At 72.3% G+C, this 55,030-nt stretch carries 59 protein-coding genes and 1 tRNA gene (2 of these 60 cut by a window edge); 23 read left to right on the forward strand and 37 right to left on the reverse strand.

The features are described from left to right. The 17 genes from E8D34_RS03640 to argS all read right to left on the reverse strand — a co-directional run. Window positions 1-115: the beginning of a F0F1 ATP synthase subunit delta gene (locus E8D34_RS03640; RefSeq protein ID WP_136593216.1), read on the reverse strand. It extends 689 nt beyond the left edge of the window; 115 of the gene's 804 nt are visible here — the first part of the coding sequence; the start codon lies at window positions 113-115; its stop codon lies beyond the left edge, outside the window. Then, window positions 115-675 carry a F0F1 ATP synthase subunit B gene (locus E8D34_RS03645; protein ID WP_136593217.1) on the reverse strand — a complete coding sequence of 187 codons (561 nt, stop codon included), beginning with the start codon at window positions 673-675 and terminating at the stop codon, window positions 115-117. The genes E8D34_RS03640 and E8D34_RS03645 overlap by 1 nt, the downstream gene beginning before the upstream one ends. Before the next feature lie 59 nt (window positions 676-734). Continuing rightward, on the reverse strand, window positions 735-956 hold the full coding sequence (gene atpE, locus E8D34_RS03650; protein ID WP_136593218.1) for an ATP synthase F0 subunit C: 222 nt from the start codon (window positions 954-956) through the stop codon (window positions 735-737). Window positions 957-1,026: 70 nt separating this feature from the next. After that, complete coding sequence (gene atpB, locus E8D34_RS03655) at window positions 1,027-1,824, reverse strand: F0F1 ATP synthase subunit A (protein ID WP_240771074.1); 798 nt, start codon at window positions 1,822-1,824, stop codon at window positions 1,027-1,029. 9 nt (window positions 1,825-1,833) lie between these two features. Continuing rightward, the gene (locus E8D34_RS03660) at window positions 1,834-2,085 is read right to left on the reverse strand and encodes an AtpZ/AtpI family protein (protein ID WP_136593220.1); all 252 of its coding nucleotides are present in this window, start codon (window positions 2,083-2,085) and stop codon (window positions 1,834-1,836) included. Between the two features lie 32 nt (window positions 2,086-2,117). Beyond that, window positions 2,118-2,573, reverse strand: coding sequence for a hypothetical protein (locus tag E8D34_RS03665; protein ID WP_136593221.1), 456 nt, complete (start codon window positions 2,571-2,573; stop codon window positions 2,118-2,120). Between the two features lie 68 nt (window positions 2,574-2,641). Then, the gene (locus tag E8D34_RS03670; protein WP_136593222.1) at window positions 2,642-3,844 is read right to left on the reverse strand and encodes an MraY family glycosyltransferase; all 1,203 of its coding nucleotides are present in this window, start codon (window positions 3,842-3,844) and stop codon (window positions 2,642-2,644) included. 6 nt (window positions 3,845-3,850) lie between these two features. Further along, window positions 3,851-4,579 carry an L-threonylcarbamoyladenylate synthase gene (locus E8D34_RS03675; protein ID WP_240771075.1) on the reverse strand — a complete coding sequence of 243 codons (729 nt, stop codon included), beginning with the start codon at window positions 4,577-4,579 and terminating at the stop codon, window positions 3,851-3,853. 13 nt (window positions 4,580-4,592) lie between these two features. Beyond that, window positions 4,593-5,465, reverse strand: a complete 873-nt coding sequence (prmC, locus tag E8D34_RS03680) for a peptide chain release factor N(5)-glutamine methyltransferase (protein ID WP_136593223.1) — start codon at window positions 5,463-5,465, stop codon at window positions 4,593-4,595. After that, window positions 5,466-6,539: a peptide chain release factor 1 gene (prfA, locus tag E8D34_RS03685; RefSeq protein ID WP_136593224.1), complete on the reverse strand. Its 1,074-nt coding sequence runs from the start codon at window positions 6,537-6,539 to the stop codon at window positions 5,466-5,468. Between the two features lie 167 nt (window positions 6,540-6,706). After that, entirely contained in the window at window positions 6,707-6,925 is a 219-nt protein-coding gene (gene rpmE, locus E8D34_RS03690; protein WP_136593225.1) for a 50S ribosomal protein L31, read from the reverse strand. Between the two features lie 136 nt (window positions 6,926-7,061). Next, window positions 7,062-8,804 (reverse strand): transcription termination factor Rho, encoded by a 1,743-nt coding sequence (gene rho, locus E8D34_RS03695; protein ID WP_136593390.1) that lies wholly within the window; start codon window positions 8,802-8,804, stop codon window positions 7,062-7,064. Window positions 8,805-9,091: 287 nt separating this feature from the next. Next, complete coding sequence (thrB, locus tag E8D34_RS03700; RefSeq protein ID WP_136593226.1) at window positions 9,092-10,000, reverse strand: homoserine kinase; 909 nt, start codon at window positions 9,998-10,000, stop codon at window positions 9,092-9,094. Between the two features lie 4 nt (window positions 10,001-10,004). After that, window positions 10,005-11,075, reverse strand: coding sequence for a threonine synthase (gene thrC / locus E8D34_RS03705; protein ID WP_136593227.1), 1,071 nt, complete (start codon window positions 11,073-11,075; stop codon window positions 10,005-10,007). A 2-nt stretch (window positions 11,076-11,077) separates the two neighbouring features. Next, complete coding sequence (locus E8D34_RS03710; protein WP_136593228.1) at window positions 11,078-12,418, reverse strand: homoserine dehydrogenase; 1,341 nt, start codon at window positions 12,416-12,418, stop codon at window positions 11,078-11,080. Further along, complete coding sequence (lysA, locus tag E8D34_RS03715; RefSeq protein ID WP_136593229.1) at window positions 12,408-13,799, reverse strand: diaminopimelate decarboxylase; 1,392 nt, start codon at window positions 13,797-13,799, stop codon at window positions 12,408-12,410. Before lysA ends, E8D34_RS03710 begins: the two co-directional genes overlap by 11 nt. Before the next feature lie 16 nt (window positions 13,800-13,815). Continuing rightward, window positions 13,816-15,483 (reverse strand): arginine--tRNA ligase, encoded by a 1,668-nt coding sequence (gene argS, locus E8D34_RS03720; protein ID WP_136593230.1) that lies wholly within the window; start codon window positions 15,481-15,483, stop codon window positions 13,816-13,818. An 86-nt stretch (window positions 15,484-15,569) separates the two neighbouring features. Here argS and E8D34_RS03725 point away from each other — a divergent pair. After that, a tRNA-Arg gene (locus E8D34_RS03725) sits at window positions 15,570-15,642 on the forward strand. A gap of 109 nt (window positions 15,643-15,751) precedes the next feature. Here E8D34_RS03725 and E8D34_RS03730 read toward each other — a convergent pair. Beyond that, window positions 15,752-16,219 carry an META domain-containing protein gene (locus E8D34_RS03730; protein ID WP_136593231.1) on the reverse strand — a complete coding sequence of 156 codons (468 nt, stop codon included), beginning with the start codon at window positions 16,217-16,219 and terminating at the stop codon, window positions 15,752-15,754. Window positions 16,220-16,361: 142 nt separating this feature from the next. On the opposite strand from E8D34_RS03730, the gene E8D34_RS03735 reads away from it, so the two are divergent. The 6 genes from E8D34_RS03735 to E8D34_RS03760 all read left to right on the forward strand — a co-directional run bounded on the left by E8D34_RS03735 (window position 16,362) and on the right by E8D34_RS03760 (window position 23,219). Beyond that, on the forward strand, window positions 16,362-17,015 hold the full coding sequence (locus tag E8D34_RS03735) for a molecular chaperone TorD family protein (RefSeq protein ID WP_168929317.1): 654 nt from the start codon (window positions 16,362-16,364) through the stop codon (window positions 17,013-17,015). Window positions 17,016-17,128: 113 nt separating this feature from the next. Continuing rightward, window positions 17,129-19,705 (forward strand): DMSO/selenate family reductase complex A subunit, encoded by a 2,577-nt coding sequence (locus E8D34_RS03740; RefSeq protein WP_136593233.1) that lies wholly within the window; start codon window positions 17,129-17,131, stop codon window positions 19,703-19,705. Between the two features lie 32 nt (window positions 19,706-19,737). Continuing rightward, a complete protein-coding gene (locus tag E8D34_RS03745; protein WP_136593234.1) occupies window positions 19,738-20,454 on the forward strand; it encodes a DMSO/selenate family reductase complex B subunit in 717 nt (238 codons plus the stop codon). 12 nt (window positions 20,455-20,466) lie between these two features. Then, a complete protein-coding gene (locus E8D34_RS03750; protein ID WP_136593235.1) occupies window positions 20,467-21,555 on the forward strand; it encodes a DmsC/YnfH family molybdoenzyme membrane anchor subunit in 1,089 nt (362 codons plus the stop codon). A gap of 5 nt (window positions 21,556-21,560) precedes the next feature. Next, a complete protein-coding gene (locus tag E8D34_RS03755; protein ID WP_136593236.1) occupies window positions 21,561-22,184 on the forward strand; it encodes a molecular chaperone TorD family protein in 624 nt (207 codons plus the stop codon). Window positions 22,185-22,187: 3 nt separating this feature from the next. Then, the gene (locus tag E8D34_RS03760; RefSeq protein WP_136593237.1) at window positions 22,188-23,219 is read left to right on the forward strand and encodes a 4Fe-4S dicluster domain-containing protein; all 1,032 of its coding nucleotides are present in this window, start codon (window positions 22,188-22,190) and stop codon (window positions 23,217-23,219) included. 24 nt (window positions 23,220-23,243) lie between these two features. On the opposite strand, the gene E8D34_RS03765 is transcribed toward E8D34_RS03760, so the two are convergent. Then, window positions 23,244-23,954, reverse strand: a complete 711-nt coding sequence (locus E8D34_RS03765) for an HNH endonuclease family protein (RefSeq protein WP_136593238.1) — start codon at window positions 23,952-23,954, stop codon at window positions 23,244-23,246. A gap of 41 nt (window positions 23,955-23,995) precedes the next feature. Here E8D34_RS03765 and rnhA point away from each other — a divergent pair, with 41 nt between their 5' ends. Continuing rightward, window positions 23,996-24,481: a ribonuclease HI gene (rnhA, locus tag E8D34_RS03770; RefSeq protein WP_168929318.1), complete on the forward strand. Its 486-nt coding sequence runs from the start codon at window positions 23,996-23,998 to the stop codon at window positions 24,479-24,481. A 39-nt stretch (window positions 24,482-24,520) separates the two neighbouring features. Here the strand turns inward: rnhA and E8D34_RS03775 are convergent, their stop codons facing one another. Then, the gene (locus E8D34_RS03775) at window positions 24,521-25,435 is read right to left on the reverse strand and encodes an LCP family protein (RefSeq protein WP_240771076.1); all 915 of its coding nucleotides are present in this window, start codon (window positions 25,433-25,435) and stop codon (window positions 24,521-24,523) included. Further along, window positions 25,432-26,064 carry a hypothetical protein gene (locus E8D34_RS03780; protein WP_136593239.1) on the reverse strand — a complete coding sequence of 211 codons (633 nt, stop codon included), beginning with the start codon at window positions 26,062-26,064 and terminating at the stop codon, window positions 25,432-25,434. The genes E8D34_RS03775 and E8D34_RS03780 overlap by 4 nt, the downstream gene beginning before the upstream one ends. Window positions 26,065-26,256: 192 nt before the next feature. Here E8D34_RS03780 and E8D34_RS03785 point away from each other — a divergent pair, with 192 nt between their 5' ends. Together E8D34_RS03785 and E8D34_RS20670 are read left to right on the forward strand one after the other, a co-directional pair. Further along, window positions 26,257-30,033 carry a multifunctional oxoglutarate decarboxylase/oxoglutarate dehydrogenase thiamine pyrophosphate-binding subunit/dihydrolipoyllysine-residue succinyltransferase subunit gene (locus E8D34_RS03785; protein WP_136593240.1) on the forward strand — a complete coding sequence of 1,259 codons (3,777 nt, stop codon included), beginning with the start codon at window positions 26,257-26,259 and terminating at the stop codon, window positions 30,031-30,033. Window positions 30,034-30,057: 24 nt separating this feature from the next. Next, complete coding sequence (locus E8D34_RS20670) at window positions 30,058-30,234, forward strand: DUF6104 family protein (protein ID WP_168929319.1); 177 nt, start codon at window positions 30,058-30,060, stop codon at window positions 30,232-30,234. Between the two features lie 108 nt (window positions 30,235-30,342). On the opposite strand, the gene E8D34_RS03790 is transcribed toward E8D34_RS20670, so the two are convergent. From E8D34_RS03790 to E8D34_RS03800, 3 genes are read right to left on the reverse strand one after another with little or no spacing between them, the layout of a single operon-like run. Next, window positions 30,343-30,609 (reverse strand): hypothetical protein, encoded by a 267-nt coding sequence (locus E8D34_RS03790; protein ID WP_136593241.1) that lies wholly within the window; start codon window positions 30,607-30,609, stop codon window positions 30,343-30,345. A 24-nt stretch (window positions 30,610-30,633) separates the two neighbouring features. Then, a complete protein-coding gene (locus E8D34_RS03795) occupies window positions 30,634-31,821 on the reverse strand; it encodes an acyl-CoA desaturase (protein ID WP_136593242.1) in 1,188 nt (395 codons plus the stop codon). A 25-nt stretch (window positions 31,822-31,846) separates the two neighbouring features. Continuing rightward, on the reverse strand, window positions 31,847-33,016 hold the full coding sequence (locus tag E8D34_RS03800) for an iron-sulfur cluster-binding domain-containing protein (RefSeq protein ID WP_136593243.1): 1,170 nt from the start codon (window positions 33,014-33,016) through the stop codon (window positions 31,847-31,849). 140 nt (window positions 33,017-33,156) lie between these two features. Between E8D34_RS03800 and E8D34_RS03805 the strand changes: the two genes are divergently transcribed. Together E8D34_RS03805 and E8D34_RS03810 are read left to right on the forward strand one after the other, a co-directional pair. Continuing rightward, a complete protein-coding gene (locus tag E8D34_RS03805) occupies window positions 33,157-33,789 on the forward strand; it encodes a TetR family transcriptional regulator (RefSeq protein WP_136593244.1) in 633 nt (210 codons plus the stop codon). A gap of 106 nt (window positions 33,790-33,895) precedes the next feature. Then, entirely contained in the window at window positions 33,896-35,701 is a 1,806-nt protein-coding gene (locus E8D34_RS03810) for a peptidoglycan-binding domain-containing protein (protein ID WP_136593245.1), read from the forward strand. A gap of 57 nt (window positions 35,702-35,758) precedes the next feature. Here the strand turns inward: E8D34_RS03810 and E8D34_RS03815 are convergent, their stop codons facing one another. The 4 genes from E8D34_RS03815 to E8D34_RS03830 all read right to left on the reverse strand — a co-directional run bounded on the left by E8D34_RS03815 (window position 35,759) and on the right by E8D34_RS03830 (window position 40,166). After that, window positions 35,759-37,240, reverse strand: coding sequence for an MDR family MFS transporter (locus tag E8D34_RS03815; RefSeq protein WP_136593246.1), 1,482 nt, complete (start codon window positions 37,238-37,240; stop codon window positions 35,759-35,761). Window positions 37,241-37,455: 215 nt separating this feature from the next. Continuing rightward, window positions 37,456-38,424 carry a zinc-binding dehydrogenase gene (locus E8D34_RS03820; protein WP_136593247.1) on the reverse strand — a complete coding sequence of 323 codons (969 nt, stop codon included), beginning with the start codon at window positions 38,422-38,424 and terminating at the stop codon, window positions 37,456-37,458. A 91-nt stretch (window positions 38,425-38,515) separates the two neighbouring features. Then, on the reverse strand, window positions 38,516-39,631 hold the full coding sequence (locus tag E8D34_RS03825) for an NADP-dependent malic enzyme (protein WP_136593248.1): 1,116 nt from the start codon (window positions 39,629-39,631) through the stop codon (window positions 38,516-38,518). Window positions 39,632-39,788: 157 nt separating this feature from the next. Beyond that, entirely contained in the window at window positions 39,789-40,166 is a 378-nt protein-coding gene (locus E8D34_RS03830) for a S26 family signal peptidase (protein ID WP_136593249.1), read from the reverse strand. Between the two features lie 98 nt (window positions 40,167-40,264). Between E8D34_RS03830 and sodN the strand changes: the two genes are divergently transcribed. The 3 genes from sodN to E8D34_RS03845 all read left to right on the forward strand — a co-directional run bounded on the left by sodN (window position 40,265) and on the right by E8D34_RS03845 (window position 42,119). Continuing rightward, window positions 40,265-40,666, forward strand: coding sequence for a superoxide dismutase, Ni (gene sodN / locus E8D34_RS03835; RefSeq protein WP_136593250.1), 402 nt, complete (start codon window positions 40,265-40,267; stop codon window positions 40,664-40,666). A gap of 177 nt (window positions 40,667-40,843) precedes the next feature. Continuing rightward, the gene (locus E8D34_RS03840) at window positions 40,844-41,311 is read left to right on the forward strand and encodes an anti-sigma factor (protein ID WP_136593251.1); all 468 of its coding nucleotides are present in this window, start codon (window positions 40,844-40,846) and stop codon (window positions 41,309-41,311) included. Between the two features lies 1 nt (window position 41,312). After that, a complete protein-coding gene (locus E8D34_RS03845) occupies window positions 41,313-42,119 on the forward strand; it encodes an RNA polymerase sigma factor SigF (protein ID WP_136593252.1) in 807 nt (268 codons plus the stop codon). Here E8D34_RS03845 and E8D34_RS03850 read toward each other — a convergent pair. Continuing rightward, window positions 42,095-42,517, reverse strand: coding sequence for a hypothetical protein (locus tag E8D34_RS03850; RefSeq protein WP_136593253.1), 423 nt, complete (start codon window positions 42,515-42,517; stop codon window positions 42,095-42,097). The genes E8D34_RS03845 and E8D34_RS03850 overlap by 25 nt on opposite strands. Before the next feature lie 224 nt (window positions 42,518-42,741). On the opposite strand from E8D34_RS03850, the gene E8D34_RS03855 reads away from it, so the two are divergent. Then, on the forward strand, window positions 42,742-42,996 hold the full coding sequence (locus E8D34_RS03855) for a WhiB family transcriptional regulator (protein ID WP_136593254.1): 255 nt from the start codon (window positions 42,742-42,744) through the stop codon (window positions 42,994-42,996). A 108-nt stretch (window positions 42,997-43,104) separates the two neighbouring features. Here the strand turns inward: E8D34_RS03855 and E8D34_RS03860 are convergent, their stop codons facing one another. Further along, on the reverse strand, window positions 43,105-44,610 hold the full coding sequence (locus tag E8D34_RS03860) for a PAS domain-containing sensor histidine kinase (protein ID WP_136593255.1): 1,506 nt from the start codon (window positions 44,608-44,610) through the stop codon (window positions 43,105-43,107). 83 nt (window positions 44,611-44,693) lie between these two features. On the opposite strand from E8D34_RS03860, the gene E8D34_RS03865 reads away from it, so the two are divergent. Then, window positions 44,694-45,530 (forward strand): DUF2785 domain-containing protein, encoded by an 837-nt coding sequence (locus E8D34_RS03865; RefSeq protein WP_136593256.1) that lies wholly within the window; start codon window positions 44,694-44,696, stop codon window positions 45,528-45,530. Between the two features lie 343 nt (window positions 45,531-45,873). Here the strand turns inward: E8D34_RS03865 and rsrA are convergent, their stop codons facing one another. From rsrA to E8D34_RS03885, 4 genes are all read right to left on the reverse strand, one after another. Then, a complete protein-coding gene (gene rsrA, locus E8D34_RS03870; protein WP_136593257.1) occupies window positions 45,874-46,152 on the reverse strand; it encodes a mycothiol system anti-sigma-R factor in 279 nt (92 codons plus the stop codon). Then, window positions 46,152-46,796 (reverse strand): sigma-70 family RNA polymerase sigma factor, encoded by a 645-nt coding sequence (locus E8D34_RS03875; protein WP_136593258.1) that lies wholly within the window; start codon window positions 46,794-46,796, stop codon window positions 46,152-46,154. Before E8D34_RS03875 ends, rsrA begins: the two co-directional genes overlap by 1 nt. Window positions 46,797-46,960: 164 nt before the next feature. After that, on the reverse strand, window positions 46,961-47,617 hold the full coding sequence (locus E8D34_RS03880; RefSeq protein ID WP_136593259.1) for an alpha/beta family hydrolase: 657 nt from the start codon (window positions 47,615-47,617) through the stop codon (window positions 46,961-46,963). After that, window positions 47,614-48,414, reverse strand: coding sequence for an SOS response-associated peptidase (locus E8D34_RS03885; protein WP_136593260.1), 801 nt, complete (start codon window positions 48,412-48,414; stop codon window positions 47,614-47,616). Before E8D34_RS03885 ends, E8D34_RS03880 begins: the two co-directional genes overlap by 4 nt. Window positions 48,415-48,536: 122 nt before the next feature. Here E8D34_RS03885 and aroA point away from each other — a divergent pair, with 122 nt between their 5' ends. Then, window positions 48,537-49,868, forward strand: a complete 1,332-nt coding sequence (gene aroA, locus E8D34_RS03890) for a 3-phosphoshikimate 1-carboxyvinyltransferase (RefSeq protein ID WP_136593261.1) — start codon at window positions 48,537-48,539, stop codon at window positions 49,866-49,868. 8 nt (window positions 49,869-49,876) lie between these two features. After that, a complete protein-coding gene (gene rsgA / locus E8D34_RS03895) occupies window positions 49,877-50,878 on the forward strand; it encodes a ribosome small subunit-dependent GTPase A (RefSeq protein WP_136593262.1) in 1,002 nt (333 codons plus the stop codon). Between the two features lie 23 nt (window positions 50,879-50,901). Here the strand turns inward: rsgA and E8D34_RS03900 are convergent, their stop codons facing one another. Next, window positions 50,902-51,342 (reverse strand): DUF2231 domain-containing protein, encoded by a 441-nt coding sequence (locus tag E8D34_RS03900; RefSeq protein WP_136593263.1) that lies wholly within the window; start codon window positions 51,340-51,342, stop codon window positions 50,902-50,904. Between the two features lie 57 nt (window positions 51,343-51,399). On the opposite strand from E8D34_RS03900, the gene hisN reads away from it, so the two are divergent. From hisN to E8D34_RS03915, 3 genes are read left to right on the forward strand one after another with little or no spacing between them, the layout of a single operon-like run. After that, window positions 51,400-52,296, forward strand: a complete 897-nt coding sequence (hisN, locus tag E8D34_RS03905; protein ID WP_136593264.1) for a histidinol-phosphatase — start codon at window positions 51,400-51,402, stop codon at window positions 52,294-52,296. 40 nt (window positions 52,297-52,336) lie between these two features. Then, window positions 52,337-52,768 (forward strand): CBS domain-containing protein, encoded by a 432-nt coding sequence (locus E8D34_RS03910; protein ID WP_136593265.1) that lies wholly within the window; start codon window positions 52,337-52,339, stop codon window positions 52,766-52,768. Window positions 52,769-52,827: 59 nt separating this feature from the next. After that, a complete protein-coding gene (locus E8D34_RS03915) occupies window positions 52,828-53,196 on the forward strand; it encodes an FKBP-type peptidyl-prolyl cis-trans isomerase (protein ID WP_136593266.1) in 369 nt (122 codons plus the stop codon). A gap of 35 nt (window positions 53,197-53,231) precedes the next feature. Here the strand turns inward: E8D34_RS03915 and E8D34_RS03920 are convergent, their stop codons facing one another. Next, window positions 53,232-53,468, reverse strand: a complete 237-nt coding sequence (locus E8D34_RS03920; RefSeq protein ID WP_136593393.1) for an RNA-binding S4 domain-containing protein — start codon at window positions 53,466-53,468, stop codon at window positions 53,232-53,234. An 85-nt stretch (window positions 53,469-53,553) separates the two neighbouring features. Beyond that, window positions 53,554-54,816, reverse strand: a complete 1,263-nt coding sequence (locus E8D34_RS03930; protein WP_240771077.1) for a DUF445 domain-containing protein — start codon at window positions 54,814-54,816, stop codon at window positions 53,554-53,556. A 181-nt stretch (window positions 54,817-54,997) separates the two neighbouring features. Here E8D34_RS03930 and E8D34_RS03935 point away from each other — a divergent pair, with 181 nt between their 5' ends. Next, window positions 54,998-55,030 carry the 5' portion of an MXAN_6640 family putative metalloprotease gene (locus tag E8D34_RS03935; RefSeq protein ID WP_136593268.1) on the forward strand. The gene runs 1,527 nt beyond the window's last position, so 33 of the gene's 1,560 nt are visible here — the first part of the coding sequence; it begins with the start codon at window positions 54,998-55,000; its stop codon lies beyond the right edge, outside the window.

The following is a 55,030-nucleotide window of genomic DNA, read 5'->3' on the forward strand; positions in this document are numbered from 1 at the left end:
TCTGGGCCAGCGAGAAGAGGTCGCCGGCGGCGGCACCGGCCGTGGCCTCGGCCACCCCACCGAGCTGGTCGGTGAGGGCGGCCGCGGCCTCGGCGGAAGCACCCCGGAACTGCATCAGGCGTCCTTCCCGACCGTGTCGGCGTCCTCGAGCTCGGCGAGGAAGCGGTCGACGACGTCGCGCTGACGCGCGTCGTCCTCGAGCGCGGAGCCGACGATGCGTCCGGCGAGGCTCGTGGCCAGGGTCCCGACCTCGGTGCGCAGCGACGTGACCGCCTGCTGACGCTCCGCGTCGATCTGCGCCTTGCCGGCCTCGACGATCCGCGCGGACTCGGCCTGAGCCTGCTCGCGCATCTCGGCCACGATCGCGGCACCGTGCTCGCGCGCCTCCTCACGGATGCGCGCCGCCTCGTGGCGGGCCTCCGCGAGCTGCTGCTCGAGCTCGGCCAGCTTGGCGTCGGCCTCGGCCTGCTTGGTCTCGGCCGCGGCCAGGCCGCCCTCGATCGCCGACGTGCGCTCGGCGTACGTCTTCTCGAAGCTCGGGACCACGAACTTCATCACGGCGAAGAACAGGATGCCGAAGACGACGAGGGCGAGGACGACCTCGATCCACTCGACCGCAAGCGGGCTCGGCTCGTGGCCGCCTTCCGCTGCGAGGATCACCATCAGTGACTTCATACTCAGACCTTGTCGATCAGGTGTGGGCTAGGAACGGACGTCGTCGGAGACGACGAGCGTCACGAAGTGCTGGAGCCCGTGAGCACGAAGGCCAGGGCGATGCCGATGATGGCGAGCGCCTCGGCGAGCGCGAAGCCGAGGATCGCGATCGACTGCAGGCGGCTCTGCGCCTCGGGCTGGCGGGCGACGCCGTTGATGTAAGCGGCGAAGATGAGACCGATGCCGATACCCGGGCCGATGGCAGCCAGGCCGTAACCGATCATGTTGAGAGAGCCACCCATGGCTACTTTCCTTTCGGGTTGTTTTCTCGTGTGAGAACTGTGGGATGAGGTATGGGAAGTGCGGTGAGCGTCAGTGCTCGTCGGCGAGCGCGCCCTGGATGTACATGGCGTTCAGCAGGGTGAAGACGTAGGCCTGCAGGAACTGCACCAGGAGCTCGAGGAACGCCACCAGGATCGCGAGGACCCAGGCGACCGGACCCGCCACGTAGCCGATGCCGCCGTGCTCGACGAGGTACAGACCACCGGTCGCGAAGAGGACCAGCAGGATGTGCCCGGCGAACATGTTGGCGAAGAGACGGAGGGCCAGCGTGACCGGCCGGACCAGGATGTTCGAGAAGAACTCCAGCGGGACCAGCAGCGGGTACATGACCGGGTTGATGCCCGCCGGCACGCACTGGAGCTTGAGGTAGCCGAGGAACCCGTGCTTGTGGATGCCCACGGCGTTGTAGATCACCCAGGAGAGACCAGCCAGGGCGTAGGCCATGCTCGCCCGGCTGAAGGTCGGGAACTGGATGAACGGGATGCTGGCGAACAGGTTGTTCACCAGGACGAAGAAGAACAGCGCCGTCAGGTAGGGCACGAACTTCTGGAAGTCGTGGCTGCCGATGATGTCGCGGCCGATGCTGTTGCGCGTGAAGTTGTACGCCGACTCACCGGCGAACTGCAGCTTGCTGGGCACCATCGCGCGCTGACGGGCAGCGGCGAACAGGAAGCCGAAGACGACCAGGGCCGAGAGCACGAGAAGGAGCATCGGCTTGGTGACGTCGATGCCGCCGACGGAGAAGACCGGCGGCAGGTCGAAGATCCCAGGACCGGGCGCTTCGAAGCCGCCTTCGGCGGCGAGGGGGGCGCTGGTTGCGAGAATCACCAGGTCTCCTTATTCCGTGTCCTGCGAGTGTGTGTCTGTGGGGTGTGCTGGCGGCGTGCCGGGTTCCTCGATCTTGAACCGTTGGGCCGTCATGTAGATGCCGAGCCCGGCTCCGATCAAGATGCCCACCGCAACCAGGAGGTGCGTGCCGAGCCAGCGATCGGCGAGCCAGCCCAGGAACCCGTAGAACGCGACCCCGGCCACGATGTAGCCGAACGCGTGCCACGGATCGCCCTTCGGCGACTCTTGGGGCTGACTCATTCCGCGTCGGAGGATATCAGTCGCTGGTGCGGTCACTTGCCACCACCCTCGACGTTGGCCTGGTCACGACGGACCATGCCCTCCGGGACCTGCTCGAAGGCGGGGATCCGGGCGTTGGCGGCGGCGACGAGGTGGACCGAGGTCCAGACCAGGACGCCGACGATGATGGCCCCGCCGAGCCAGCCGCGGTCGAGGGTCCCCTCGAGCAGGCCGGACCGGTTGAGCGCCACGAAGAACAGCGCCATCACCACCACCTGGAAGGTGTAGGTGACCATGGCGAAGAGCAGCGAGGCGGCAGGCATCACCCGGGCCACCAGCTGCACGGCGGCGGCACCGAGGCCGAACACCGCGACCGCGACGAGGGTGCCGACGAGCGCGCCGCTCGCTGCGGCGGAGCCGCCGAGCGACGCGGCGACCACGACCAGGACGCCTCCGCTCGCCAGAACGGCGAGGGCTGCACTCCGGAGCGGAGCTGCGGTCGTCATCATCGGCGGCCGTCCTCATCGACGTCAGAGGGGGTTCGTGCGAGCCCCCAGAGAGTTCGTGAAAGTTATCACTAAGTCCCGAGGGCTTCCGAATCGGGGCCTGCCGGCACCGATTCTGGTGACTGCCCCGGATCCGTTCCGAGGTCAGCCGTGGACGCCAGCGGCGCGTGCGCCGCGGGCAGCAGGAAGGTCAGCCCGACCGTCACGCCGGTCGCGCAGAGGATGCCCACCGCGACCCACATGCCGGTGAACAGGCTGGCCAGCACGGTGGCGAAGGCGATCAGCCCGGCCCACAGCCACATGATCACCACCGCCCGGCGGTGGGAGTGCCCGATCTCCAGCAGGCGGTGGTGCAGGTGCTGCTTGTCGGGGGCGAACGGCGACCGACCGGCCCGGGTCCGGCGTACCACCGCCAGGACCAGGTCGGCCAGCGGCACGATCAGGATCAGGATCGGCAGCGCCACCGGCAGCAGCACCGGGAGCAGGCTGGTCCGAGCGCCGTCCGCGCCGGCGGCCAGGTCGCCCGGGGCGAACTGCGTGGTCACGGTGATCGCCGTGGCCGAGAGCACGAGGCCGAGCAGCATCGACCCGCTGTCCCCCATGAACAGCCGGGCCGGGTGGAAGTTGTGGGCGATGAACCCGGCGCAGGCACCGGCCAGCGCCGCCGAGAGCAGCGCGCCGGTGGCCGCCCGCGGCACGTCGTTGAGCACCGTCAGCGCGTAGCTGAACAGGAAGAACGCCAGCGCGCTGATCCCGATCACGCCGGCCGCGAGACCGTCGAGGCCGTCGATGAAGTTCACGGCGTTGACCGTGGTCAGCACGATCAACGCGGTCAGTAGCGCACCCTGCGCCGGGTCGAGGGAGAAGACCCGGCCGTCCGACATGTAGAACCAACGGAACTGGATGCCGGAGTAGACCAGGAAGCCCACCGCGAGCACCTGCCCACCGAACTTCGTGAGCGCGTCCAGGTCGAAGATGTCGTCGACGACCCCGACGCAGCAGACCATGGCGCCGGCGATCAGCACCGACCGGGCGTCGTCGAAGACGAACGGGCCGCTGAGACTGAGGAACGGCAGCCCCTGCGCGACCAGGTACGCCGCGAAGAGCCCGCCCAGCATCGCGATCCCGCCGAGGTAGGGAATCGGCTCGGCGTGGACGTCACGATCGCGCACCTTGGCCACCGCGCCGGTGCGCACGGCGACCTCGCGGGCGACCACGGTGAGCAGGTACGTGACGGCCGCGGCGACCAGGAAGACCAGCAGGTACTCCCGCACCGGGTCTCACTCCCCGCCGGGAGAGGTGGGCGTCGGCTCGCCCTCGGGGGCGTCCGCGGGTCCCCCGGCGGGCTCCTGCTCGGTCTCCACCGTCAGCTCGTACGGCGCCAGAGCGGCGTCGAGCTCGGCCACGGAGATCGCGCCCAGCCGGAGCAGCCGCGGTCGCTCCCCCGTCGCGTCGACGATGGTGGAGGGGATGGCGCCCGGCGAGTCGCCGGCGTCGATCACGATCGCCACGGACTCGCCCAGCATCTCGATCGCCGCATCGGCGGAGGTGGCCGCGTCCATGCCGGTGAGGTTGGCCGAGCTGACGGCGAGCGGCCCGGTCCGGTCCAGCAGCTCGCGGGCCACCTCGTGGTCGGGCATCCGGACCGCCACCGTGCCCCGGGTCTCCCCCAGGTCCCACTGCAGCGAGGGCTGCTGGTGGCAGACCACGGTCAGCGGGCCCGGCCAGAAGGCGTCCACCAGGCCGCGCACGTAGCCGGGCACCCGGGTCGCCAGCGCGTCCAGGGTGGTCGCGGAGCCCACCAGGACCGGAGGGGGCATGTCGCGCCCGCGGCCCTTGGCGGCCAGCAGCCGCGCCACCGCGTCGGCGTCGAAGGCGTCGGCGCCGACCCCGTAGACGGTGTCGGTCGGCAGGACCACCAGTCGGCCCCGCTGGATCGCGTAGCTCGCGGAGGTGAGGGCCGCCTCGCGCTCCTCCTCGGAGCCGGCCGGCATGCGCTGCGCTGTCACGGGGCCCATCCTCTCATCGTCCGGCCCGGCGAGCGGTCAGGTACCGCGGCCGGTCCGCCAGGTCGCGGTGGTCGCGGACCTCCTCCCACCGCCCCGCGGCCGCGAAGACCGCCGGCGCCGCCTCGCCCTGGACGTCGGCGTGCTCGACCCCGATCACGCCGCCGGGGCGCAGCAGGGCCGCGCCGCGGACGGCGAGCACGCGGATCGCGTCCAGCCCGTCCTGGCCGGAGAAGAGCGCCAGGTGCGGGTCGTGGTCGCGGGCCTCCACCGCCACCGACTCCCACGCCTCCAGGGGCACGTACGGCGGGTTGCTGACCACCACGTCCACGGTGCCCAGCAGGTCCTCGAAGGCATCGGCCAGGTCGCCGTGGCGCAGGTCGACGCCGGTGCCGGACAGGTTGCGGCGCGCCCAGTCCAGGGCGTCCTCGGAGAGCTCCACGGCATGCACCTGCGCCTCGGGCACCTCGTCGACGAGGCTGCGCGCGATCGCACCCGAGCCGGTGCACAGATCCACCACCACCGGGGTGCGCCCGTGGGCGAGGACCTCGCGCGCGGACTCGATCGCCCAGCCGGCGAGCAGCTCGGTCTCCGGGCGCGGGGTGAACACCCCGGGCCCGACGGCCAGCTCCACGTGCCGGAACGCCGCGGTACCGGTGAGGTGCTGCAGCGGCTCCCGCGCGGCGCGGCGATCGACGAGGCCGTCGTACCTCTCGGCCGGTCCGTCGGCGACCTCGGGGACGAGCACGAGGTTGCCCCGGGTCGTGCCCAGGACGTGGGCGAGCAGCTCGGCTGCGTCGTGCTCCGGGCTGGCCACCCCGGCCTCGCGCAGGCGAGCCGCGGCGGCGCGCTGCAGGTCGACGGGCCGGCGACCGACGGACCGGGACACTCAGTCCTCCAGGGCGGCCAGGCGCGCGGCCAGGTCGGCCTCCACGCAGGAGTCCAGGAGCGGCTGGACGTCGCCGTCGAGCACCTGGTCGAGGTTGTAGGCCTTGTAGCCGGTGCGGTGGTCCGAGATCCGGTTCTCCGGGAAGTTGTAGGTGCGGATCCGCTCCGAGCGGTCCACCGTGCGGACCTGGCTGCGCCGGGCGTCGCTGGCCTCGGCGTCCGCGGCGTCCTGCGCGGCCTGGAGCAGCCGGGCGCGCAGGATCCGCAGCGCCTGCTCCTTGTTCTGCAGCTGGGACTTCTCGTTCTGGCAGCTGACCACGATCCCCGTCGGCAGGTGGGTGATCCGCACCGCGGAGTCGGTGGTGTTCACGCTCTGGCCGCCCGGGCCGCTGCTGCGGAAGACGTCGATGCGCAGGTCGTTGTCGTGGATCTCGACGTCGACCTGCTCGGCCTCCGGCATCACCAGGACACCCGCCGCGCTGGTGTGGATCCGGCCCTGGGACTCCGTGACGGGCACCCGCTGGACGCGGTGCACGCCGCCCTCGAACTTGAGCAGCCCGTACGGCGCCTGGCCGGGCTCCTGGGCGCCGGCCGCCTTCACCGCCACCGTGACGGACTTGTAGCCGCCCAGGTCGGACGGGGTGGCGTCGAGGACCTCGACCTTCCAGCCGCGGCGCTCGGCGTACCGGCTGTACATGCGCAGCAGGTCGCCGGCGAAGAGCGCGCTCTCCTCGCCGCCCTCGCCCGACTTCACCTCGAGCAGCGCGTCCTTGTCGTCGGCCTCGTCGCGGGGCACCAGCAGGCGGCGCAGCCGCTCGGCGGTCTCCTCGCGCTGGGCCAGCAGGTCGTCGACCTCGTCGGCGAACGAGGGGTCGTCGGCGGCCAGCTCGCGCGCCGCCTCGGCGTCCTCCCCCAGCCGGGTCCACTCCCGCCAGGTGCCGATGATCGCGCTGAGCTCGGAGTAGCGGCGGTTGAGCGTGCGCGCCAGCCGCGCGTCCGCGTGGGTCTCGGGGAGGGCGAGGCGGCCCTCGAGGTCGGCGTGCTCGGCGAGCATGCCCTCGACTGCTTCGAACACTGATGCTCCTGTGGGGTAGGAATCACCGGTGGACCGGTGATTCCTGCGCCGGTCATCCGTGGGACGGGTGACCGGTGCGAGAAACCCCCCGCCGGTGTGACGGGAGTGGCTGGATACAACGAAGCGCCGGCCCCGCCCCGAGGGGCAGGACCGGCGCTCGAGGGCAGCTACTTCTTGGCAGCGGCCTTGCCGTACTTGGCCTCGAACTTCGCGACGCGACCGCCGGTGTCGAGGATCTTCTGCTTGCCCGTGTAGAACGGGTGGCACTGCGAGCACACGTCGGCGTGGATGCTGCCGGACGTCGCGGTGCTGCGGGTGGTGAACGAGGCGCCGCAGGTGCAGGTCACGGCGGTCACCACGTAGTCCGGGTGGATGTCCTTCTTCATGCTGTCCTCACAGGGGTTCGAGGGTCCCGGGTCGTCCGCGCGGGATGCGGGACGTGAACCGGAGCCAACGACAGATTCTACGCGGCGCGTGGGGACCGGCCCAATCGCCGGCCCCCACGCACGCCGTGGCCGATCGTCAGGCGCCCGTGCGCTGGACCTGCGTGAGCAGCTCGATGTTGTTGCGCGTGGCGCCGACGCGCTCCAGCAGCGACTCCAGCGCCTGCTCGCCGTCGAGGTCCGAGAGCGAGCGGCGCAGGCGCTCGACGATCGCCGACTCCTCGGCACCGAGCAGCAGCTCCTCGCGCAAGGTGCCGGAGGCGTTCGGGTCGATGGCCGGCGAGAGCCGACGCGCGGCCCGCCCGCCCAGCAACCGGATCTCGGAGTTCGCCGTGCCGGCGAGCTCCTCGAGGATCAGCGCGTCCGTGCTCGACGCCGTCTCCACCGCGGCCGTGGCCAGGATGGTCAGCGAGCCGCCGTGCTCGATGGCGCGCGCCGCGCCGAAGAACCGCTTCGCAGGGTACGCCGCGGCGGCGTCCAGGCCTCCGGAGAGCGCCCGACCGCCGGCCAGCGTCTGGTTGTGGGCGCGGACCAGGCGGGTCAACCCGTCCATCAGCAGCACGACGTCGTGCCCGAGCTCGACCAGCCGCTTCGCGCGCTCGACGGCCAGCTCCGCGATCGCCGCGTGGTCGGCGGCCGGGTGGTCGAAGGGGCTCGCGATCACCTCGCCGCGGACGGATCGCCGGAACTCGGTGACCTCCTCGGGGCGCTCGTCGACCAGCACCACCATCAGGTGGCACTCGGGGTTGTTGGCGCTGACGGAGGCGGCGACGGACATCAGCAGGCTGCTCGTGGCGGCCCGCGCCGGCGCCAGCACCAGCCCGCGCTGGCCCTTGCCGACCGGGGCGACCAGGTCCAGCACCCGGCCGGTCGGGTCCTCGGCGCCGGTCTCCAGCCGCAGTCGCTCGGTCGGGTAGACGGGGGTCAGCTGCTCGAACTCGGCGCGGCTCTTGGCCAGGTCCGGGTCGGCGCCGTTGACGGTGTCGACCCGCACCATCGGGTTGAACTTCTCCCGGCGCTCGCCCTCACGGGGCTGGCGCACCTGGCCGGCGACGGCGTCGCCGCGACGCAGGCCGTACTTGCGCACGAGCGACAGCGACAGGTAGACGTCCTCGGCCCCGGCCAGGTAGCCGGAGGTGCGCACGAACGCGTAGTTGTCCAGCACGTCGAGGATGCCGGCGGCCGGCACCAGGACGTCGTCCTCGCGGACCTCGGTGTCCGGCTCGCTGCGACCGCTGCGGCTGCTGCGGTCGCGCCCACGCCGCCGGCGGTTGCGGCGGCTGCCGCCGTCCTCGCCGTCGTCGTCGTGGTCACCGTGGTCCTGGTCGGCCTGCGGCGCGGACTGCTTGTCCGCCTGCGGCCTGGTCGAGGCGGCGCGGGCCTGCTGCTTGTCGCCCTGGCCCTGCTTCTCGCCCTGGCCCTGCTTCTCGCCCTGGCCCTGCTTCTCGCCCTGGCCCTGCTTGTCGGCGGACCGCTGGTCGCCCGAGCGCTGCCGGCGCCGGCTGGTCACCTGCGGAGCACCGTCGGCCTGCGCAGCCTCCGGCTTCTCGCCGGCCTTCTCGCCAGCCTTCTCGCCGGCCTTCTCGCCGGCCTTCTCGCCGGCCTGCGCCGGCGCCGCGTCAGCGGCCTTCTCGGGTGCCTTCTCGGCGCCCTTCTCGGCGGCCTTGGCGGCCGTCTTCTTCGCCGGCACGTCTCGGCGCGGCGAGCCGGTCTGCTGGGACTGGGCGGACTTGATCGCCTCGATCAGCTGGGCCTTCTTCATCCCGCTGGCTCCGGCGATGCCCATGCCGCCCGCCATCGCCTTGAGGTCGGCGAGCAGCATCGAGTTGAGCCCACCGCGCCTCTTGGCGGGCGCCGCGCCCTCGGGCGCCGTGGCGGGTTCGTTGGTCTCTGTCACGTGAGGTCCTTCCCACGTATCGCAGCCACCGCGCGCGGCGCGAGCCGCCGGTGGCGTCTGGTCGGAAATCCCGGGGCATGGCCACGGGCTGCCGGCGTCGATCAGCGAGCAGGCGGCCGGACCGGCCACGGGTACGCGCCAGGTCGGAGAGCCCGCTGGCGCGCTGTCAATGTACACCAGGCCGCGCCCTCCGGGGCGCAGCCTGGGCCAGGTCAGTCGGCGATCGCGCCGCGCGGGTCGACGGCCAGCACGTGCGCCTGCCACCCGGCCGGACAGCGCCGTACCAGCGCCTCGGCCTCCGCGGCGCGGCCGGCGTCGGCGAACGCCAGCACGGTCGGGCCCGCGCCGGAGACCACCGCCGGCACACCGTCGGCACGCAGCTGCGAGACCAGCGCCAGGCTGTCCGGCATCGCCGGGCGCCGGTACTCCTGGTGCAGCCGGTCCTCGGTGGCCCGCAGCAGCTCGGCCGGGCTGCTGGCCAGCGCCGCCACCAGCAGGGCCGCCCGCCCGGCGTTGCGCGCCGCGTCCGCGTGCGGCACCTCGGCCGGCAGCAGCGCGCGCGCCGCCTCGGTCGAGACCGGCTGCGGCGGCACGAAGACCACGGCGCCGATCCGCGGGTCGACCGAGCCAGGTACCGCGTAGAACGCGCCGTCGGGGTCCTGGCCGGAGATCACGAAGCCGCCGTACATCGCCGGCGCCACGTTGTCGGGGTGTCCCTCGATCTGCGCCGCCAGGTCGAGCAGGGCGGCGTCGTCCAGCAGCAGCCGGCCACCGGCGACCAGCTCACGCCCCAGCCACACCCCGGCCACGATCGCGGCCGAGGAGGAGCCGAGGCCCCGGGCGTGCGGGATCACGTTGTGGCAGACCAGGCGCAGCCCCGGCGGGGTGAGCCCGAGCCGGTCGAAGACGGCCCGCATCGAGCGCACCACGAGGTGGGAGTCGTCCAGCGGGACGGTGTCGGCCCCGACACCGTGGACCTCGACCACCAGCCCGGCGGCGATCACCTCCGCCTCGAGCCGGTCCCGCAGGTCCAGCGCGAGGCCGAGGGTGTCGAAGCCGGGGCCGAGGTTGGCCGAGGTCGCCGGCACGGAGACCCGGACGGGTCCCTCCACGAAGGTCATCGGCTCAGAGCCCGGCGGCGGCCGCGGCCGCGTCCACGTCGGCGTCGACGACGATGGTCGGCAGCTCCAGGCCCTCCAGCGCGGTCGCGATGTCCTTCAGGCCGTGACCCGTCACCGTCAGCGCCAGGGTCGCACCGCGGTAGGACTCCCCCGCCGCGAGCTCGGCCAGCAGGCCGGCCACGCTGGCCGCGGAGCCGGGCTCCACGAAGACGCCGTCGCGACGCGCCAGCTCCTTCTGCGCGGCCAGGATCTGGTCGTCGGAGACGGCGGCGAACCGGCCGCCGGACTCCTCGCGCGCCGCCTCGGCGAGCTTCCAGGAGGCGGGGTTGCCGATCCGGATCGCGGTGGCCTTGGTCTCCGGCTCCGGGAACGGCTCGCCGGTCACCAGCGGCGCGGCACCCTCGGCCTGGAACCCCCGCATCACCGGGCGCTTGGTCGAGTGCCCGGCGGCGGCGTACTGCGTGTAGCCGAGCCAGTACGCCGCGATGTTGCCGGCGTTGCCGACCGGGAGCAGGTGGAAGTCCGGGGCGTCGCCGAGGAAGTCGACGATCTCGAACGCCGCCGTCTTCTGGCCCTCCAGCCGGATCGGGTTGACCGAGTTGACCAGCGCGACCGGGTACTTGTCGGCCATCTCGCGGGCCATGTTCAGGCAGTCGTCGAAGTTGCCGCGCACCTGGATCACCTGGGAGCCGTGCAGGACGGCCTGGGCCATCTTGCCGGCGGCGATCTTGCCCTCGGGCACCAGCACGATGGGCGTCACGCCGGCCTTGGCGGCGTAGGCGGCCATCGAGGCCGAGGTGTTGCCGGTGGAGGCGCAGACGGTCGCCTTCGCGCCCTCGTGGACCGCGACCGAGAGCGCGGTGGTCATCCCCCGGTCCTTGAAGGAGCCGGTGGGGTTGTTGCCCTCGACCTTGAGCCACACGTCGGCGCCGGTGAGGCCGGAGAGCCAGCCGGAGTGCACCAGCGGGGTGCCGCCCTCGCGCAGCGTGACCGCGGGAGTGTCCTCGGGGATGTCCAGCAGGTGCCGGTACTCCTCGATCACGCCACGCCACTGGTGGGCGGTCGCCGTCCTCATGCTCACTCCTCGGCTCCTTCGACCCGCATCACCGAGGTGACCTCGCGGACGATGTCCATGGTCCGCAGCTGCTCGACCGTCGCCGAGAGCTGTGCGTCGGTGGCCTCGTGGGAGACGACCACCAGCTGCGCGTCGTCGTCGCGCCCCTCCTGCCGCACCGTCTGGATGGAGACGTCGTGCTCGGCGAAGGCGTGCGCCACCGTGGCCAGCACGCCGGCGCGGTCGTCCACGTCGATCGCGACGTGGTAGCGGGTGCGGGTCTGCCCCATCGACAGCACGGCCCGGTCGGCGTACGCCGACTCGCCGGCGCCGCGGGTCCCGGCGAGGTAGTTGCGCGCCACCGTGACCAGGTCGCCGAGGACCGCGCTCGCCGTCGGCGAGCCGCCGGCGCCGGGGCCGTAGAACATCAGCTGGCCGGCGGCCTCGGACTCCACGAACACCGCGTTGTAGGCCTCGCGGACGCTGGCCAGCGGGTGCGAGCGGGGGATCATCGCCGGGTGCACGCGCACCGAGACGGCCTCCTCGCCGGCCTCGTCGGTGCCGAGCTCAGCGATCGCCAGCAGCTTGACCACGCTGCCCATCTCGCGGGCGGAGCGGACGTCGCCGGCGGTGACGTCGGTGATCCCCTCGCGGTGCACGTCGGCTGCGGTCACCCGGGAGTGGAACGCCAGGCTGGCCAGGATGGCCGCCTTCGCGGCCGCGTCGAAGCCCTCGACGTCGGCGGTCGGGTCGGCCTCGGCGTAGCCGAGCGCCTGGGCCTCCTCCAGCGCCTCCTCGAAGCCGCTGCCGGCGGTGTCCATCTTGTCCAGGATGAAGTTCGTGGTGCCGTTGACGATGCCCAGCACGCGGGTCACGCGGTCACCGGCCAGCGACTCACGCAGCGGTCGCAGGATCGGGATCGCGCCGGCCACGGCCGCCTCGTAGTAGAGGTCGCGGCCGGCCTTCTCGGCAGCCTCGAACAACGTGGGCCCGTCCTCGGCGAGCAGCGCCTTGTTGGCGGTGACCACCGAGGCACCGCTCTCCAGCGCCGCCAGGATCAGGCCGCGCGCCGGCTCGATCCCACCGATCACCTCGACCACCAGGTCGATGTCGCCACGGGTCACCAGGCCCAGCGCGTCGGTGGTCAGCAGCCCCTCGGGCACCTCGACCTCGCGCTCGGCCTCGAGCCGTCGTACCGCGACGCCGGCGAGCTCCACGGGCGCTCCCACCCGTGCCGCCAGGTCGGCGGCCTGCTCCCCCAGCAGCCGGATCACCTGCGACCCCACCGAGCCGCAGCCCAGCACCGCCACCTTCAGCGGCCGGATCTCCAGCCGCTTGTCTCCCTCACTCAATTCAGCCCACATCCGTCGCCAACAGGTCGTCCTCAGTCTCCCGCCTCACGACCACACGCGCGACACCGTCCCGAACCGCGATCACCGGCGGCCGCAGCGCGTGGTTGTAGTTCGAGGCCATCGAGCGGCAGTACGCACCGGTCGCGGGCACCGCGAGCAGGTCGCCCGGCGCCACGTCGGCCGGCAGGAACTCGTCGCGGACCACGATGTCGCCCGCCTCGCAGTGCTGGCCGACCACCCGGGCCAGCAGCGCCGGCGCGTCGGAGTCGCGCCCGGCCAGGGTCGCGGAGTAGTCGGCGTCGTAGAGCGCGGTGCGGATGTTGTCGCTCATCCCGCCGTCGACGCTGACGTAGGTGCGCACCGCGCCCGCGTCCAGGGTGACCGGCTTGACCGTGCCCACGGTGTAGACCGTGCACATCGACGGTCCGACGATGGCCCGGCCGGGCTCGATCGAGAACCTCGGCTCGTCGACGCCCAGCGCCCGGCACTCGTGGGCGACGATCGCACGCATCGCCTCGGCCAGCGCCTTGGGCGTGGAGGGGTCGTCCTGGGTCGTGTAGGCGATGCCGAAGCCGCCGCCCAGGTCCATCTCCGGCATCGTCACGCCCAGCTCGTCGCGGACCCGGGCGTGCAGCCCGAGCACCCGGCGGGCGGCGACCTCGAAGCCGGAGGCGTCGAAGATCTGGCTGCCGATGTGGGAGTGCAGGCCGAGCAGCTCGATCCCCGGCGCGGCCGAGAGGCGGCGTACCGCCTCGAAGGCGTCGCCCGAGGTGATGGAGAGACCGAACTTCTGGTCCTCGTGCGCGGTGGCGATGTACTCGTGGGTGTGCGCCTCGACGCCCGCGGTGACCCGGACCATGACGCGAGCGGTCAGCCCGGTGTCACGGGTGATCATCTCCAGCCGCTCGATCTCGGTCACCGAGTCGACGATGATCCGGCCCAGGCCGATCGCGACCGCGCGCCGCAGCTCCTTGATCGACTTGTTGTTGCCGTGATAGCCGATCTTCGCCGGGTCGACGCCGGCACGCAGCGCCACCGTCAGCTCGCCGGCCGAGCAGACGTCGAGGAAGAGACCCTCCTGGTCGACCCAGCGCGCCACCTCGGTGCACAGGAAGGCCTTGCCGGCGTAGTAGACGTCCCAGCCGGCGAAGGCGTCCCGGAACGCCGACGCCCGGGTCCGGAAGTCCTCCTCGTCCAGCACGAAGGCGGGCGTGTTGTGCTCGGCGACCAGGTCGGCGACCGCCAGGCCACCGATCACCAGGTCACCGTCGCGCTTGTGGGCGGTGCTCGACCACAGCTGCGGCACCAGGGCGTTGACGTCGGCGGGTGCGCTCAGCCAGGCGGGCCCGCGCAGGGCTCCGGGCGCGTGCGCCCAGCCGGCCTCGTGGGTCATCTGCTCTCCCCCGCGCTCACATGCGCTCGGGCGCGGTGACGCCGAGCAGGTCGAGGCCGTTGGCGATCACGGTCTGCACGGCGACCACCAGCACCAGCCGGGCCAGGTTCTCCGGGCCGACGGGCTCGTCGCCCTGCGGCAGCATCCGGCACTCCTTGGTGTCGTACCACTTGTTGAACACCGAGGCGGTGTCCTCCAGGTAGCGGGCGATGCGGTGCGGCTCGCGCAGCTCCGCAGCGCTGGCCACGACCCGCGGGAACTCCGCCAGGGCGCGCAGCAGCTCGCCGTCGCGCTCGTGGCCGAGCAGCGAGGGGTCGAACTCCTCGGGGAGCGCCATGCCCAGGTCGCGGGCGTTCTCGACCATCCGGCAGGTGCGCGCGTGGGCGTACTGCACGTAGTAGACCGGGTTGTCGTTGGAGGCCTTGGTGATCTCGGCGACGTCCAGGGTCAGCGGCGAGTCGGCCGGGTAGCGCGCCAGGGAGTACCGCAGCGCGTCCACGCCGATCTCCTCGGCCAGCTCGTTGAGCGTGACGATCGTGCCCGCGCGCTTGGAGAGCTTCAGCTCCGCGCCGTCGCGGTAGATCTTCACCAGCTGGCCGATCAGCACGTCCAGGGTCTGCTCCGGGTCGTCGCCGACGCAGGAGGCCATCGCCTTGAGCCGGCCGACGTAGCCGTGGTGGTCCGCGCCGAGCAGGTAGATGCAGTGGTCGTAGCCGCGCGTGCGCTTGTTCAGGTAGTACGCCGTGTCCGAGGCGAAGTAGGTCAGCTCGCCATCGGACTTGATCAGCACCCGGTCCTTGTCGTCGCCGAAGTCGGTGGTGCGCATCCACAGCGCGCCGCCGTCCTCGAAGACGTGGCCGAGCTCCTTGAGGCGGGCCAGGGTCTCGGGCACCGACCCCGAGTCGTGCAGGGACAGCTCGGAGAACCACACGTCGAAGTGCGTGTTGAACATCGCCAACTGGTCCTGCTGCTCCTTCAGCTGCAGCTCGTAGCCCTTGGCGCGGACCGCGGCGAGGCGCTCGTCGGCAGGCAGCTCGAAGATGCCGGGGCTGGCCTCCCCGACGGCCTTGGCCAGGTCGTCGATGTAACCGCCGGCGTACCCGCTCTCGGGGGTCGGCTCACCGAGGGCGGCGGCGATGATCGAGCTCGCGAAGTTGTTCATCTGGACGCCGCGGTCGTTGATGTAGAACTCGCGGGTCACCTCGGCACCGGCGGCCGCCAGCACCCGGCCGATGGCGTCGCCGAGCACGGCCCAGCGGGTGTGGCCGAGGTGCAGCGGGCCGGTCGGGTTGGCGGAGATGAACTCGACGTTGATCTTCTGCCCGGCCAGGGTGTCGGTGTGGCCGTACGCCGCCCCGGCGGCCACGATCTCGCCGGCCAGGCGGCCCTGGGCGCCGGCCTCCACCGAGATGTTGAGGAAGCCCGGGCCGGCGATCTCGACGCCGGCGATGCCGTCGGCCTCGCCCAGCCGGGCGGCGATCAGCTCGCCGAGCGCGCGCGGGTTGGTGCCGGCCTTCTTGGCCAGCTGCAGCGCGACGTTGGTGGCGTAGTCGCCGTGCCCCTTCTGCCGGGGTCGCTCCACCGTCACGCTGGTCGGGAGGCCGTCGGGCAGGGTGAGCGCACCCTCCGCGACAAGCGCCTCGAGAGTGCCGACGATCGTGGTGGAGAGCTGCTCTGGGGTCACCCCGCCAGCCTATCGGCGCGTGCCGGTTTCTCTCGCACCGAGATGGCCCTGTAGTGTTCGGCGCGCGCCGCTGAGGTGGCGCGGATGCCTCCGTAGCTCAGGGGATAGAGCACTGGTTTCCGGTACCAGGTGTCGCAGGTTCGAATCCTGCCGGAGGCGCATCGGGAGGTCGTACGACCTCGCCGAGGAGCCGGATCCACGACCACGTGGGTCCGGCTCCCTCGTTTTTCGGCGCTGGCCCGGCACCGGCCGGCACTGGCCGGCGCCGTCAGGAGTGCTCGAGGGTGATGGTGACGCCGTCCCCGGTCAACGTGAGCACCGTGCCGTCGAGCGTGGCGGCCACCCCCGCGTCCAGCAGCTCCACCAGCCACGCGTCCTGGGCGGCGAGGTCGTCCGGGCATCCCCTCATGGTCGAGGCCGGCTCCGCGGTCCACCGCAGCGTCCCGTCCTCGACCTCGTAGTCGCCGAACAGCGTGTTGCAGCCGGCGACCACCGACATCGACCCGGCCTTGAAGGAGATCGACACCCGGGTCCTCGGCACCAGCTCGTGCCCCTCGACCGAGGTGGACTGGTAGATGCTGCCGTCGAGCTCGTCCACGCTCACCGCCCCCGGCGACCCCTCGCTCGGGCTGGCGGACGCCGTGTCGGTGGCCTCCTCCGACTCCCCGTCGCCACATCCTCCGAGCAGCAGCGCCGCGAGCAGCACCGCCACCGGGCCGATCGGTGCTCCCCGCATGTGCCCACCTCCAGGACGGGGCTTCGCGCCCCGTCCGTGATCATCGCCCACCGCGACGCCTGACGGAAGGGCCGGGCGACATCGCGGGTGGCTGTGGCAGGGTGAGCCACCACCGCCTCGGCGACCGGGAGGACTGATCGCGTTGGATCGGGCGTACTGGGAGAACCACGCCGCGGCGTTCGCGGTGCTCGGCCGGCTGCACCGCGAGCCGCCGTCGGACGAGGCGCTGGCCTCGATCACCGGCCTGCTCGACGAGTGGCCGCTTCCCGGCACGCCGGGTGCGGCCGCCGGGCTCGACCGGCTGCGGCGCTCCCGCGACGCCGGCGAGGACGCCGCCGCGGTCCGCGCCGACCACGACCGCCTGTACGGCGTCTCGGCCGTCGCCCTGGTCGCACCGTACGAGTCCGTGCACCGCGGGCAGGACCGCCTGGTCTTCGACACCGCCACGCTCCAGGTGCGCGAGTCCTACCGGGCGATCGGGCTCCAGGCGCCGCGGCTGAACCTCGAGCCGGACGACCACATCGGGCTGGAGTTCGACTTCGTGGCGCAGGCCGTCCTGCGGGCGATCGGATCCCCCGACGACGCGGTCGCCGAGGCGGCGCTCGAGCCGGCGCGGGCGTTCCTCGTCGAGCACCTGCTGCCGTGGGCGCCGGCGATGCTCGTCCGGGCCGCGACCACGGCCCGGACCGACTTCATGGCCGGCATAGCGCTGCTCTCCTCGGGAGCGTTGGACTCCGCCCGCGCCGCCTTCGGGCTGCCCGCGGAGGACGCCACCGGGAGCGCCGCGGACCGCTGACCCTCGGTGCCCGACCGCTCGCCGACCCGGGCGCCGGGGGTCTGGTCACCGCCGACGGGCGGTGATACACAGGTGGGGCGATTGGTGGCTCGTCCTACTCGGAGGAACGTCCCATGTCGATCAACCACACCGATGCCCCGGACGATGCCGCGAGCGGGACCGACCGGCGTACCTTCCTGAAGTGGTCCGCAGCCGTCGGCGGCACCGCGGCCCTGGTGCCGGTGGTCACCGAGCTCGGGATGCCCGGGTCGGGCCCGGCCGCGGCCGCGGCGGGCTCGGCCGAGGAGGCGACCTTCGTCTGGTCGGCGTGCACCGTGAACTGCGGCTCGCGCTGTCCCGTGCGGCTGCAGGTGGAGGACGGCACCATCGTCCGGGTGCTGCCGGACAACACCGGCACCAACGAGATCGGCAGCCAGCAGGTCCGCGCGTGCGTGCGCGGCCGCTCCATCCGGCACCGGATCTACAACCCGGACCGGCTGAAGAAGCCGATGAAGCGCAAGCCGGGCACGAAGCGCGGCGACGAGGAGTGGGAGACGATCTCCTGGGACCAGGCGCTCGACGAGATCGCCGAGAAGATGAAGGACATCAAGGCCCGGTTCGGCAACGAGGCGTTCTACATCAACTACGGCACCGGGACCCTCGGCTCGGTGATGGCGAAGTCCTGGCCGCCCGACAAGAGCCCGTTCGCCCGGCTGATGAACACCTGGGGCGGCTACCTGGACCACTACGCGGACTACTCGACGACCGAGATCACGGCCGCCTACCCCTACTTCTACGGCACCTGGGTCGACGGGAACACCTTCGACGACGTCAAGAACTCCGAGCTCCAGGTGATGTTCGGCAACAACCCGCTGGAGACCCGGATGTCCGGCGGCGGCCAGCTTCTGGTCTCCCAGCAGACCAAGGTCGAGCACGGCGTGAAGACGATCATCGTCGACCCCCGCTACTCCGAGACCGCGGCGCTGCTGGGCGACGAGTGGGTCCCGCTGCGGCCCGGCACCGACGCAGCCCTGGTCGCCGGCCTGCTCCACGTGATGGTCACCGAGGACCTCCACGACCAGGAGTTCCTCGACAAGTACTGCGTCGGCTTCGACGAGAAGACCCTGCCCGAGGGCGCGCCCAAGAACTCCTCCTACCGCGCCTATCTCGAGGGCAAGGGTCCCGACACCACCGAGAAGACGCCGGAGTGGGCGGCCGACATCACCGGCGTCCCGGCGAGCCGGATCCGCCAGCTCGCCCGGGAGATCGCCGGCGCCAAGCCGTGCGCGATCACCCAGGGCTGGGGTCCGCAGCGCCACGCCAACGGCGAGAACTCGGCGCGGGCGATCTTCCTGCTGGCCGCCGCCACCGGCAACGTCGGCGTACCGGGCGGCGGGACGGGGGCCCGCGAGGGAGCCCAGTACCTCTCCATCGCCGAGCCGTTCGGCAGCGAGCTGATCAATCCCTCGGAGAAGATCATCTCGGTCTTCGGCTGGCTCGACGCCATCCAGTACGGCGAGCAGCTGGACACGTTCAACGCCGGCGTGCTGAGGAAGCCCGGCCCCGGGATCCGCGACGGTGAGGTGCCGGTCGACGAGCAGGGCAACGCGACCAACATCCGCCTCGAGGTGCCGATCAAGATGGTCTGGCAGTACTCGGGCAACTCGATCGTCAACCAGACCGGCGACAACAACGCCTCGATCAAGATCCTCCAGGACGACACGATGTGCGAGCTGATCGTCGTCTGCGACATCCAGTACACGGTCTCCGCGCGGTACGCCGACTACATCCTGCCCGGGACCTCCACGGCCGAGGAGGACGACATCCACCCCGGCGAGAACGGCGGCCCGATGGCGTACGGGATCATCTCCAGCCAGGCGATCGAGCCGCTCTACGAGTGCCGGACCGTGTTCGACATCTGCACCGACCTGGCCGACCGCCTCGGCACCAAGGAGAAGTTCACCGGCGGCAAGACCCGCGAGGAGTGGCTGCGCGAGGCGATCAAGCAGAGCCGCGAGATCGATCCGGAGCTCCCCGACTACGACGAGTGGAAGGCGATGGGCATCTACCGTCGCGACATGGGTCCGGCGGTCTCCCTGGCCGACTTCCGCAAGAACCCGAAGGCGAACCCCCTGCCCACCCCGTCGGGGAAGATCGAGATCTACTCCGACCGACTGGCGGCGATGGCCGAGAAGTGGCAGTTCGGCGTCTTCCACGAGGAGAAGGCGGGCGACCGCCTGGTCCCCCTCCCCGAGTACGTCGAGACCTGGGAGGGTCCGCTGGAGACACGCGCCTCCGAGGAGTACCCGTTCCAGGTGATCGGCCACCACTTCAAGGGCCGCACGCACTCCTCCTACGGCAACGTCGACTGGCTCAAGGCGGCGCACCACCAGACCGCGTGGATCAACACCCTCGATGCCGCGGACCGCGGGATCGACAACGGCGACCAGGTCTTCGTCTACAACGACCGGGGCACGATCAAGCTCGAGGCCCGCGTCACCGAACGGGTGATGCCGGGCGTGATCTCGGTGCCGCAGGGTGCCTGGTTCGACCCCAAGGGCGCCGACGAGGTGGAGCCACCGGACGGCGCCAACCCGGACCATCCGGTCGACGTCGGCGGCAACACCAACACGCTGACGTCCCTGCACCCCTCGGCGCTGGCCAAGGGCAACGCGGCGCACACCGTCGCCGCGAACGTCGTCAAGGCATGACCGGCATCGCCTGATCGTCCGAGGAGCCAGAGATGACCGAGACACCGACCCCCTCCCCGTCGCCGACGAGCCCCAACGAGTCCGTCAGCGGGACCGGGACCATCACCAGGACCGACAACCAGACCGAGGCGGGCGCCGACTACGGCTTCTACTTCGACCAGTCCCTGTGCACCGGCTGCAAGGCCTGCGGCATCGCGTGCAACGACAAGCACGACCTTCCCGAAGGCGTCATGTGGCGACGCGTGGTCGAGTACTCCGGCGGCTCCTGGATGCTCTCCGACGACAACACCGTCACCCAGGACGTCTTCACGTACTACACCTCGATCGCCTGCAACCACTGCGAGGACCCGATCTGCGTCGAGGTGTGCCCCACCACGGCGATGACCAAGCGCGAGGACGGGACGGTGTACGTCGACGACGACAAGTGCGTCGGCTGCCGGTACTGCGAGTGGGCGTGCCCCTACAGCGCCCCGCAGTTCAACGCCGAGATCGGGCACATGACCAAGTGCGACCTGTGCTTCGACTACCGCTCCGAGGGGCTGACCCCGGCCTGCGTCGCCGCCTGCCCGTCCCGGGCGCTCGACTGGGGACCGATCGCCGACCTCCGGGATCAGTACGGCGACCAGAGTGGTCTGGCGCCGTTGCCCGACCCGAGCCTCACCGATCCACACCTGGTGATCACGCCGCACCGCGACTCCGAGCCGTGGGACCACGCGTCGGGCCACATCGCCAACCCCGACGAGATCTGAGGAGGAGCTCAGATGAGCCTGCACGACCTCCCGATGGTGCTGTTCACGGTCTTCACACAGATGGCCGTCGGCACCTTCCTCGCGCTCGGCGTGGTGTTCCTGGCCACCCTCGGCAAGCCGAAGCCCGACCGGGTGATCGACCCGGTGCTCTACGCGATCGGCCCGGCCCTGGTCTTCGGCCTGGCGGTCTCGACCCTGCACATGCACGACATCACCCACACCCTCAACGTGATCCGCCACTGGAACTCCTCGTGGCTGACCAGGGAGATCCTCTTCGGCGTCGCCTTCGCCGGCGTGGGGTTCCTGTTCGCGCTGCTGGCCTGGTTCCAGATCGGCAGCCGGACGATGCGGCAGGTGGTGGCGTTCGTCGCCGCGCTGCTCGGGATCGGGCTGGTCTGGGCTCAGTCGATGGTCTACTACTCGCTGCGCACCGTGCCCGCCTGGCGCACGTGGGAGGTGCCCTTCTTCTTCTTCGCCACCACGGTGCTCCTCGGGGCGCTGGCGGTGGGCGCGGCGATCATGGTGACCACCGTCGTCCGCGCCTGGCATGCATCCCGGGCCGCCGACGCGGACGGCACGGGCGGCGCTGCCCCGGAGGCCGGGCCAGCGACCGGCGCCGACCCGGGGACCGAGACCAGTGCCACCGGCTCCGGCGGCGGCGCGGACGCCGGCGGCACCAAGGGCGGGATCGCGGTCCAGACCCGCGCCCGCGTCGCCGAGATCAACGCCCCCACCACCGAGGAGGAGTGGCAGCTGACCGTACGCATCCTCCGGGCGATCGCGGCCGTCGGCGCCGCGACGGCCGTGGCGATCCTCGTGGTCTACCCGGTCTACCTGGCCGACCTGGGCCGGGGCGACGCGGCGGCGCAGGCCACGCTCGATGAGATGACCGACGGCCCGATGCTGTGGATCCGCCTGGTCCTGCTCGGCCTCACCGCGGTCGTCCTCGGCGTCTTCGTCTACCGGATGGCCGAGACCACGCCCCTGGCGCAGGCCCGCTCCCTGGCCCTGCTGGTCCTGCTCTGCTTCGCGATGGCGCTGGCCAGCGAGCTGCTGGGCCGCACGCTGCACTACACGACCCAGATCCGGGTCGGGATCTGACGCGAGTGGATACCGGCGCCGGCGTCGCGGCCGCGGGCTTCGCGGTCGCGCGACTCCTGATCACGCCGCCCGACGACGCGTTCCTGGGTCGGCTCGCCGACCCGACCGGCCGGCAGTCCTGGCCGATCCGCGACCCGGCCACGATGCTCGGCCTGCGTACCCTCGCCGAGCCGTTCGGGCTGGCCGAGGTCCGCGCCGACTGGGCCCGGCTCTTCGAGCCCGGGGCCGACCCGGTCCCGCTCCGCGAGTCCGAGTGGGTCGACCTCCCCGGCGGCGCGGACCAGCTCGTGACCGCCCTCGAGCAGCGCTACGCGGCCGCCGGCGTGCGACGCGCGCACGTCGGCGCGTGCCCGGCCGATCACATCTCCCGGGAGCTGATGTACCTCGCGCACCTCGCCGCGCGGCTCGAGCGAGACCCCCGGCCAGTCGGGCAGCGGGGCGGTCCGCGGCCGGAGGACGAGATCCTCGACTTCGCCACCACCCACCTCGACCGGTTCGCCGGCGACGCCCTGGAGGCGATCCGGGCGCGCGCCACCACACCGCCGATGCGGGCGCTCCCCGACCTCGCGGTCGGCGTGCTGGACTCGATGGCGGCGCTCGTCGCGACCTCCGCCGCCGGGGGCCGGTGAGGCGTGCCCGCCGACCAGACCGCCGACCAGACCGCCGACCAGCCCTCCGAGCAGACCGACCGGGGCCGGGAGCTGGCCCGGTGGGTCCTGGCCACCGGCGCGCCGGAGGCGGCGGTCCTGGCCTGCGTCCACGCCGCCGACACGCGCGTCCCGGTCGGAGCGGTCTGCGTGTTGCTGCCGGGGTGCCTGGACTCCGTGGACGTCGGCCTGCCGGCGCAGCTGCTGGCCTGCGGCGTCCGCGAGGTGCGGGTGACACCGTGCCCGCAGCACCCGGCCCGCGCGGCCGCGCGCGCAGCCCAGTGGGCGAGGGTCCTCGACGGCGTGACCCACGGGTCCACCGGGCGGCCGCGACGGGCGCGGCGCAGCGGGCCGACGTTCAGCCTCGCCGACGGGCGAGCCAGCGATCGGCCGACGGTCTCGCGCAGGCGGCTGCTCGGACTGGGACGGGCCGCGCAGCCGCCGTTCGACCTCACGCTGGACGAGGCCGGGCGGGGCCTCGCCGCCCTCGCAGTGCTGCGCCGCGAGGGCAGGGCACGACCACTGCCGGACGCGACACCCCCAGCGCCCGTCCCGGCGCCGCCGGTCCCCGAGCGAGCCGGCGGGGCCGGGTCTGCCGCTCCGGGCGAGCCGGTGGCGGAGCGGGAGTCGGCCGTCGCGGCGCGGCTGGTCGCGACCGGCTGCATCGCGTGCGGGGTCTGCGTGCAGGCGTGCCCGCACGACGCGCTCCGGCTGACCGACCTGGAGGGATCCTCCGTGCTGCGCCACCGTCCCGCGGACTGCCGCGGCGAGCAGGAGTGTGTCCGGCTGTGCCCGGAGAGCGCCCTGGCCGACGCCGGCGGGCTCTCGCTGCTCGACCTCGCTGATGCCTCGGGGGTCGTGCTGGCCCGGGTCGAGACCAACGCCTGCACCCGCTGCGGCGCCCGGCACCCGGCCGACGAGGGCCCGCTGTGCTCGCCCTGCGCCTACCGCCGGGCGAACCCGTTCGGTTCCGTGGTCCGCACCGGTCGACGCTCGGGCGGGCAGTCACCCGGCTGACGCGATGGCCGGCGTCGGGTCGGGTCAGCAGCTGTCGAGCATCTCCCGCAGCGCCCGCACCTCGCTCGCGTCCGCGGCGAGGCCCCAGCGGTACTTCGTCGTCACCCAGCGCACTGCGTACTCGCACTGGTAGGTCTGCCGCGGCCGCCAGGAGGCCGGGTCGTCGTCGCCCTTCGCGGCGTTCGTCGGGCCGTCCACGGCGAGCAGCACGCCCAGGTCGTTGGCGTAGGCCTCGCGCCGGTCGGCGGACCAGGCGGCCGCACCGGAGCGCCAGGCCTCCGCGAGCGGGACCACGTGGTCGATCTGGATCGCCTGGGCCTGACGCAGGTCCTTGAGGTCGTCGAGGACCAGCGTGGCACCGGTGTAGGGGTCGATCCACGTGCCGGCCAGGACGTCGTGGTCGCAGGAGCCCTGCGGGGCGACGGTGGTCGTGCCGCGCACGGCATCGCGGACCAGCACGTCGTCGCGCTGGTTGCACCCGTTGCCGTCGAGGTCGGCCCAGGCCCGCCCGAACGCCTCGCGCCGGTAGTCCGGCAGCTCGCGCGGGTGTCGGTCGACCCGGCCGAGCCCGTCGAGGTGCGCCGCGGCCTCGGTGCGGGTCGCGGCCGGCACCGGCGTCGTCGCGGATCCCGGCGTCCCCGGCTCCGAGGTCGAGCAGCCGCCGGCGTACGTCGTCAGGGCCACCCCCGCGCCCGCCGCGACCAGGATCACCCGCACAGCCCTCTGCCACCCCACGGGCCGACCCTCGCACGAGGGCCCGCCACTACTATCCGCAGGTGCCTGTTTCGCCCGCAGAACCCCCCGCCGACTCCCCCGCCGACGACCTCGCCGTGACGGTCTACACCGACGGCGCCTGCCTCGGGAACCCCGGCCCCGGGGGCTGGGGCGCCGTCCTGACGTACGGCGCCCACGAGCGGGAGCTGTACGGCGGCGAGCCGGACACCACGAACAACCGGATGGAGCTGATGGCCGCCATCCAGGCATTGGAGACGCTGAACCGACCCTCGCGGGTCGTGCTGTTCACCGACAGCAGCTACGTCCGCAACGGGATCCTGTCGTGGGTGGCGAAGTGGAAGGCGAACGGCTGGCGCACCGCATCGAAGCAGCCGGTCAAGAACGAGGACCTGTGGCGCCGGCTGGACGAGGCGGCGGCGCGGCACGACGTGACCTGGAACTGGGTCAAGGGCCACGCGGGCGACCCGGGCAACGAGCGGGCCGACGAGCTCGCCGGCCGCGGCGCGCGCGAGGTCGCCGGGAGCTGATCCCCCGGCGCGCTCGACGTCAGGCGTCGGCGCCGTGCCTCAGCAGCGGCTGATCACCGCGTCCTTGCGCGCGTCGTCGCCGTAGCGGCGGGCCTCGGCGGTGTTGGGCAGCACCACGCTGGCGCCGCCGACGTTGCCGATGCTGCCTCCGAGGACGCAGCCGGTGATCTTGGTCGGGTCGACCTGGGCGACGGCCTGGCCCAGCTTGAACAGCTCGGTCGGTCCGAGGTCGGTCTCGAGGTGCTGCAGCACGCTCATCACACCGCCCTCGACGAATCCGGGCTCGGACGCCCGGTCGGCGACCTTCTGCTGGATGCCTCGCAGGACCCGCTGCTGGTTCGCGGAGCGGTCGAAGTCGCCGCCGGGCAGCGACTTGCGGATCCGGCCGAAGGCGGTCGAGCCGTGGCCGTTGAGGCGCAGCTTGCCGGCCTGGAAGCCCTGGGGCCACAGGTACGGGTCGGAGAAGTAGCGCGGGTTCTCCACGGTGATCCCGCCGATGTCGTTGACCATGTCGCGCAGGCCCCAGAACGTGGTGACCATGACGTAGTCCGGCTGGATCCCGATCAGGTTGCCGACGGCCTGGCCGAGCAGGTCGGGGCCGCCGAAGTAGAGCGCGGCGTTGATCCGGTTGGACCCGACGCCGGGGATCGAGACCCAGCTGTCCCGGGGGATGCCGATCGAGGTGGCCGCGCCGGTCGCGGTGTTCATGCCGACCAGCTGGAGGGCGTCGCCGCGGGTACGCAGCGGGTTCTCCCCCTGCCGCGCGTCGGCCCCGACCGCCAGGATCCACACGATGTCGGGATCGACGTCGACCGCCTCGGCGCGCTCGATCTTGACCAGGGAGAAGCGGGTGGGCGCGGGGGCCGCGTCCGGGACCAGCACCACCGTCAGCGCGAGCACTGCGGCCAGCGCCGCCGTCTTGAGCAGCCGCAGCCGCATCGGTCCCCGCATCATGCGTCCCCTCCGGCCTTGCTCTGGTCGGCCCGGTCGGTCTTGTCGGCGGGCGCGAACGAGCCCCGCTCCACCGTGAAGCCGAACACCTTCCACCCCTTCTTGACCGGGCTCAGCATCAGCCGCCCGACCACCTTCTCCTGCCGCTTCGCGCCCTCGCGCTGGAGCACCACGCGGAACCGCGCGGTCGCGGCGGCGACCTCGCCGCCCGGGGCGAGCACGTCGACCTTCACCACGGCCGGGCGGACCTCGACGCCATCGGCCGAGGCGAGCGCGGCGTTGGTCAGCAGCGCTCGCTGGCGCTTCGCCGACGCGGCGGCCTGCGGGGTGAAGTCGGCGAACGCGGTGCCGAGGTCCACGGCCGATCCGGTCTCGACGTAGGCCGCCTCCATCCAGTCGGCGACCACCTCCCGCACGTCGCGCAGGACCTCGCGGCGGTCGGACCGACCCAGGCGGCCCGTGACGTTGCCCACATCCGCGCGTACCGAGAACGGCGTCGGCTCGGCCGTCACGGGCGTCGGGGTGGTCTGCGCCGCGGGCGCCGCGTCGTCCGAGCAGGCGGCTGTGAGCGGCATCAACGCGGCGATCACAGCGGCGGCGGCGGACGTCGTACGGCGTGGGGATCGGGACATGGGGACACCTCCTGCAGCGGCAGACTCTCTCACCTCCGGCGACACAGTGCCGCAACGGGGACCTCGCCTGCGGCATTTAATAGGTCATAGGACTAGCCTTGGTTGCCGACACCGCGTGGCGTCCCAAGGGAGGGGCGCACTTGGTCGGGGGTCAAGCCACGGGTCAGTTCATCGGAAGAGGCGAAGCACGTCGTGACGCAGTCGTCAGACCAGCAGTCCACCACCACCTCCCAGGGCTCGGTCGAGCCCGCGGGCGGCGACTTCGGAGCCAACGAGTGGCTCGTCGAGGAGATGCGGGCGCGGTTCGACGCCGACCCCAGCAGCGTCGACGAGGCCTGGGCCCGCTACTTCGGATCCAAGCCGGCCGGCACCGCCGCCTCGAACGGCACGAACGGCGCCGCCACGCCCGCCAAGCCCGCTGCCCAGCCGGCCGCGACGGCTGCCCCGACCACCCCCAAGCCCGCCGCCAAGCCCGCCGCCGCGGCGCCCGCCGCGCCCGCCGCCAAGCCGGTTCCCAAGGCGACCCCGGCACCCCAGGTGAGCCCCGCCTCGGCGACCACCCCCAGCCCGGCGTCCCGGCCGACCCCCAAGGAGTCGCCGCGCCCCGCGCCGGTCGCCGCGACCGACGAGCCCAAGGTGACCGTCCTGCGCGGCATCCCGGCCGCCACCGCGAAGAACATGGACGTCTCGCTCAGCGTGCCCACGGCGACCTCGGTCCGTGAGATCCCGGTCAAGCTGCTGTGGGACAACCGCATCGTCATCAACAGCCACCTGGCCCGCGCCCGCGGCGGCAAGGTCTCGTTCACCCACATCATCGGCTACGCCCTGATCCGTGCACTGCGGTCGATGCCGGAGATGAACAACTCGTTCGCCGAGGTCGACGGCAAGCCCGCGATGGTGACCCCGGCGCACGTGAACCTCGGCCTGGCCATCGACCAGAAGAAGCCCGACGGCACCCGCCAGCTCGTCGCCCCCTCGATCAAGGGCTGCGAGACCATGGACTTCGCGGCCTTCTGGACCGCCTACGAGGACATGATCCGCAAGGCGCGCGACAACAAGCTGACGATGGAGGACTACTCCGGGACGACCGTCAGCCTGACCAACGTCGGCGGCCTCGGCACGGTCCACTCGGTGCCCCGCCTGATGGCCGGCCAGGCCGCGATCATCGGCGTCGGCGCGATGGAGTACCCCGCCGCCTGGCAGGGCGCCTCGGAGGAGGCGATCGCCAAGAACGGCATCAGCAAGGTGATGACGATCACCTCGACCTACGACCACCGCGTCATCCAGGGCGCGCAGTCGGGCGAGTTCCTCAAGCGGGTCCACCTGCTCCTGCTCGGCGAGGACGGCTTCTACGACGAGATCTTCCGCTCGCTGCGGATCCCCTACGAGCCGATCCGCTGGAACGCCGACATCGCGACGTCCCACGACGACGAGATCGACAAGCAGGCGCGGATCCTCGAGCTGATCCACGCCTACCGGGTCCGCGGCCACCTGATGGCCGACACCGACCCGCTGGAGTACAAGCAGCGCAGCCACCCCGACCTGCGGATCGAGTCCCACGGCCTGACCCTGTGGGACCTGGAGCGGGAGTTCCCGACCGGCTCGTTCGGCGGCGCCCACCGCCGCTTCATGAAGCTGCGCCACATCCTCGGCATCCTGCGCGACTCCTACTGCCGCACCACCGGCATCGAGTACATGCACATCATGGATCCCGAGCAGCGCCAGTGGATCCAGGAGCGGGTCGAGCAGCCGCACACCAAGCTGCCCCGCGAGGAGCAGCTCCGGATCCTGCTGAAGCTCAACCAGGCCGAGGCGTTCGAGACCTTCCTCCAGACGAAGTTCGTCGGCCAGAAGCGGTTCTCCCTCGAGGGCGGCGAGACCACGATCCCGGTCGTGGACGAGATCGCCGAGGCAGCGGCCAACGCCGGCCTCGACGAGGTCGCGATCGGCATGGCCCACCGCGGCCGCCTGAACGTGCTGGCCAACATCGTCGGCAAGTCCTACAACCAGATCTTCCGCGAGTTCGAGGGCAACATCGACCCGCGCACGGTGCAGGGCTCCGGCGACGTGAAGTACCACCTCGGCGCCGAGGGTGAGTTCGTCGCCGAGACCGGCGAGACCATCAAGGTCTCGGTCGCCGCGAACCCGTCCCACCTGGAGACCGTCGACCCGGTCCTCGAGGGCATCGCCCGCGCCAAGCAGGACGTGCTCAACCAGGGCGAGGCGTTCCCGGTCCTCCCGCTGCTGCTGCACGGCGACGCCGCGTTCGCCGGCCAGGGCGTGGTCGCCGAGACGCTGAACCTCTCCCAGCTGCGCGGCTACCGCACCGGCGGCACGATCCACCTGGTCATCAACAACCAGGTCGGCTTCACCACCTCGCCGGGCTCCTCGCGCTCCTCGCTCTACGCGACCGACGTGGCCCGGATGGTGCAGGCGCCGATCTTCCACGTCAACGGCGACGACCCGGAGGCGTGCATCCGCGTGGCCCGCCTCGCGTTCGAGTACCGCCAGGCGTTCCACAAGGACGTCGTCATCGATCTGGTCTGCTACCGCCGTCGCGGCCACAACGAGGGTGACGACCCGTCGTACACCCAGCCGCTGATGTACGACCTGATCGAGCAGAAGCGCTCCGTGCGCAAGCTCTACACCGAGTCCCTGATCGGTCGTGGCGACATCACGATCGAGGAGGCCGAGCAGGTCCTGCGCGACTACCAGCAGCAGCTGGAGCGGGTCTTCACCGAGGTCCGCGAGGCCAGCACGGCCCCGTCGGAGTGGACCACCGTGCCCGAGTACCCGGAGAAGCCGGCCGGCGAGACCGAGACCGCCATCTCCCACGAGGTGCTCAAGCGGATCGCGGACTCCTACGTCACCCCGCCGGACGGGTTCACCGTCCACCCGAAGGTGATGCCGCAGCTCCAGCGCCGCGCCGCCGCCATCCTCGACGGCCCGATCGACTGGGGCACCGGCGAGATCCTCGCGTTCGGTGCGCTGCTGATGGATGGCCGGCCGGTCCGCCTGGCCGGCCAGGACAGCCGCCGCGGCACCTTCGTGCAGCGGTTCGCGACCATCATCGACCGGGTCAACGCCGACGAGTGGACCCCGCTGTCCAACCTCTCGGACGACCAGGCGAAGTTCTTCGTCTACGACAGCCTGCTCTCGGAGTACGCCGCGCTCGGGTTCGAGTACGGGTACTCGGTGGCACGCCCCGATGCGCTCGTCCTCTGGGAGGCGCAGTTCGGTGACTTCGTCAACGGCGCGCAGACCGTGATCGACGAGTACATCAGCTCGGGCAAGACCAAGTGGGGCCAGGACTCCGGCGTCGTGCTGCTGCTGCCGCACGGCTACGAGGGCCAGGGACCGGACCACTCCTCGGCCCGGATCGAGCGGTTCATGACGCTCTGCGCCGACGAGGCGTTCGTCGTCGCCCAGCCCTCCACGCCGGCCTCGCACTTCCACCTGCTGCGCCGCCACTCGCTCGGCAACGAGCACAAGCCGCTGATCATCTTCACCCCGAAGTCGATGCTCAAGCGCAAGGAGGCGGCGTCCCAGCCGTCCGACTTCACCGAGGGCACGTTCCAGCCGCTGATCGGCGACAGCACCGCGGACCCGGCCAAGGTCGAGACGCTGCTGCTCTGCTCGGGCCGGATCACCTGGGACCTGATGGTCGAGCGCGGCAAGCGCGACAACGGCGAGAAGTTCGCGATCGCCCGCGTCGAGCAGCTCTACCCGGAGCCTGCCGCCGAGCTGGCCGCCGAGATCGCCAAGTACCCGAACCTGAAGAGCGTCCGCTGGGTGCAGGACGAGCCGCGGAACATGGGCCCGTGGCCCTACTACGGCCTCAACGTGTTCCCGAAGCTCGGCGCCCAGGTCGACGTGGTCAGCCGGCCCGCCTCCTCCTCCCCCTCCGTCGGCGCGCACAAGCGCCACCTGGAGGAGCAGAAGGGGCTGCTCGGCGAGGCCTTCGCCTGAGCGTCGGCGACTGAGGAGGTTCGGATGTACTTCACCGATCGCGGGATCGAGGAGCTCGAGAAGCGCCGGGGTGACGACGAGGTCACCCTGGCCTGGCTCGCCGAGAGGCTCCAGGAGTTCACCGACACCCACCCGGAGTTCGAGACCGCGGTGGAGCGGTTCGCGACCTGGCTGGCTCGGCTGGACGACCCGGAGGACTGAGCCCGGCGCCACCCCGAGAGCGGCGCGGAGGGCCCGCGGAACGATGTTCCGCGGGCCCTCTGCCGTCCCGGCGGCCTCCGGGCGGTACCCGCGCCGGTGGGTGCGCGGCTACACCGCGCCCTGGTCGCCGCCCTGGCCGCCGCCGTCCTGGACGCCGCCCGTGCCACCGTCCTGATCGGCCGCGGCGCGGCGTACGTCGTCGCGGATCGCGAACAGCTCGGTGGCCAGCCCGCCGACCGCGGCGGCGACCTCACCGACGGCGCGGGTGACGATGCTGGTCACCTCGCCGACGGTGTGCGCGGTGGCTTGGGCCCCCGCCTGGAGGGCGTCCTTGGCGATCTCGCCGCGGCTGAGGTGGTCGTGCCCGTCGCTCATGTCCCCAGTCTCCCGCCTGACGGCTCAGGCCGCCACCGGTGCGGTCCGTCGGCCGGGGGCCGGCTGCGGCTCGGGCTGCACCCCGCCCGGGAGGGCGTACCGGCAGATCTTCTTCGCGACGCTCAGCAGCTGGCGGTGCAGCGGACCGGTGTTGTACGCCAGCCCGTAGCGCTCGCAGATCTCACGGACCTCGGCCGCGATCTCCGGGTAGCGCCGGGCGGGCAGGTCCGGGAACAGGTGGTGCTCGATCTGGTGGGAGAGGTTGCCCGACATCAGGTGCAGCAGCGGTCCGCCGGAGATGTTGGCCGAGCCGAGCAGCTGGCGCAGGTACCACTGGCCCCGGGTCTCCTCCTCGGTCTCCTCCACCGAGAACGACGCGACGCCGGCCGGGAAGTGGCCGCAGAAGATGATGTTGAACGCCCAGACGTTGCGGACCAGGTTGGCGGTCGCGTTGCCGGCCAGCGTCAGCGGGGCCAGGGGTCCGCTGAGCGCCGGGAAGAGCAGGTAGTCCTTGACCGTCTGGCGGCGGATCTTGCGCAGCAGCCCCGGGTAGAGCGGCTTGTTGTCGGCCAGCTTCCGCCGCCCGGCGACCAAGTTGTCGACCTCCAGGTCGTGCAGCGCGACGCCCCACTCGAAGAGCAGCATCAGGCCGAGCGCGTAGGCCGGGTTGCCCAGGTGGTACGGGTGCCACCGCTGCTCGGGGTCCATCCGGAGGATGCCGTAGCCGACGTCGCGGTCCTTGCCGAGGATGTTGGTGAAGGTGTGGTGGATGTAGTTGTGGCTGTACTTCCACTGCTCGCCCGGGCAGACGTTGTCCCAGTCGAACATCCGCGAGTTCAGCGCCGGGTCGCCCATCCAGTCGTACTGGCCGTGCAGGACGTTGTGGCCGATCTCCATGTTGTCGAGGATCTTGGAGATGCTCAGGCTGGCCACCGCGAGCGGCCAGGCCGGCGGCAGGTAGAACAGCGCGCGGCCGGCCACCTCGAACCGGCGCTGGGCGCGGACCACGCCGCGGATGTACGCCGCGTCGTCCTCGCCGAGCTCGGCGATGATCCGCTGCCGGATCGCGTCCATCTCCGCACCGAACGCCTCCAGCTGCTCGGGGGTCAGCCCCGCGCGCTCGGCGATGGCGCTGGGCGGGGCGGTCTGCCCGGCGCTGTCGGGACTCTTCTCGGGGCTCTTCTCGGGGCTCTTCTCGGGGGTGGTGGTCATGCTCGCCTCCAGGGTGGGTGCGTGGTCAGAGGTCGACGTGGCAGTCGCCGACGGGGCGGTTGACGCAGATCCGGATCTCCTCGTCCGGCTGCGCCGACTCCTCGCCGGTGAGCAGGTTGCGGACGGTGCCGGCGTACTTGGTCGTGGTGCAGGAGAAGCAGATGCCCATCCGGCACCCGTGCTCGGGCGCGAGCCCGGCGGCCTCGGCCTGCTCGAGCAGGCTGTCGCCGGTGGCCGGCGCGCTGAGGCCGGAGCGGGTGAAGGCGACGGTGCCGTCGACCTGCTCCCCCGCGCCGCCGGCCGCGCGGGCCACGGCCGGCTTGAAGAACTCGGTGCGCAGCCGCGGCGAGCCGCGGTAGGCGTCGGTGACCAGCTCGACCAGGCCGGCGGGACCGCACAGCCAGGTGTCGGTGCCGGCGAAGCGCGGCACCAGCCGGCGCAGCTCGAACTCGCTGAACCGGGCGTCCCCGTGGCGCAGGTGGACCGCGACGCCGTTGTCGGCGGCCGCGATCGCGGCCAGCTCCTCGGCGAAGATCTGGTCCGCCTCGCTCCGGGCGTAGTGCAGGAAGGTCACCCGGCGACCGACGTGCCCGTCGTAGCCGTCGCGCAGAAGGGTGCGCAGCATCGACATCGCCGGGGTGATCCCGGACCCGCCCGTGATGAACAGCAGGTGGTTGTTGGTCGGGGTGGCCGGGCTCTCGTCCAAGCAGAAGGACCCCTGTGCCTGGCTCAGGTGCAGGACGTCACCCGGTCGGGCGTGCTCGACGAGGTGCTGGGAGACCTCGCCCTCGGGGTGGGAGCGAACGGTCAGCGTGATCGACTCCCCCGGGACCGAGGCGGGCGACGAGATCGAGAACGCGCGGGTCAGTCGGCGGGCCGAGCCCGGCACCTCGACGCCGACCAGCACGTGCTGCCCCGCGCGGTGGCCGCGCCAGGTCGAGGTCGGCTGAAGGGTCAGCGTCGCCACCGGCGCGCCCAGTGCGTCGGGGCCGGTCTCGCGGGTCACCGAGACGATGCGGGCGCGCACCTCGTGCGCGGCCCACATCGGGTTCACCTGCTCGAGGTAGCGGTCCACTCCGTGCGGCGCGGCGAGCGCGGCGACCAGGCGCGAGCGGAGGACCCGGCCGACCGGGTCGGCCCCGAGCGCGGGGCGGGGTCTCGTCACGCGGAGCGGGTTCAGAGCGGGGAGCGACATGGCGCCTCCTGGGCTGCGGATGCCGGAACGTCACTTTCAGTGAACACTCGTACACCCACAAGCGTGCCGGCTGCCTCCTCCCCCGTCAACGCCGAGCGCCGTGACAGAGCACACATGTTCACCTGCCCTACGATGCGACGGTGACCGAAGCACCCGCCTCGCGCGCCGAGCAGAAGGAGCGCACCCGACGCGCGATCCTCGACGCGGCCCTCGGGCTGTGCGACGACGCGCCGCTGGCCGCCCTCTCGCTGCGCCAGGTGGCCAAGCAGGTCGGGATCGTGCCGACCGCCTTCTACCGCCACTTCGCCTCGATCGAGGACCTCGGCCTGGCCCTCGTCCAGGAGTCGCTGGTCAGCCTGCGGGCGGTGCTGCGCGACGTCCGGCAGGGCGGCGCGCCGGAGTACCGCACGATCATCGACCGCTCCGTCGCCGTACTGGTCGAGCACGTCCGCGCGCAGCGCGCCCACTTCGCCTTCATCGCCCGCGAGCGGATGGCGGGTCCGGCCGGCGTGCGGCAGGCCATCGCCGACGGCATCGTCCTGTTCGAGGCCGAGCTCGCCGCGGACCTCGCCCGACTCCCCGGCACCTCCGCCTGGTCGTCGGCGGACCTGCGGATCGTCTCCAACCTGATCGTCTCGGCGATGGTCACCACCGCCGAGGAGCTGGTCGCCATCGAGCCCGGCTCGTCCGAGGAGGAGCGCGTCGCGCACTACGCCCGCACCCAGCTGCGGATGCTGCTGGTCGGCGCCACCCACTGGCGCTCCCGCCCCTGAGCGACCCTGTCTAGAGCCCCTCGACGCATCTGGCGCAACGGGTTCCGATCGCGTCGCCGTTCCGGCAGGATCGACGCATCTCATCGCTCCCGAGGAGACGCCCGGAATGCTGCTGCTCGCCATCGTTGCCGAGGTGACCGGATGGCTGGCGCTCAAGACGGCCGACGCACTCGTCCAGCACGCGGTCGACTCCGCGGTGAGCGAGACGACCGACCTCTACCGCAGGTCCGCACCGGCAAGCGAACAGGTCCTGATCGACGAGCTGGAGAAGGCGGGCCCCACCGACGACGTCGCGCGGCAGACCGAACTCGTCGAAGCCGCCGTCCTCCGCTTCCTCAACGGCCCGTTCCTGGAGAGTCCCTTGGCCGAGCGCCTCCAGCGGGCGGGCTTCCCGATGACATTCGGCGACAACAGCGGCACGATCCTGGTCGCACGTGAGGGCTCGCCGCTGACGGCGGCCGTGGGCAACACGGTCGGCGGCAACCTGACCCTCAACGCCACCATCGGACACCCGGCGAATCGCGAGATCCACCTGGCCGTGCTGACGCAAGACCCGTCCGTCACGCTGGCGCCGGGCACCTCCGTCAGCCTGCCGATCGAGCTCACCAACGGCTCGCGCACGACCTGGGACGTGCAGCTCCGCTTCAACGGACCCTTCGTGCTGTCGACGTTCGAGCCCGGCGCGCACCTCCAAGTGGAGCCCGGCCGGTCGGAGTCCCTGATCCTCGTGCTCACCGCCACCGCCAGCTCGCCCCAGGCCGGCTCGCGGAGCGTCAGCGTCATCGTCGACGGGACCTCGGTACCGGAGGGAAAGCAGGCGGCCTGGGAGAGTGACACCTTCACGTTGGACGTGCCGCCGTCGCCGGGGCTTCAGCTCTCGGTTACGTCCGACTTCGAGCGCGTCGGGACGACGCAGCGCTACCGCGGCACGCTCACGATCGCCAACCGCGGCAACACCGTCGAGCGCGGAGGCTTGCGCGCCGCACACGGGTCGGCGTCACCGGCAGCGGACCCCGCACTGCCACCCGCGGACCGGCCGGCACCCTGGCAACTTCTCACGCCCGTCGAGTACCGGCTCAGCCCCGGCAAGGAAGGGCAGCACGAGGTCGAGGTCGGCTTCGCACACCAACCCTGGAGAGACGCCGCCAGGGACTGCGTGGTCGTCGCGATGAGCGAGGACCGCCCCGCGGACGACCACGACCGCCCGTACCTCGCCGTACGCGTCCACCAGGTCGGCCGGGGCACGGACGCTCAGCAGCGCACCGAGCTGGCCGCCCGAACGACCGCTGCGCTCGTCGATCGGACGGCTCACGTGACGGGCGGCCTGTTGAGACGGGGAGTCCGCGAGATCGGCCAACTGCTCGGACGAGCCAGGAACCTGACCGCCATCCAGGTCGGCGCGATCATCGCCGCCGCAGTCGTGCTGCTCGGGGTCGGCTGGGCGCTCAGGCCCGTCCCCGCCGGCGGCGAGCCTGCCGAGGCGAGCGACCCGACGCTCGCCCCGACCGCCGGTGCCAAGTTCCAGCTCACGCCGTCCGCGCCGGCTCCGATGGCCAACCTGTTGACGGACAAGGACGCGTGCACGGAGACCTTGAACTGGCAGAGCGACGGCTATGTCGCCTGGGTCGAACGCGTGCTGAAGACGATCTGGCTGCCGGAGCACCCGGTCCCGGAGGTCAACGACTTGTGGGTGGACGGCACGCTCGGCCCGCAGACCCTCGCCGTCCTCATCGTCTTCCAGACCGAGAACGGCCTCGAGCCGACGGGACAGCTCGACCCGCCGACCCGCGAGCGACTACTCGACATCGCACAGGACTCACCCTCGGCCGCCGTGCGACGGGGGCCCACCGACGCCGACAAGGACGTTCGCCTCCGCGAGGACCTCTGTGCCGCTCTGGTCGAGGCACCTTGACGCGCAACTCGGGCGGTCGCAAGGACCAACTCGAGGGGTGGCGACGACCCACTCGCGCTAGTGGTGGGCGGGTGCGCCCTCCGGGGCTTCGACGCGAGCCGGCAGCAGGAAGGCGCAGACGACCACGACCACGCCGATCACCGCACCGGCGACGAACGCCCACTGCAGTCCGCCGATCGCCGCGGCGACGGGGTCCGCGCCGCTCGCGGCCAGCGCGCCGGCGCGGTTGTCCATGACCACGATCAGCAGCGCGGTGCCGATCGCGCCGGAGACCTGCTGCAGGGTGCCCAGCAGGGAGCTGCCGTGCGAGTACAGGTGCGGCGGCAGGTCGCCCAGACCGATCGTGAAGACCGGCGTGAAGACCATCGCCAGGCACGCCATCAGCAGCACGTGCAGCCCCAGGATCAGGGCGTACGGCGTCCCGGTGTCCACGCGGCTCAGCAGCCCGAGCGCGGCGACCATGCCGATCGCGCCGGGGATCACCAGGGGGCGGGAGCCGAAGCGGTCGTAGGCCTTGCCGACCTGCGGGCCGAGCAGGCCCATCGCCAGGCCGCCCGGCATCACCAGGAGGCCGGCCTGGAGCTCGGTGAGGCCGCGCAACTGCTGCAGGTAGAGCGGGAGCAGGATCATCGAGCCGAGGAACGCCATGAAGCCGGCGGACATCAGCACCAGCGAGAGCGCGTAGGTGCGGTGTCGCAGCGTGCGCAGGTCGAGCAGCGGGGAGTCCGAGCGCTGGAGCCGGAGCTGGTACCAGGCGAACAGGGCGACCAGGGCCACGCCGGCCGCGATGAAGGCGGTCGGGGCCGCCGCGCCGCCGGCACCGACCTTGCTCAGCCCGAAGACGAGGCTGCTGAAGCCCGACCCGGCCAGCACCACGCTCAGCCAGCTCGGGCGGCCACCGCGGGTCTCCCCCACGTTCTCCAGCAACCGCAGACCCCACAGCCCGACCACGACCGCCACCGGCAGCACGAACGCGAAGATCAGCCGCCAGGAGCCCAGCTGCAGGATCACGCCCGACACCGCGGGGCCGAGCGCCGGCGCGCAGGACATGGCCAGGGTGACGTTGCCCATCACCCGGCCGCGGTCGTGGGCGGGGACCACCGTCATCAGGGTGGTCATCAGCAGCGGCATCATCACCGCCGTACCGGCCGCCTGGACGACGCGTCCGGCCAGCAGGACCTCGAACGTCGGCGCGACCGCCGCCAGCGCGGTGCCGGCGGCGAACGTGGTCATCGCGGTGGCGTACGCCGCCCGCGTGGTGACCCGCTGCAGGAACCACCCGGTCACCGGGATCACGGCGGCCATGGTCAGCATGAACACCGTCGAGAGCCACTGGGCGCTGCGCTCGTCGACCCCGAAGTCGGCCATCAGCCGCGGGATCGCGTTGACCATGATCGTCTCGTTGAGGATCACCACGAAGGTGGCGGCCACCAGCAGCGTGACCACCAGCGGCGTGCGGCCGGCGCCGAGCTCGCGCTCGAGCTCCTCGAGCGCCTCCGTCTCCGCGGACTCGATCGCGGTCGGTTCGGGCGCAGTCATCTCAGGTTCTCCTCGGTTCTTCCATCGGCGCCGCGCGGGCACAGATCGGTACGACATCGGTGCCGCGCCGGACGGGGCAGCCCGCGGTCTTGCGAACGCGCGGCATCAGGTACGACGGCGCACGGCCGCGGAACTCATCGCCGGCCGCCCCACCCCGTCCTCAATGCTGAGGGAGCGGGGATGATTCCGCCTCCGAATATTTCGTCGGCGCCCGCTCAGCGCGTGAGCACGATCTTGCCGAACAGGTCGCCCGCGGCCATCGCCTCGAACGCCTCGCGGGCCCGCTCCATCGGCAGCTCGCGGTCGATCAACGGACGGGCGCCGGAGGCGTCCATCATCGCGACCAGGGCGGCCAGCTCGCCGCGGGTACCCATGGTGGAGCCGATCACGCTCATCTGCTTGAAGAAGATCTGCGGCAGCAACGCGTCGTCCAGCTTCGGACCGGAGGTGGCCCCCGAGATCACCAGCCGGCCGCCGGGGCGCAGCGAGCGGATCGAGTGCTCCCAGGTGGCGCGTCCCACGGTCTCCATCACGGCATCCACCTTGGTCGGCAGCCGGGTGCCCGAGAGGTGCGCCTCGTGCGCGCCCAGGTCGAGCGCGCGGGCCAGCTTGGCCTCGTCGCGGCTGGTGGCCAGCACCCGCAGGCCGGCCGCGCGACCCAGCACGATCAGCGCGGTCGCGACGCCGCCGCCGGCGCCCTGGACGAGCACCGACTCCCCGGGCACCAGGCGGCCCTGCGTGAAGAGCATCCGGTACGCCGTCAGCCAGGCCGTGGGCAGGCAGGCCGCCTCCGCGAAGGACATCCCGGCCGGCTTGGCGACCACGTTGCGGCGCGGCACCACGACCCGCTCCGCGAAGGTGCCCTGGTGCACCTCGGTGAGCAGGCTGCGCCGCGGGTCGAGGGTCTCGTCGCCGTCCCAGTCCGGGTCGGAGATGACCGCGTGCACGACCACCTCGTTGCCGTCCTCGTCCAGGCCCGCGGCGTCGCAGCCCAGGATCATCGGAAGGCGCTCGGCCTTGATCCCCACCCCGCGCAGCGTCCAGAGGTCGTGGTGGTTGAGCGAGGCCGCCTTGACGGTGACCGTGGTCCACCCGTCGGGGGCCACCGGCGCCGGGCGCTCGCCGACGACCAGGCCCTGGAGCGGGTCGTCGGGGTGGAACGAATCGGCGTAGACGGCGAACACGGGTCCTCCTGGTGATGGACGGGTGGGACGACCGCGAGCCGGCAGCAGGTTCCCGCCGACCCGCGTGTCAGCTGCTGCCGACTCGGGTGGGTCAGGCGCGGGCGACGCCGTCGCGACGGGCCGCCTCGGCGACCGCGGCCGCCACCGCCGGCCCGACCCGGGGGTCGAACGGCGAGGGGATCACCAGGTCCTCGGCCAGGTCGTCGCCGACCAGCCCGGCCAGGGCGGTCGCCGCGGCGACCTTCATGCCCTCGGTGATCGCCGTGGCGTTCGCGTCGAAGGCACCGCGGAAGATCCCCGGGAAGGCGAGCACGTTGTTGATCTGGTTCGGGAAGTCCGAGCGACCGGTGGCCACGATCCGGGCGTGACGGTGGGCGACGTCCGGGTGCACCTCGGGCGTCGGGTTCGCCATCGCGAAGATGATCGCGTCGGCCGCCATGGTGGCCACGACCTCCTCGGGGACGGTGCCGCCGGAGACCCCGATGTAGACGTCGGCACCGCGGAACGCCTCGGCCAGCGAGCCGCTGCGGCCGGTCTGGTCGGCGGTGAGCTCGGCCAGCTCCTTCTTCACCGGCGTGAGGTCGTGGCGCTCGGAGCTGACCACGCCCTTGCGATCGGTGACCACGATGTCCTTCACGCCCGCGGCGAGCAGGATCTTGGCGATCGCCACGCCGGCGGCGCCGGCACCGGAGATCACCACGCGGGTCGACTCCGGGGTCCGACCGGTCAGCCGCAGAGCGTTCGTCAGCGCCGCGAGCGTGACCACCGCGGTGCCGTGCTGGTCGTCGTGGAAGACCGGGACGTCGAGGCGCTCCTTGAGCCGGTCCTCGATCTCGAAGCAGCGCGGCGCGGAGATGTCCTCGAGGTTGATGCCGCCGAAGCTGGGGGCCATCCGGACGACGGTCTCGACGATCTCGTCGACGTCGGTGGTGGCCAGGCAGATCGGGATGCCGTCCACGCCGCCGAACTGCTTGAACAGGACCGCCTTGCCCTCCATCACCGGCATCGCCGCGGACGGGCCGATGTCGCCCAGGCCGAGCACGGCGGTGCCGTCGGTGACGATCGCGACCGTGTTCGGGACCCAGGTGTAGTGGCGGGTCAGCTCGGGGTCCTCGGCGATCGCCGTGCAGACCTCCGCAACGCCCGGCGTGTACGCCAGCGAGAGCTGTGCCTTGGTGGCTACCTCGGCCGTGGATACGGTCTCCATCTTCCCGCCAAGGTGCAGGTCGAAGACCGGTTCGCCGGCCCGTGGGTGGGGGTGGGAGACGTGATTCACGATCAACGATCCTCGCACATCACCGCGGGCGCCCCCAGTCGTCCCACCACCCGGCCGACACTCCCGAGAGAGGCAGGTCACATCCCGGTCAGGTGCCGGGGCGGCACGGCGCGGGCACCCGCCCGGGCCGCGGCCACAGCCTCGCCCGGACCACGCCGAGCACCGCCGCGTCCGGCACCGGTCCGCGGTGCCGCGAGTCGACCCCCACCGGCGCGGCGTCGCCGAGCAGCCACCAGCCGGCGTCACGTCGCTCCACCGCTCGCTTGACCACCACCGTGCCGTCGACGAACCGGGCGACCACCACGTCCCCCGGCGCGGGCCGGGCGTCGTACCGGACCAGGAGGCGGTCCCCGGGCGCCAGCGTCGGGCGCATCGAGTCGCCACGGACCACCGCCATCCCGAACCGCGGGTGCCGCGCCCCCGAGCGCCCCCGAGCGCCGGACTCCCCCGTTTCCTCACCCTCCATGCCGGGTAGTGTCGCAGCCAGCACGATTTCCACCGTGACCAACCGTGATCAGGTGCCCGTACGACGGGCATCGTGACGATCTCCAGAGAGGATCAGGAATGCTCTCCCGACTGTTCGCGCCGACCATCGAGGTCTCCGCCCACTGCGACCTGCCGTGCGGCGTCTACGACCCGGCGCAGGCCCGGATCGAGGCCGAGTCGATCAAGGCCGTCATCGCCAAGGCTGCCGACAGCGACGACCCCGACTTCCGCACCCGCGCCGTTCTCATCAAGGAGCAGCGCTCCGAGCTGGTCAAGCACCACCTGTGGGTGCTGTGGACCGACTACTTCAAGCCGCCGCACTTCGAGAAGTACCCCCAGCTGCACACGCTGGTCAACGAGGCCACCAAGCTCGCCGGCGCCGCAGGCACGAAGGGCACGATGGACGCCGACGTCGCCGACCAGCTGCTCGCCAAGATCGACGAGATCGCCGAGATCTTCTGGGCGACCAAGCAGGGCTGAGCCTGGCGACACCGGTTGTCGGCGTGGCCCGAGAACCGGTGATTCCAGCCTGGGACCGCCGACCGGCGGACTCTTGTCGACGGCCGCCGAGCACCGCTCGGCGGCCGTTGCCGTACTCTCGGGCCCATCACCAGGCGACCGCGCCGCGGCCGCCGCTGACCTGCGACGGAGGAACCGATGTCGGGGACGAAGAGCCTGACGCTCGAGGGCGCCGGGGGCGCCGAGACCGGGTCCACCGTCGAGCTGCGGGTGCCGGCCGACGGCGCCTACGCGTCGGTGCTGCGCACGCTGGCCGCCGGCCTCGGCGCGCGCCTGGACTTCACCATGGACGACATCGAGGACCTCCGCGTGGTGGTCAGCGAGGCGGCCGCGCTCGTCCTCGAGCAGGCCGACCCGGGCGCCGACCTCACCGCGACGTTCGACCTCGGCCTCGCCCCCGACCGGGTCGAGGTCAGCGTCGCCACCGACGCGGCATCGCCCGCACCGGCCGACTACGAGAACTTCGGCTGGCAGGTCCTCGCGGTGCTGACCACCGACGCCGGCATCGACTCGACCCCCGGCCGCTACCGGGTGTGGGCCACCGTGACCTCGTCCCTCGCGGCCGAGCCCTCCGAGGCGTCCGCATCCGCGCCGGCAGAGGGCTGAGATGACCCTGCCGAACACCGGTGGGGCGGCGCCGTCCTCGGCGGACGTCACCCGCGCGCGCAGCACCGAGCTCTTCGCCCGGCTGCGCGACGACGACGCGACGGGGCAGTCGGAGCAGGATGCCGCGCGGGAGGCACTGGTGCACCTGCACCTGCCGCTGGTCGAGCACTGCGCGCGCCGGTTCCGCAACCGCGGCGAGCCGCACGAGGACCTGGTCCAGGTGGGCACCATCGGCCTGATCAAGGCGATCGACCGGTTCGACACCGAGCGTGGCGTCGAGTTCTCCACCTATGCCACTCCCACGATCATCGGCGAGATCAAGCGCTACTTCCGCGACAAGGGCTGGGCGATCCGGGTGCCCCGCCGGCTCCAGGAGCTGCGGCTGCAGATCAGCAGCACGACCGCCGAGCTCACCCAGAGCCTGGGTCGCTCCCCGATGCCGCGCGAGCTCGCCGAGGCGATCGGCTGCACGGTCGAGGAGATCGTCGAGGGACTGGAGTCCAGCAACGCCTACGCCACGCTCAGCCTGGACGCCACCGACGACAGCGAGGACGGCGCGGGCCAGAGCATGCTCGACGCGCTCGGCGTCGACGACGTGGCCCTCGAGCACGTCGAGCTGCGGGAGTCGATCAAGCCACTCCTGGAGCGCCTCCCCGAGCGGGAGAAGAAGATCCTGCTGCTCCGGTTCTTCAAGAACATGACGCAGTCCCAGATCGCCGAGGAGATCGGCGTCTCCCAGATGCACGTGTCCCGGCTGCTCACCCGGACTCTGGCGCAGCTGCGTCAGTCCCTGGAGTCCGACGCCTGATCGGCGCCCTCCGGCTCGGCGCCGCCGCCCAGCGCGGCGATCGTGGCGGGGTGCAGCATGCCGACGAGTGCGGCGCCGGCCACGACCGCGAGACCCAGCGCGACCCCCACGTGGTCGCGCAGGGTCCATGCCACCCCGAGCACGATCAGCTGCGTGATCAGCACCGGGCCGCGCGCCCAGACCCCACCCCGCCACAGGCCGCCGGCGGCGGCGATCAGCAGTACGCCGTACGCGGCGAAGAAGAACGCCGTGGAGGCGCCCATCGCCAACCGGTCCGAGGAGAGGCCGAGGACCTCGAGCACGGCGACCAGCACCATCACGGCGCCCTGCAACCCCGCGAGGGCGGCCGCGAGAGCCAGCGGGAGCGGAGGACGGGCGGGGGCGGCGGCGTTCGTCACCCGTCCAGCCTACGTACGGCCTGCTCAGCGGACGACTTCGCGAGGGACCCTTTCCTTTGCGCCAGGATCATGTTGTGATCCATCCGACGGCCAGAACCCTTGATTCACAACGGTTTCCTTGGAAACCTTGAGGGTCGCGGTCGTGAAACCGTTCACTATCGCGGTTTCTGGCGTGCCCGAGAACCGGGGCCGCGCCCCACGGAGGAAAGAGGGATTCCCCACCCATGGATTGGCGTCACCGTTCCGCATGCCTCGACGAGGATCCGGAGCTGTTCTTCCCGATCGGCAACACCGGGCCGGCCATCCTCCAGATCGAGGAGGCCAAGCAGGTGTGTCGCCGGTGCGACGTGCGCGAGCAGTGTCTCGCCTGGGCGCTGGAGTCGGGTCAGGATCACGGCGTCTGGGGCGGCCTCAGCGAGGACGAGCGTCGCGCGCTGAAGCGCCGTAACGCCCGCGCCCGCGTCCGCACCCCCGTCTGAGCTGTCGGAGCCGTCTGACCGGCCCGAGCCGTCCGGCTCGGGCCGACTGACTCAGCGAGCTCGACGATCCGGCCTCGACGCGACCTGCTCGGACCTCGACGCGACCTGCTACTCCAGCGGCAGCGTGAGCTCCGCCCGGGTGCCGCCGTCCGCCGCCCGGCCGAGCACCAGGTGCCCGCCCAGCTCGGACTCCACCAGGGTCCGCACGATCGACAGCCCCAGGCTGCTCGAGGTCTCCAGGTCGAAGTCCTCCGGGAGCCCACGGCCGTCGTCGGTGATGCTGACCTCCAGGATCGCCCCGCGCCGCTGAGCGGTCAGCACGATCTGGCCGACCGGCGCCTCCGGCGGCGGGGCACCCTCCTCCGGAGCGGTGAAGGCGTGCTCGGCCGCGTTCTGCATCAGCTCCATGACGACCATCGCCAGCGGGGTGGCCTGCTCGGAGGAGAGCTCACCGAACTCCCCCTCGCGCCGGACCAGCACGCTCGCGGTGGCTGCGCCCACGTCGGTGACCAGGCGCGCCAGCCGGTCGGCGATCTCGTCGAAGGCGACCGTCTCCTCCACCGCCTGGCTCAGCGTCTCGTGGACGATCGCGATCGAGCCGACGCGGCGTACCGCCTCCTCCAGCGCGGAGGTCGCCTCCGGGGACCCGATGCGGCGCGCCTGCAGCCGGAGCAGCGCCGCCACGGTCTGCAGGTTGTTCTTGACCCGGTGGTGGATCTCGCGGATCGTCGCATCCTTCGTGACCAGCTCGCGATCGCGCCGCCGCAGGTCGGTGACGTCGCGCAGCAGGATCAGGCCACCGGTGTGCTCGCCCTTCGGGTCGCGCAGCGGGATCGAGCGCACGATCAGGGACACGCCGTCCTGACCGCCCGCGCCCCCCAGCTCGGTGTCACGGGAGGCACGCGCCCCCAGCACCACGCTCAACGTCTCCTCGTCCGGCCGGCGCCGGGGAGGCACCAGCTCACGGGTGAGATCGGCCAGGCGGTGCCCGGTGAGGTCCCCGGCCAGCCCGAGCCGCCGATAGACCGACAGCGCGTTGGGGCTGGCGTACACCACCCGTCCGGCGGCGTCGACCCGCAGGAAGCCGTCACCCACCCGCGGGGAGTCGGCGTGGTCGCTGCGCTGCCCCGCCTCCGGGAACAGCCCCGCCGCGATCATCGCGCCCAGGTCCGAGGCCGTCTGCAGGTAGCTGATCTCCAACCGGCTCGGCGTGCGCACGCCCAGCAGGCTCGTGGTGCGGCTCATCACCGCGATCACCCGCCCGCGGTGGCGCACCGGGATCGCCTCGACCCGGACCGGGACGTCGTCGCGCCACTCCGTGGCCCCCTCCCGCATCACCCGGCCCAGCTCGAACGCCGCCTCCACGAGCGGCCGCCGTCCGAGCGGCGCGAAGGTGCCCGTGATGTCGTCGACGTACGCCGTCGGGCCGGTCGTCGGGCGCACCTGCCCGGCCACCCAGAAGCCGGCCTCGTCACGGTCCGGAACCCACAGCACCAGGTCCGCGAAGGCGAGGTCCGCGATGATCTGCCAATCGGCCTGCAGCAGCTGCAACCAGGCGATGTCGCGGTCGTCGAGATCGGAGTGACGCCGCGCGATGGCGGACAGGGACGGCACGGTGCCACGTTAGTCCCCGACCGCGGGCGCGGGACTCCGGGTCCGCGCACGAACCCGGGACCACGTTTGGCAAGATACGGGACATGCTCCCGGATGATTGGCTACGTCTGCGCGCAGCCGACTACCCGGTTCCGCCGGACGCACCGCTCGCCGACCTGACCGCCGACCTGACCGAGCTGCTCGGGCATCCGGACGCAGAGCTGCGCGACCACGTCGCCCGCCCGGCGCTGCACGCGTGGATCCGCCGTGGCGTCTACGACGACCTGCTCGTCGGCCTCGGCGACGGGATCGCCACGGGGCTGGGCAACGGGCTCGGCCAGTCGGGCACCGCAAGCGTCTTCCGCCGCGTGGCCTCGGCCGAGGTCCTCGCCGCCTGCATCGCCCGGGACACGCGTCGCCCGCTGCTCGCCGGCGGCAAGGTCCTGGACTGGGCCGACCGGATCGCCACCTGGCTGCTCGCCGAGCGCGACCTCCGCGGCCACGTGCCCGGCCAGGGCTGGGCGCAGGCCGTGTGCCGGGGCGCGGACGCCCTGGCCGTCGTCGCTGCGTCCCCGCACTGCGGCCGGGCCGAGCTGGGCGTCCTGCTCGAGGTGCTGGGCGAACGGGTCACCGCGCCCGGTGCGATCGCCTGGGAGAGCGACGAGGCCGATCATCTGGCCGGCGCCACGCTCCGGCTGCTCCGTCGCGACCTGCTCCCCCTCGACCGCGTCGAGATGTGGGTGGCGACCATCGGTGACCGGGCGTTCGGGATCAGCGCCGGCAGCGGCGGCCCCGACCCCGTCGCGGCGAACGTGGACGCCTTCCTGCGCGCCCTCTACCTGCAGCTGGCCCTCGCCCCGAAGCCGCCGGCCATCCGCAGCGACCTGCTGCTGACCGTCGTCGCCGTGCTGCGCGAGCTGCACCCCGAGTTCCTGGGCTGAGCGGGCTGCCCGGCGCGGGCCCGTCGTGCTCGACCGTTGGGGGCGGCCGTCGTCGCGCTCTGCCGTTGCCGTCGACCGGGTCGGGCCGGGTCCGATGACCCGGCCCGAAAAACGTCGAACCCCCGAGCCGGACGGCTAGGGGGTTCGATCAGCGACTGAGTGTCCGCCTGGCGGCGTCCTCAGCTGTTGGGGCGCTTGCCGTGGTTCGCGCCCTTCTTGCGACGCGCACGACGCTTGCGGCCGGTCTTGCCCATGGTTCCTCCTCAGAAGCGATACCGGACCAGTCTCGCAGCAAACGGCTGGAACCCGTGAATCGGGCCCGGCCCGGCCGCGGGCCCGGACCTCAACCCTCGGTGATCTCGACGCGGATCTGCTGGATCTGCAGCCGCACCTTGGCGCGCAGGTCGGCCGGCGCGGTCTCCGAGCAGGAGCGGGCCACGATCGCCTTGACGGTGCGCTGCAGGTCGTACCGCTCCAGGCACGGGCTGCAGGTGTCGATGTGGGCGCGCACGACCGTGCAGTCGCCCTCCTCGAGCTCGTTGTCGATGAGGCGCACGATCCGCTCGAGGAAGTCGGCACACTCCTCGTTGGTCGGCTCGTCACCGTGCAGGTGCCCCGACATCAGCGACCTCCCTCGAGCGGCTGCTCGCCACCGCTGCGGACGTATCCCGACAGCATGTCACGCAACTGCCGCCGCCCGCGGTGGAGTCGCGACATCACCGTGCCGATCGGGGTGTCCATGATCTCGGCGATCTCCTTGTAGGCGAAGCCCTCCACGTCGGCCAGGTAGACCGCGAGGCGGAACTCCTCGGGCAGCCGCTGCAGCGCGTCCTTGACCTGGGTGTCGGGCAGCCGCTCGAGCGCCTCCATCTCGGCGGACTTCAGCCCCGAGGAGGTGTGCGACTCCGCGCGGGCCAGCTGCCAGTCCTCGATGTCGCCCGAGTCCCCGGTCAGCGCCTGCTGGGGCTCGCGCTGCTTCTTGCGGTAGGAGTTGATGAAGGTGTTGGTCAGGATCCGGTACAGCCACGCCTTGAGGTTGGTCCCGGGCTTGAACTGGTGGAACGCCGAGTACGCCTTCGCGAAGGTCTCCTGCACGAGGTCCTCGGCGTCCGCTGGGTTGCGGGTCATCCGCATCGCCGCCGAGTAGAGCTGGTCGAGGAACGGGAGCGCGTCGCGCTCGAAGCGCGCCGAGCGCTCAGCGTCGGTCTCCGTGGCCGGATCGACCACCGGGTCGGTCTCGACGGTGAGGTCGGGGGTGTCAGTCATCGCCGACCAGCCTACGGGCACCGTCTCCACTGGCCTCTCGAGCACCGCCATCATGTCCATCGCAACGCCGCGCGCCGACGCGCCATTCCCGCGGACCCGCAATTCGCCCGCCGTTCTGGGTGTGATCTGGACCGGTGTGACCTGGGCCGGTACGACGTGGCGGCTCAGCGCACACCGCTGCCGACCACGTCCCGGACGATCCACTCCAGGGTCGTCTCCACCAGCAGCTCCCACGCGTCCTCCTGGCTGAGTGGTCCCCGCTTGGGCACCACCAGCCCGTGGTCGCCACCGGGCACCACGGCCAGGTCGACCTGGGGAGGCAACGGGTCGGGGTACTCCTCGGGCCGTCCCATCGGGTCCCGCTCCCCCTGCACCACCAGCGTCGGGATGCCTGCACCGGCCAGTTCGCCGAGCCGACTCCGCTCGGGCTTGCCCGGGGGGTGCAGCGGGAAGGAGACCGCCAGGCAGCCGCTCGCGCCCAGCGCCTGTCCGCACCGGACCGCCGACCGCGCTCCCGCCGAGCGGCCACCGAGGATCAGGGGTGTGCGCAGTCGCAGGCCGTCCATCACCGAGCGCAGGACCGCGTCGAGGGTGGCCGGCGGCGGCGCGACCTTCCGCCCCTGCGCCACCCACGGCTGCTCCAGGAGCATCACCGAGACGCCGTTGTGCGGGAGCGCCTTGGCCAACGCGACCAGGTCCGGGGCGTCGATCCCCCGGCCCGCCCCGTGCCCCATCACCAGCGTCGCGCTCGCCTGCCGGGCGCGGTGGATCTGCAGCCGCGCCGGCCCCTGCGGGGTCTCGACCACCCGCTCCTGGCTCACAGCAGCGTCCCCTGCGCGTCGTCGCGGTCGCCCGCATCGACCGGGCCGCCGGCCTGCCCCTCCGGCGGCAGCGGCTCGACCAGCTCCGGGCCGTTGTTGCGGACGTTGCCGACCGCCGTGGAGACCGGGTACGCCACCAGGCCGGTCTGCTGCGCGGGCACCAGCAGGCCCGCCAGGTCGTCCTTGCCGGTCTCCGGAGAGAGCCAGGCGTCGCGCCGCTCGCGCGGCACCAGCAGCGGCATCCGGTCGTGGATGCGCCCCAGGTCGTCCGGCGCATCGGTGGTCAGCACGGTGCAGGTCCACCGGAAACGCTCGGGGTCGTCCTCGTCGCGGGTCGGGTCCTTCCAGATCTCGTAGAGCCCGGCCATCGCCATCACGCCGCCGTCGGCCGGGTGGATGTAGAACGGCTGCTTGAGGGGCTTGCCGGAGGTGCCCAGCTGCTCGGTCGGGTACCACTCGTAGTAGCCGTCGGCCGGCAGCAGGCAGCGCCGTGCGGCGAACGCGCGGCGGAACGCCGGCTTCTCCGCGACCGTCTCCATCCGGGCGTTGATCATCCGGCTCCCGATCCCCGGGTCCTTCGCCCACGACGGGACCAGGCCCCAGCGCAGCGTCCGCAGCTGACGGACCGGCGCCTCCTCGACGGGACGCTCCAGGACGGCGTACACCTCCTTGGTGGGTGCCACGTTGAAGTCGGGTGGCAGCACCCGGTCACCGGCATGCTCCAGCCGGGAGTCCACCACCTCGAACTCCTCGGCCAGGTCCTCCGGCGACCGACTGGAGGCATAGCGCCCACACATGCGGATCAATCTAGGGCACCCACCGGGTGCCTGCTGCGTGCCTGGTGCGTGCCTTCCCGGGTGCCCGCGCCCGGCCGGCGCGCACGGACCGGTCCCCGCGACGCCCTAGACTTCGCCGGGACATGAGCGCATCGACCACACCGTTCTGGCCCGCCCCCACCGTCGACGGAGCGGTGGAGGCCGTGGTCACCCTCCCGGGCAGCAAGTCGATCACCAACCGCGCGCTGATCCTGGCCGCCCTCGCCGACGGCCCCTCCGTCGTACGGCGAGCTCTGCGGTCGCGCGACACGCTGCTGATGGCCGGGGCGCTGAACGCGCTCGGCGCACGGGTCGAGACCGACGGCGAGGACTGGACGGTCACGCCCCTGCCGACGAACGCGAGCGTCGGGGACGGCGCACTGGTCGACTGCGGCCTGGCCGGCACCGTGATGCGGTTCGTGCCGCCGGCCGCCGGCCTGGTCACCGGCGCCGTGCGCTTCGACGGCGACCCCCACATGCGCAACCGGCCCGTCGGCGAGATCCTCGACGCGCTCGCCGCGCTCGGCCTGGAGATCGACGACGCCGAGGAGGGCTCGCCCGGAGCGCTCCCCTTCACCGTCCACGGGACCGGCACGGTGCCCGGCGGGACCGTCGTCATCGACGCGTCCGCCTCCTCCCAGTTCGTCTCCGCGCTGCTGCTGGCCGGGGCCCGGTTCGACTCCGGCGTCGACGTGCGCCACGACGGCGCGCCGATCCCGTCCCTGCCCCACGTGGAGATGACCGTGACCATGCTGCGGCGTCGAGGCGTCGCGGTCGACGACGCCGACGCGAACCGATGGGCGGTCTCCCCCGGCCCGATCGCCGCCGTCGACGAGGTGGTCGAGCCCGACCTCTCCAACGCCGCGCCGTTCCTCGCGCTGGCCGCGGTCTCCGGGGGCAGCGTCACCGTGCGTGACTGGCCCGCGGCCACCACCCAGGCCGGCGACGCGCTGCGCGACCTGCTGACCCGGATGGGCTGCACCGTCTCGCGGACCGATGGGGGCCTGCGGGTCACCGGGCCGGCCGACGGCTGGCGCGGGCTGCAGGGCCTGCAGGCCGACCTGCACGACGTCGGCGAGCTGGCGCCCGCGGTGGCCGCGCTCTGCGCGCTCGCCTCCACCCCCTCGCACCTGACCGGGATCGCCCACATCCGCGGCCACGAGACCGACCGGCTGGCCGCGCTGGCCACCGAGCTCGGCCGCCTCGGCGCCGACGTCGAGGAGCTCCCGGACGGGCTCCGGCTCGCGCCGGCCGCGCTGCGCGGCGGCCGGTTCCGCACCTACGCCGACCATCGGATGGCACACGCCGGCGTGATCATCGGCGCGGCGATCGACGGCGTCGAGGTCGAGGACATCGCGACCACCAGCAAGACCTTCCCCGACTTCGCGACCTTCTGGTCCGGGCTGTTCCACCCGGTCGGGAGCCTCGGGGCCTGAGGCCGGCGATGGCGCGCTACACCGACCAGGACGTCGAGCACTACGAGCGGCCCCGCCGCCGGACCCGGCCGCGGACCAAGGACCGCCCGGAGTACGCCGACGCGGTGGACGGCGTGGTCACCACCGTCGACCGCGGCCGGTTCACGCTGACCGTCGAGGGGCGCTCGGTCTACGCGATGAAGGCGCGCCCCCTGGGCCGCAAGGGCGTCGTGGTCGGCGACCGGGTGCGGGTCGTGGGCGACGTCTCCGGGAGGGACGGCACCCTGGCCCGGATCGTCGAGGTCACTCCCCGCACGACCGTGCTGCGTCGTACCGCGGACGACGACGACCCGGTCGAGCGGGTGCTGGTCGCCAACGCCACCCAGCTCGTGGTGGTCGCCGCGCTCGCCGACCCCGAGCCGCGGCCCCGGCTGATCGACCGCGCCCTGGTCGCGGCGTACGACGCGGGGCTGACGCCGCTGCTGATCCTGACCAAGGCCGACCTGACGTCACCGGACGAGCTGCTCGCCACCTACCGGTCGCTCGGCGTGCCGTGGGTGGTCACCCACCGCGGCCCGGATCGGGAGATCGTCGGCCTGGACGGGATCCGCCAGCGGCTCGCCGGGCAGACCAGCGTGCTGGTCGGCCACAGCGGCGTCGGGAAGTCGACCCTGGTCAACGCGCTGGTGCCGGACGCTGCCCGGGAGACAGGCCACGTCAACGCGGTCACCGGACGCGGCCGCCACACCTCGACCTCGGCGGTGCTGCTGCCGCTGCCCGACGACGCCGGCTGGATCATCGACACCCCGGGCATCCGCTCGTTCGGGCTGGCCCACGTGCAGCCCGAGCACCTGATCGAGGCGTTCCCCGACCTGGACGAGGCCACCGAGGAGTGCCCGCGCGGGTGCACCCACGGCGAGGAGGAGCCCGAGTGCTCCTTGGACGAGGCGGTGACCGCCGGCGAGGTGGATGCCGAGCGCGTCACCTCGTTCCGCCGGCTCCTGGCCGCCCGCTCGGTCACCGACTACTGAGGCCGACCCGGGCCTCCGACCCCTCAGCCCCAGGTGGCCTGCGCGCCGGCGTCGCCGGTGAGCACCACCAGGACCAGCGTGAGCAGCGCCGCGAGCGCCGTGACCAGCACCAGGGCGACCCGGGCGGGGCCGGTGCGGTCGTGCAGCCACACGGTGATCAGCGCCAGCGCCGCGAAGGCCGTCGCCCCGCCCCGCAGGCGGGTGCCCCAGGTCTGGTGGGTGTCCAGCCGGTCGGCGAACTCCCCCGTGGCGCCGGCGAACCGGTCGGTGCGCAGACTCTGGCCCGAGAAGTAGGCGACCCACACGGCCACGACGGCGACCAGCGCCAGCACCACCAGCGGCCACCGCAGCCGGTCGCGCCAGGCCGGGACGACGTACCCGATCCCGCACAGCGCGGCGAGCGGGGTGAAGACCACCGCGGCGTGCACGACGAGCGGGTGCAGCGGCACCCCGTTGATCTCCATGGTTGAAGTCTGCACCAAGCGGATCGGGCGGCGTCGCCACCAACTAGGGTGTCGGCCGTGACCGGCCCCGACTACACCGACGACCTCCGACTGGCGCACCTGCTCGCCGACGACGCCGACTCGCTGACGCAGGCGCGTTTCAAGTCGCTCGACCTGCACGTGATGAGCAAGCCGGACCTCACCCCGGTGACCGACGCCGACCGGGGCGTCGAGGAGTCGATCCGCCGTACCCTCTCCCGAGCCCGCAGCCGCGACGCGATCACCGGCGAGGAGCAGGGCACCACCGGCCACTCGCAGCGCCGCTGGATCGTCGACCCGATCGACGGCACCAAGAACTTCGTGCGGGGCGTCCCGGTGTGGGCCACGCTGATCGCGCTGGCGGTCGACGGCGAGGTCGTGCTCGGCGTGGTCTCCGCGCCGCAGCTGCAGCGCCGCTGGTGGGCGGTCAAGGGCGGCGGGTCCTGGACCGGCAAGTCGCTGATGAAGGCGACCCGCTGCCAGGTCTCGGACGTACGCCGCCTCGAGGACGCCTCGCTCTCGTACTCCTCGATCAGCGGCTGGGAGGAGCGCGGCATGGCCGACGACTTCCTGGCGCTGATGCGCCGCGTGTGGCGTACCCGGGCCTACGGCGACTTCTGGTCCTACATGCTGCTCGCCGAGGGCGCGGTCGACCTCGCCGCCGAGCCCGAGCTCGAGGTCTACGACATGGCCGCGCTGGACATCATCGTGCGCGAGGCCGGAGGCCGGTTCACCTCGCTCGACGGCAGCGACGGCCCGTGGGGCGGCAACGCGGTGGCCACCAACGGCCACCTGCACGACGCGGCGCTCTCGTTCCTGGGCAGCGTCACCGACGACGGCACCGACCCGGACTGGCCCTCGCAGGGCCCGGGCTCCGTCTCGGACCTGCGGGCCCGACGGGTGCAGCGCCAGCAGGGCGAAGATCCGCAGGCCTGAGGCCTGTTGTCGGGCCGGGCCCGTCTGTAACCTGCTTCACATGCACATCCGGGACGTGCTCCAGGCGAAGGCGATCCACGAGGTCGTCACCATCACTCCTGCCGCCGGCGTCCGCGAGCTGATCGCGATGATGGCCGAGCGCAACATCGGCGCGCTCGTGGTCAGCGAGGACGGCGCCAGCCTCGACGGCATCGTCAGCGAGCGCGACGTGGTCCGTCACCTGCACCACGACGGCACCGTCATCAACAACACCGTCGGCGCGATCATGACCGACGTGGTCCGCACCTGCGCGCCCGGAGACTCCCTGGACGAGGTGATGCACGCGATGACCGAGAAGCGGGTGCGGCACCTGCCGGTCGTCGACGAGGGTCAGCTGGTCGGCATCGTCAGCATCGGCGACCTGGTCAAGCACAAGATCGACGAGCTGCAGTTCGAGCGCGACCAGCTCGACCAGTACGTGCACCAGGGCTGACCCCGGCCCCGCCCGAGGCCGCGTCGGCCCGCCCCGCCGGCGCGCGTAGTGTGGGCGCCATGGACAAGCCTGAGATCGACTTCGTCGACCCCACCCCGCCCACCGACCTGGTGGTCACCGACCTCACCGTCGGCGACGGCGCCGAGGCCACCGCCGGCTCCACCGTGAGCGTCCACTACGTCGGCGTAGCGCACAGCACCGGCGAGGAGTTCGACGCCTCGTACAACCGCGGCACCCCGCTGCAGTTCCGGCTCGGCGCCGGCATGGTCATCGCCGGCTGGGACCAGGGCGTGCAGGGCATGAAGATCGGCGGCCGCCGCCAGCTGATCATCCCGCCGCACCTCGGCTACGGCGACCGCGGCGCCGGCGGCGTGATCAAGCCCGGCGAGACCCTGATCTTCGTGGTCGACCTGCTCGAGGTCCGCTGACCCTCACCTGACGCGGACGGCCTGCCCGCTGGTGCTCACCAGGGCAGGTCGTCCTCGAAGGTCGCCTCGTCGACGACGCGGGCCGCCTGCCCGCCCAGCCGTACGACGTCCCCGACCGCGAGCTGGCGACCGCGGCGTGTGTCCACCTCGCCGTTGACCGTCACCGCGCCGCCGGCGATGACCTCCTTGGCCTGCGCCCCGTCCTCGACGAGGCTGGCCAGCTTGAGGAACTGACCGAGCCGGATCATCCCCTCGCGGATCGGGACGTCCATCGGGGCGTCCTCCGCCGGGACCTCGACCGGCACCTCGGCGGCGGGGCTCTCCTCGGGCTGGGACTTGCGACGCTTGAACACGGCCTCAGTGTCCCATCACGACGGTGCTCGCGTGGATCAGCACCCCGACCAGCCCGCCGACGATCGTGCCGTTGATCCGGATGAACTGCAGGTCCCGGCCCACGTGCAGCTCGATCCGGCGGGCCGCCTCCTTGCCGTCCCACCGCTCGATGGTGTGGGTGATCACCGCGGTCACCTCCGCGCCGTAGCGGTCCACCGCGAAGACGGCGAAGTCGGCGGCCGCCCGGTCCAGGCGCTCACGTAGTGCCGGGTCGGCGTCGAGCCGCGCGGCGGCATGCGCCACCTCGGCGAGCAGCCGGCGTCGTACCGCGCCGTCGGGGTCGGCGAGCGAGGTCTGCAGCGCGCGGCGCAGCGCCTTCCAGAGCGTGATCGCGGTGGCGATCACCGCGGGGTGGTCCAGCACCCGCTCCTTGAGCCGCTCCGCCCGCTCCTGGGTCTCCGCGTCCTGCTGCAGGTCCCGGGCGAGCTGGGTGAGCAGCGAGTCCAGCGCGAGCCGGGCCCGGTGGGACGGGTTGGCGCGGATCTCGGAGAGCCAGCGCAGCATCTCCAGCTGCAGCCGGTCGATGACGATCTCGTTGAGCCGCTCGGGCGCCCACCAGGGCGCCCGCTCCCCCAGCACCTCGTGCACGGTCTCCGGGTGGGCCAGCAGCCAGTCGTGCATCTCGTCCAGCGCGAGGTCGACCAGGCCGTGGTGCAGGTCGTCGGCGAGCGCCTCGGCGAGCAGGCCGCCGAGCAGCGGTGCCACCTGCTCCTCGCGCAGGCGCGGGACCAGCGCCTCGGTGACCAGCGCCTCGACGTGCTCCTCGCGGACCTTCGACAGCGCGATGCCGAGCAGCTCGGAGGCCTCGTCGACCAGGCGCGCGGCGTTCGCCGGCTCCGCCAGCCAGTCGGCGACCCGACGTGAGACGCCGATGCCGAGGACCCGCTCGCGCACGATCTCCTCGTGCAGGAAGTTCTCCCCGACGAACTCCTCGAGTCCCCGGCCGAGCTCGTCCTTGCGCTTGGGGATCAGGGCGGTGTGCGGGATCGGCAGCCCGAGCGGGTGCTTGAACAGCGCGGTGACCGCGAACCAGTCGGCGATCGCGCCGACCATCGAGGCCTCCGCGCCGGCGTTGACGAACCCCCAGAACCCGGTCGCGTCCAGGGTCAGCAGGTAGACCGCCGCCGCGAGGAGCAGCAGCCCCACGGCGAGGGTGCGCATCCGGCGCAACGCCGTACGGCGTTGTGCGTCGGCGGACGGATCGGTCGGTAGCAGCGGCCCACTCACGGCGTCATCCTGCCCGAGCGCCGGTGGCTCGAACCGCGTCCTGCTCCGGGACATGGCCGCGGGCTCCCTCCGCCGGGACTCGCGCAACGATCTTGCGTCGTCCGGCGTTGCGCTGACGGGTGTGGCCGGTGGGGCTGCTGTACTCAGCCCCGGTCACCTTCCCCGGACCCTGGAGTACTGCATGCGCTCGCGCCTGGCACGCGTCCTCGCCAGC

Source organism: Nocardioides sp. GY 10113, from assembly GCF_004919105.1.
Lineage (GTDB): Bacteria > Actinomycetota > Actinomycetes > Propionibacteriales > Nocardioidaceae > Nocardioides.

What these genes read in the sequence shown, in the direction of transcription:
- E8D34_RS03740 (WP_136593233.1), top strand. Translation starts at nt 17,129, where the DNA reads ATGTCGATCAACCACACCGATGCCCCGGACGATGCCGCGAGCGGGACC.
- E8D34_RS03900 (WP_136593263.1), bottom strand. Translation starts at nt 51,342, where the DNA reads ATGGAGATCAACGGGGTGCCGCTGCACCCGCTCGTCGTGCACGCCGCG.
- E8D34_RS03775 (WP_240771076.1), bottom strand. Translation starts at nt 25,435, where the DNA reads ATGATGCGGGGACCGATGCGGCTGCGGCTGCTCAAGACGGCGGCGCTG.
- E8D34_RS03845 (WP_136593252.1), top strand. Translation starts at nt 41,313, where the DNA reads ATGACCCTGCCGAACACCGGTGGGGCGGCGCCGTCCTCGGCGGACGTC.
- E8D34_RS03730 (WP_136593231.1), bottom strand. Translation starts at nt 16,219, where the DNA reads ATGCGGGGAGCACCGATCGGCCCGGTGGCGGTGCTGCTCGCGGCGCTG.
- thrB (WP_136593226.1), bottom strand. Translation starts at nt 10,000, where the DNA reads ATGACCTTCGTGGAGGGACCCGTCCGGGTCTCCGTGCCGGCGACCTCG.
- E8D34_RS03710 (WP_136593228.1), bottom strand. Translation starts at nt 12,418, where the DNA reads ATGTGGGCTGAATTGAGTGAGGGAGACAAGCGGCTGGAGATCCGGCCG.
- E8D34_RS03840 (WP_136593251.1), top strand. Translation starts at nt 40,844, where the DNA reads ATGTCGGGGACGAAGAGCCTGACGCTCGAGGGCGCCGGGGGCGCCGAG.
- rsrA (WP_136593257.1), bottom strand. Translation starts at nt 46,152, where the DNA reads ATGTCGGGGCACCTGCACGGTGACGAGCCGACCAACGAGGAGTGTGCC.
- sodN (WP_136593250.1), top strand. Translation starts at nt 40,265, where the DNA reads ATGCTCTCCCGACTGTTCGCGCCGACCATCGAGGTCTCCGCCCACTGC.
- E8D34_RS20670 (WP_168929319.1), top strand. Translation starts at nt 30,058, where the DNA reads ATGTACTTCACCGATCGCGGGATCGAGGAGCTCGAGAAGCGCCGGGGT.
- E8D34_RS03865 (WP_136593256.1), top strand. Translation starts at nt 44,694, where the DNA reads ATGCTCCCGGATGATTGGCTACGTCTGCGCGCAGCCGACTACCCGGTT.
- E8D34_RS03745 (WP_136593234.1), top strand. Translation starts at nt 19,738, where the DNA reads ATGACCGAGACACCGACCCCCTCCCCGTCGCCGACGAGCCCCAACGAG.
- E8D34_RS03815 (WP_136593246.1), bottom strand. Translation starts at nt 37,240, where the DNA reads ATGACTGCGCCCGAACCGACCGCGATCGAGTCCGCGGAGACGGAGGCG.
- E8D34_RS03875 (WP_136593258.1), bottom strand. Translation starts at nt 46,796, where the DNA reads ATGACTGACACCCCCGACCTCACCGTCGAGACCGACCCGGTGGTCGAT.
- E8D34_RS03830 (WP_136593249.1), bottom strand. Translation starts at nt 40,166, where the DNA reads ATGGAGGGTGAGGAAACGGGGGAGTCCGGCGCTCGGGGGCGCTCGGGG.
- rho (WP_136593390.1), bottom strand. Translation starts at nt 8,804, where the DNA reads ATGCTGCTCGCCGACCTCAAGGCGATGGCGGGCGGCATGGGCATCGCC.
- E8D34_RS03920 (WP_136593393.1), bottom strand. Translation starts at nt 53,468, where the DNA reads ATGGACGTCCCGATCCGCGAGGGGATGATCCGGCTCGGTCAGTTCCTC.
- lysA (WP_136593229.1), bottom strand. Translation starts at nt 13,799, where the DNA reads ATGACCCACGAGGCCGGCTGGGCGCACGCGCCCGGAGCCCTGCGCGGG.
- E8D34_RS03915 (WP_136593266.1), top strand. Translation starts at nt 52,828, where the DNA reads ATGGACAAGCCTGAGATCGACTTCGTCGACCCCACCCCGCCCACCGAC.
- E8D34_RS03790 (WP_136593241.1), bottom strand. Translation starts at nt 30,609, where the DNA reads ATGAGCGACGGGCACGACCACCTCAGCCGCGGCGAGATCGCCAAGGAC.
- E8D34_RS03645 (WP_136593217.1), bottom strand. Translation starts at nt 675, where the DNA reads ATGAAGTCACTGATGGTGATCCTCGCAGCGGAAGGCGGCCACGAGCCG.
- rpmE (WP_136593225.1), bottom strand. Translation starts at nt 6,925, where the DNA reads ATGAAGAAGGACATCCACCCGGACTACGTGGTGACCGCCGTGACCTGC.
- E8D34_RS03800 (WP_136593243.1), bottom strand. Translation starts at nt 33,016, where the DNA reads ATGTCGCTCCCCGCTCTGAACCCGCTCCGCGTGACGAGACCCCGCCCC.
- E8D34_RS03660 (WP_136593220.1), bottom strand. Translation starts at nt 2,085, where the DNA reads ATGAGTCAGCCCCAAGAGTCGCCGAAGGGCGATCCGTGGCACGCGTTC.
- E8D34_RS03810 (WP_136593245.1), top strand. Translation starts at nt 33,896, where the DNA reads ATGCTGCTGCTCGCCATCGTTGCCGAGGTGACCGGATGGCTGGCGCTC.
- E8D34_RS03795 (WP_136593242.1), bottom strand. Translation starts at nt 31,821, where the DNA reads ATGACCACCACCCCCGAGAAGAGCCCCGAGAAGAGCCCCGAGAAGAGT.
- E8D34_RS03910 (WP_136593265.1), top strand. Translation starts at nt 52,337, where the DNA reads ATGCACATCCGGGACGTGCTCCAGGCGAAGGCGATCCACGAGGTCGTC.
- atpE (WP_136593218.1), bottom strand. Translation starts at nt 956, where the DNA reads ATGGGTGGCTCTCTCAACATGATCGGTTACGGCCTGGCTGCCATCGGC.
- E8D34_RS03855 (WP_136593254.1), top strand. Translation starts at nt 42,742, where the DNA reads ATGGATTGGCGTCACCGTTCCGCATGCCTCGACGAGGATCCGGAGCTG.
- E8D34_RS03885 (WP_136593260.1), bottom strand. Translation starts at nt 48,414, where the DNA reads ATGTGTGGGCGCTATGCCTCCAGTCGGTCGCCGGAGGACCTGGCCGAG.
- thrC (WP_136593227.1), bottom strand. Translation starts at nt 11,075, where the DNA reads ATGAGGACGGCGACCGCCCACCAGTGGCGTGGCGTGATCGAGGAGTAC.
- rsgA (WP_136593262.1), top strand. Translation starts at nt 49,877, where the DNA reads ATGGCGCGCTACACCGACCAGGACGTCGAGCACTACGAGCGGCCCCGC.
- aroA (WP_136593261.1), top strand. Translation starts at nt 48,537, where the DNA reads ATGAGCGCATCGACCACACCGTTCTGGCCCGCCCCCACCGTCGACGGA.
- E8D34_RS03825 (WP_136593248.1), bottom strand. Translation starts at nt 39,631, where the DNA reads ATGGAGACCGTATCCACGGCCGAGGTAGCCACCAAGGCACAGCTCTCG.
- E8D34_RS03780 (WP_136593239.1), bottom strand. Translation starts at nt 26,064, where the DNA reads ATGTCCCGATCCCCACGCCGTACGACGTCCGCCGCCGCCGCTGTGATC.
- E8D34_RS03750 (WP_136593235.1), top strand. Translation starts at nt 20,467, where the DNA reads ATGAGCCTGCACGACCTCCCGATGGTGCTGTTCACGGTCTTCACACAG.
- E8D34_RS03665 (WP_136593221.1), bottom strand. Translation starts at nt 2,573, where the DNA reads ATGATGACGACCGCAGCTCCGCTCCGGAGTGCAGCCCTCGCCGTTCTG.